42 protein-coding genes (2 of these 42 cut by a window edge) are annotated in these 57,671 nt (G+C 50.1%); 19 read left to right on the top strand and 23 right to left on the bottom strand.

Annotation, left to right across the window (positions count from 1 at the left end; translation table 11 throughout):
• Window positions 1-334, bottom strand: the 5' portion of a protein-coding gene (locus MJ611_RS20245; protein ID WP_250432273.1) for a porin family protein. 254 nt of this gene lie to the left of the window's left edge; only the first 334 of its 588 coding nucleotides appear in the window; it begins with the start codon at window positions 332-334; its stop codon lies off the left edge, out of view.
• A gap of 182 nt (window positions 335-516) precedes the next feature.
• Here MJ611_RS20245 and MJ611_RS20240 point away from each other — a divergent pair, with 182 nt between their 5' ends.
• Entirely contained in the window at window positions 517-1,083 is a 567-nt protein-coding gene (locus MJ611_RS20240; protein WP_250432272.1) for a GNAT family N-acetyltransferase, read from the top strand.
• Window positions 1,084-1,092: 9 nt separating this feature from the next.
• Here the strand turns inward: MJ611_RS20240 and MJ611_RS20235 are convergent, their stop codons facing one another.
• Window positions 1,093-2,175 (bottom strand): AI-2E family transporter, encoded by a 1,083-nt coding sequence (locus MJ611_RS20235; protein WP_250432271.1) that lies wholly within the window; start codon window positions 2,173-2,175, stop codon window positions 1,093-1,095.
• Window positions 2,176-2,285: 110 nt separating this feature from the next.
• On the opposite strand from MJ611_RS20235, the gene MJ611_RS20230 reads away from it, so the two are divergent.
• The 3 genes from MJ611_RS20230 to MJ611_RS20220 all read left to right on the top strand — a co-directional run bounded on the left by MJ611_RS20230 (window position 2,286) and on the right by MJ611_RS20220 (window position 8,421).
• Window positions 2,286-3,602, top strand: coding sequence for a M20/M25/M40 family metallo-hydrolase (locus MJ611_RS20230; RefSeq protein ID WP_250432270.1), 1,317 nt, complete (start codon window positions 2,286-2,288; stop codon window positions 3,600-3,602).
• 751 nt (window positions 3,603-4,353) lie between these two features.
• Window positions 4,354-7,650: an amidohydrolase family protein gene (locus MJ611_RS20225; RefSeq protein WP_250432269.1), complete on the top strand. Its 3,297-nt coding sequence runs from the start codon at window positions 4,354-4,356 to the stop codon at window positions 7,648-7,650.
• Between the two features lie 108 nt (window positions 7,651-7,758).
• A complete protein-coding gene (locus tag MJ611_RS20220) occupies window positions 7,759-8,421 on the top strand; it encodes a hypothetical protein (protein WP_250432268.1) in 663 nt (220 codons plus the stop codon).
• A 162-nt stretch (window positions 8,422-8,583) separates the two neighbouring features.
• Here the strand turns inward: MJ611_RS20220 and MJ611_RS20215 are convergent, their stop codons facing one another.
• Window positions 8,584-9,786, bottom strand: a complete 1,203-nt coding sequence (locus MJ611_RS20215) for a serine hydrolase domain-containing protein (protein ID WP_250432267.1) — start codon at window positions 9,784-9,786, stop codon at window positions 8,584-8,586.
• Between the two features lie 106 nt (window positions 9,787-9,892).
• On the opposite strand from MJ611_RS20215, the gene MJ611_RS20210 reads away from it, so the two are divergent.
• Window positions 9,893-10,486 carry a DsbA family oxidoreductase gene (locus MJ611_RS20210; protein ID WP_250432266.1) on the top strand — a complete coding sequence of 198 codons (594 nt, stop codon included), beginning with the start codon at window positions 9,893-9,895 and terminating at the stop codon, window positions 10,484-10,486.
• An 81-nt stretch (window positions 10,487-10,567) separates the two neighbouring features.
• Here the strand turns inward: MJ611_RS20210 and MJ611_RS20205 are convergent, their stop codons facing one another.
• Both MJ611_RS20205 and MJ611_RS20200 read right to left on the bottom strand, forming a co-directional pair.
• A complete protein-coding gene (locus MJ611_RS20205) occupies window positions 10,568-11,395 on the bottom strand; it encodes a tellurite resistance TerB family protein (protein WP_250432265.1) in 828 nt (275 codons plus the stop codon).
• A 156-nt stretch (window positions 11,396-11,551) separates the two neighbouring features.
• Window positions 11,552-12,265 (bottom strand): pirin family protein, encoded by a 714-nt coding sequence (locus MJ611_RS20200; RefSeq protein ID WP_250432264.1) that lies wholly within the window; start codon window positions 12,263-12,265, stop codon window positions 11,552-11,554.
• A 326-nt stretch (window positions 12,266-12,591) separates the two neighbouring features.
• Here MJ611_RS20200 and hisC point away from each other — a divergent pair, with 326 nt between their 5' ends.
• Window positions 12,592-14,742: a histidinol-phosphate transaminase gene (hisC, locus tag MJ611_RS20195; RefSeq protein WP_250432263.1), complete on the top strand. Its 2,151-nt coding sequence runs from the start codon at window positions 12,592-12,594 to the stop codon at window positions 14,740-14,742.
• A 118-nt stretch (window positions 14,743-14,860) separates the two neighbouring features.
• Here the strand turns inward: hisC and MJ611_RS20190 are convergent, their stop codons facing one another.
• The 11 genes from MJ611_RS20190 to MJ611_RS20140 all read right to left on the bottom strand — a co-directional run bounded on the left by MJ611_RS20190 (window position 14,861) and on the right by MJ611_RS20140 (window position 27,148).
• Window positions 14,861-15,433 carry an NUDIX hydrolase gene (locus tag MJ611_RS20190; protein ID WP_250432262.1) on the bottom strand — a complete coding sequence of 191 codons (573 nt, stop codon included), beginning with the start codon at window positions 15,431-15,433 and terminating at the stop codon, window positions 14,861-14,863.
• Between the two features lie 105 nt (window positions 15,434-15,538).
• On the bottom strand, window positions 15,539-16,357 hold the full coding sequence (locus MJ611_RS20185) for a TIGR04290 family methyltransferase (RefSeq protein ID WP_250432261.1): 819 nt from the start codon (window positions 16,355-16,357) through the stop codon (window positions 15,539-15,541).
• A gap of 112 nt (window positions 16,358-16,469) precedes the next feature.
• On the bottom strand, window positions 16,470-17,588 hold the full coding sequence (locus tag MJ611_RS20180) for a CgeB family protein (protein WP_250432260.1): 1,119 nt from the start codon (window positions 17,586-17,588) through the stop codon (window positions 16,470-16,472).
• Window positions 17,585-18,691 (bottom strand): CgeB family protein, encoded by a 1,107-nt coding sequence (locus MJ611_RS20175; protein ID WP_250432259.1) that lies wholly within the window; start codon window positions 18,689-18,691, stop codon window positions 17,585-17,587. The genes MJ611_RS20180 and MJ611_RS20175 overlap by 4 nt, the downstream gene beginning before the upstream one ends.
• Window positions 18,688-19,824 (bottom strand): CgeB family protein, encoded by a 1,137-nt coding sequence (locus tag MJ611_RS20170; RefSeq protein ID WP_250432258.1) that lies wholly within the window; start codon window positions 19,822-19,824, stop codon window positions 18,688-18,690. Before MJ611_RS20170 ends, MJ611_RS20175 begins: the two co-directional genes overlap by 4 nt.
• 196 nt (window positions 19,825-20,020) lie before the next feature.
• Window positions 20,021-21,121: a glycosyltransferase family 4 protein gene (locus MJ611_RS20165; protein ID WP_250432257.1), complete on the bottom strand. Its 1,101-nt coding sequence runs from the start codon at window positions 21,119-21,121 to the stop codon at window positions 20,021-20,023.
• 5 nt (window positions 21,122-21,126) lie between these two features.
• Window positions 21,127-22,179, bottom strand: coding sequence for a Gfo/Idh/MocA family protein (locus MJ611_RS20160; RefSeq protein WP_250432256.1), 1,053 nt, complete (start codon window positions 22,177-22,179; stop codon window positions 21,127-21,129).
• 5 nt (window positions 22,180-22,184) lie between these two features.
• Window positions 22,185-23,201, bottom strand: a complete 1,017-nt coding sequence (locus MJ611_RS20155) for an MDR/zinc-dependent alcohol dehydrogenase-like family protein (RefSeq protein WP_250432255.1) — start codon at window positions 23,199-23,201, stop codon at window positions 22,185-22,187.
• A complete protein-coding gene (locus tag MJ611_RS20150) occupies window positions 23,201-25,261 on the bottom strand; it encodes a GDP-mannose 4,6-dehydratase (protein ID WP_250432254.1) in 2,061 nt (686 codons plus the stop codon). Before MJ611_RS20150 ends, MJ611_RS20155 begins: the two co-directional genes overlap by 1 nt.
• Window positions 25,262-25,296: 35 nt before the next feature.
• On the bottom strand, window positions 25,297-26,415 hold the full coding sequence (locus tag MJ611_RS20145) for an NAD-dependent epimerase/dehydratase family protein (RefSeq protein WP_250432253.1): 1,119 nt from the start codon (window positions 26,413-26,415) through the stop codon (window positions 25,297-25,299).
• A gap of 28 nt (window positions 26,416-26,443) precedes the next feature.
• Window positions 26,444-27,148 (bottom strand): SDR family oxidoreductase, encoded by a 705-nt coding sequence (locus MJ611_RS20140; protein WP_250432252.1) that lies wholly within the window; start codon window positions 27,146-27,148, stop codon window positions 26,444-26,446.
• 255 nt (window positions 27,149-27,403) lie between these two features.
• Here MJ611_RS20140 and MJ611_RS20135 point away from each other — a divergent pair, with 255 nt between their 5' ends.
• The 6 genes from MJ611_RS20135 to MJ611_RS20110 all read left to right on the top strand — a co-directional run bounded on the left by MJ611_RS20135 (window position 27,404) and on the right by MJ611_RS20110 (window position 38,223).
• Window positions 27,404-28,003, top strand: a complete 600-nt coding sequence (locus tag MJ611_RS20135) for a GNAT family N-acetyltransferase (protein ID WP_250432251.1) — start codon at window positions 27,404-27,406, stop codon at window positions 28,001-28,003.
• A 59-nt stretch (window positions 28,004-28,062) separates the two neighbouring features.
• Window positions 28,063-28,653, top strand: a complete 591-nt coding sequence (locus MJ611_RS20130) for a histidine phosphatase family protein (RefSeq protein ID WP_250432250.1) — start codon at window positions 28,063-28,065, stop codon at window positions 28,651-28,653.
• 432 nt (window positions 28,654-29,085) lie between these two features.
• Window positions 29,086-32,157 (top strand): SusC/RagA family TonB-linked outer membrane protein, encoded by a 3,072-nt coding sequence (locus MJ611_RS20125; protein WP_250432249.1) that lies wholly within the window; start codon window positions 29,086-29,088, stop codon window positions 32,155-32,157.
• A gap of 24 nt (window positions 32,158-32,181) precedes the next feature.
• On the top strand, window positions 32,182-33,546 hold the full coding sequence (locus MJ611_RS20120) for a RagB/SusD family nutrient uptake outer membrane protein (protein ID WP_250432248.1): 1,365 nt from the start codon (window positions 32,182-32,184) through the stop codon (window positions 33,544-33,546).
• Between the two features lie 239 nt (window positions 33,547-33,785).
• Window positions 33,786-36,764, top strand: a complete 2,979-nt coding sequence (locus tag MJ611_RS20115; RefSeq protein ID WP_250432247.1) for a SusC/RagA family TonB-linked outer membrane protein — start codon at window positions 33,786-33,788, stop codon at window positions 36,762-36,764.
• 19 nt (window positions 36,765-36,783) lie between these two features.
• Window positions 36,784-38,223, top strand: a complete 1,440-nt coding sequence (locus tag MJ611_RS20110) for a RagB/SusD family nutrient uptake outer membrane protein (protein WP_250432246.1) — start codon at window positions 36,784-36,786, stop codon at window positions 38,221-38,223.
• A gap of 275 nt (window positions 38,224-38,498) precedes the next feature.
• Here the strand turns inward: MJ611_RS20110 and MJ611_RS20105 are convergent, their stop codons facing one another.
• The gene (locus tag MJ611_RS20105; protein WP_250432245.1) at window positions 38,499-39,941 is read right to left on the bottom strand and encodes a RagB/SusD family nutrient uptake outer membrane protein; all 1,443 of its coding nucleotides are present in this window, start codon (window positions 39,939-39,941) and stop codon (window positions 38,499-38,501) included.
• 19 nt (window positions 39,942-39,960) lie between these two features.
• Window positions 39,961-42,915 (bottom strand): SusC/RagA family TonB-linked outer membrane protein, encoded by a 2,955-nt coding sequence (locus MJ611_RS20100; RefSeq protein WP_250432244.1) that lies wholly within the window; start codon window positions 42,913-42,915, stop codon window positions 39,961-39,963.
• Between the two features lie 600 nt (window positions 42,916-43,515).
• On the opposite strand from MJ611_RS20100, the gene MJ611_RS20095 reads away from it, so the two are divergent.
• The 4 genes from MJ611_RS20095 to MJ611_RS20080 all read left to right on the top strand — a co-directional run bounded on the left by MJ611_RS20095 (window position 43,516) and on the right by MJ611_RS20080 (window position 47,638).
• On the top strand, window positions 43,516-43,908 hold the full coding sequence (locus tag MJ611_RS20095; RefSeq protein ID WP_250432243.1) for a BlaI/MecI/CopY family transcriptional regulator: 393 nt from the start codon (window positions 43,516-43,518) through the stop codon (window positions 43,906-43,908).
• Window positions 43,892-45,322 (top strand): TonB family protein, encoded by a 1,431-nt coding sequence (locus tag MJ611_RS20090; RefSeq protein WP_250432242.1) that lies wholly within the window; start codon window positions 43,892-43,894, stop codon window positions 45,320-45,322. The genes MJ611_RS20095 and MJ611_RS20090 overlap by 17 nt, the downstream gene beginning before the upstream one ends.
• A 109-nt stretch (window positions 45,323-45,431) precedes the next feature.
• Complete coding sequence (locus MJ611_RS20085) at window positions 45,432-46,700, top strand: TonB family protein (protein ID WP_250432241.1); 1,269 nt, start codon at window positions 45,432-45,434, stop codon at window positions 46,698-46,700.
• Between the two features lie 326 nt (window positions 46,701-47,026).
• Complete coding sequence (locus MJ611_RS20080; RefSeq protein WP_250432240.1) at window positions 47,027-47,638, top strand: energy transducer TonB; 612 nt, start codon at window positions 47,027-47,029, stop codon at window positions 47,636-47,638.
• A gap of 76 nt (window positions 47,639-47,714) precedes the next feature.
• Here the strand turns inward: MJ611_RS20080 and surE are convergent, their stop codons facing one another.
• A complete protein-coding gene (gene surE / locus MJ611_RS20075; RefSeq protein WP_250432239.1) occupies window positions 47,715-48,497 on the bottom strand; it encodes a 5'/3'-nucleotidase SurE in 783 nt (260 codons plus the stop codon).
• Between the two features lie 125 nt (window positions 48,498-48,622).
• On the opposite strand from surE, the gene MJ611_RS20070 reads away from it, so the two are divergent.
• The 3 genes from MJ611_RS20070 to MJ611_RS20060 all read left to right on the top strand — a co-directional run bounded on the left by MJ611_RS20070 (window position 48,623) and on the right by MJ611_RS20060 (window position 52,553).
• Complete coding sequence (locus tag MJ611_RS20070) at window positions 48,623-49,246, top strand: mechanosensitive ion channel protein MscS (protein WP_250432238.1); 624 nt, start codon at window positions 48,623-48,625, stop codon at window positions 49,244-49,246.
• Between the two features lie 40 nt (window positions 49,247-49,286).
• Entirely contained in the window at window positions 49,287-49,727 is a 441-nt protein-coding gene (locus MJ611_RS20065; RefSeq protein ID WP_250432237.1) for a DoxX family protein, read from the top strand.
• Between the two features lie 1,074 nt (window positions 49,728-50,801).
• Complete coding sequence (locus tag MJ611_RS20060; RefSeq protein WP_250432236.1) at window positions 50,802-52,553, top strand: M14 family metallopeptidase; 1,752 nt, start codon at window positions 50,802-50,804, stop codon at window positions 52,551-52,553.
• Between the two features lie 114 nt (window positions 52,554-52,667).
• Here MJ611_RS20060 and MJ611_RS20055 read toward each other — a convergent pair whose 3' ends face one another.
• The 4 genes from MJ611_RS20055 to MJ611_RS20040 all read right to left on the bottom strand — a co-directional run.
• A complete protein-coding gene (locus MJ611_RS20055; protein WP_250432235.1) occupies window positions 52,668-52,883 on the bottom strand; it encodes a hypothetical protein in 216 nt (71 codons plus the stop codon).
• Between the two features lie 199 nt (window positions 52,884-53,082).
• Window positions 53,083-54,975: an amidophosphoribosyltransferase gene (locus MJ611_RS20050; RefSeq protein ID WP_250432234.1), complete on the bottom strand. Its 1,893-nt coding sequence runs from the start codon at window positions 54,973-54,975 to the stop codon at window positions 53,083-53,085.
• 7 nt (window positions 54,976-54,982) lie between these two features.
• On the bottom strand, window positions 54,983-56,497 hold the full coding sequence (locus MJ611_RS20045) for an NADH-quinone oxidoreductase subunit N (RefSeq protein ID WP_250432233.1): 1,515 nt from the start codon (window positions 56,495-56,497) through the stop codon (window positions 54,983-54,985).
• Between the two features lie 156 nt (window positions 56,498-56,653).
• Window positions 56,654-57,671 carry the 3' portion of a complex I subunit 4 family protein gene (locus tag MJ611_RS20040; RefSeq protein WP_262921729.1) on the bottom strand. It continues 731 nt past the right edge of the window, so 1,018 of the gene's 1,749 nt are visible here — the last part of the coding sequence; its start codon lies off the right edge, out of view; it ends in the stop codon at window positions 56,654-56,656.

Genomic DNA, 57,671 nt, shown 5'->3' with positions numbered 1-57,671 from the left:
CTTCGTTTTCTGCCAGCTTTATACCCAGCATTACCGGCACCCGGAAATAGCGGATCCGCAGATCGTCGCGCACTGCTTCGGTCAGAAATTCGCGCTCTACTTTTGATTTGTTGCTCATGAGCTCTATGCCCGGTTGCACATAATACTTATCGCCTATGCGGGCAAAAACACCTGCCTGCCAGCTCAGCCCGATATCTGAATCCAGCTGGTTCGGATCATCTGAAATATCAAACAGGTTAACGCCTGCCTGTGCCCCAAACTGCAGCTTCTGGTCCTGGGCCTGCAAGGCTGTGCACAGGATCAGAAATAATACGGAAAGTATAAATTGTTTCATCTGCCTGTAGTTTATAGTTAAACATTATACCACTCACCACCAAACAGCACAAAGCCGTCTATTATTATTACAAGTAATTTTGTACTTTGTTTTCTATATAGATCAGCAATGTTGCCTTACCTGAAAAACTGCAGCATAGCCTGTCTTTCAACTTAAACAACTACAAGCCAACAGATTAAAACATGACCTCAGCCACCATATCGCTCCCTATTACCATTGCCCCAAACCTGTACCTGCGGCAGGCGGGTATAGCCGATGCGCCCGCTGTATTCAACCTCATCAATACTCACAGAAATTACCTGCGGCAGTGGTTGCCCTTCATAGATCAGAGCCAGTCTGTAAAAGATACTGAACATTTTCTGCGCAGCGTAACGGCTCCCGGCAACCGGAGCGACCTTGTTTTTGCTATTCTTTATGAAGAGGAAGTGGTAGGTATCATCGGCTATAAGCAGATCGACTACGTGAACCAGAAACTGGAAATTGGCTATTGGCTAGGTGAGCCCTACCAGGGCAAAGGCATTATGCTGCGGTCGTGTGCGGCGCTGGTCCGCCATGCCTTTAACAGCATGAACATGAACCGGGTACAGATAAACGTAGGCGTTGGCAATGAAAAGAGCAGCAACATACCTAAAAAGCTGGGTTTTGTTTTTGAGGGCATCGAGCGCGACGGCGAGTTGCTGCACGGCCGCTTCCACGACCTGGAAAACTATAGCCTGCTGAAACGGGAGTGGCAGGCACAGGAGGGTTAAAAGTATACTCTATACTTTGGCCTTGCTTATACTTTTACGGGCGGTCTTTGCAGGTTTGCCGGTGGCCAGCAGCAGCGACACCGGCCGCAGTTCTTCGTGTTTATCGGCAATAAGCTTGATGATGGCCAGGAAAGGAATGAAAAGGATCATGCCCGAGGCACCCCAGAGTATACCGCCGGCCACAATGGCCAGCAGCGTGAACAGCATGTTTACCTGCAGCCTGTAACTTACCGCCCACGGAAAGATGAGGTTGGCTTCCAGGTACTGCACCACCGAAAACACAGCCACCACGCCCGCCGGGTACCACAAAGAGTCATAAGTGATCCAGGCAACTGCCATGGGCAGGATGGCCCCGATGATGATACCCACATAAGGTATGAAAGTAAGGATAGATGCCACCACGCCAAAAAAGATCGCGTGCGGCACTCCCAGCAAGTATAAACCGAGGCTGTTCAGTACCCCAACCACCACATACACGATCACCATGCCTTTGATGAAATTGTAGTAAGTGGTAATGGTCTCGTGCAGGATAGCGCGGATGTTGCGATGTTCGGACTGCGGAAAAAGCGAAAACAAGGCTTCGGCCAGCTGCTCCCGGTAATACAGGATCAGGGCTGAGTAAAGCGGGATGAGCACCAGCAGCACCACCGATACCGCCGAAGTATACAGCACGCCCTGCACCATTTTCAGCACGTTGGCTGCCGCATTGCCGGCCATGCTGTTGAGCCACCGGTTCTGTTCCAGTATGTCTACTCCCAAACGCTGATCCAGGTAATGACTCAGGTCGTGCCAGGTTGCCTGCAGTTTTTCCTGCAGGGCCGGCCACTCCTCCCCAAAACGCATCATCTGGCTGAGCAGCAGCCAGGCAAGTACGCCTACCATAACCATCAACACCAGCAGGCACAGCACGATGGCGCCCCAACGTGGCACACGCCTGTCTTCCAGCCACCTGCAAACCGGGTATAGCACAAAGCTGATCAGCAGGGCAAAGCTCAGGGGCACAAACAACGACCGACCAAAGTATAAGATCACCGATACCAGTACGGCATAATTCAGCAGCTTCAGCCAGTTTACACGTTGGTGCCCGTTCATCTTTGTAAGTTATCCGGTTCCGGGCGGTCTCATATTTATCGGCCGCCTTTCTATTATTACGTTAATATTTCTATTAATTTCATCATTCCCAAAGAAGACTACAACAAACCATGAAAGAAAAAAAATGGCTGGCAGCCTGCCTGGCTTTATGCATCAGCGGCGCTGTTTCGGCCCAGGGCATCGGCACTATAAATGAGCAGGAAACAACCCGCATCATCAGCACCCTGAGCCACGACAACATGCAGGGCCGCGCCTCGTTTACGCTCGGTATCGAGAAAGCTGCCGATTTTATATCCGGTGAATTTCACGACATGGGCCTGCAGCCATTAAAAAGCAACGGTAAAAACGGTGCTGCAGCTTTCCGGCAGTCCTTTAATGTGTACCGCATAACACCAGCCGCTGTACAGGCTACCCTGAATGGCAAAGTGCTGAAGGAAGAGCAACTGTTCGCGTCCACTTCGCACGAAAAAATCGAATGGAAAAAGAGCAAAAGCCGGCAGGTTGTTACGATAAAAGAAGGAGAAAATGCCCGCGAAGCTTTCTCGAAAGCAAACAAACTGGAGCAGGACGCGCTTGTGCTGGTGCACCCGAGCCACACGGAAACATTCAACAACTACCGCCGCTATCTTACCCGCGGCGGCGTGAAACAGGAGATTGGCAAAGGCAGCAGCAAAGTATTTATACTTACCGATCAGCCCACTCCTAAAAAGTATAAGATCAGCATAAACAACAAGGTGGAGCAACTGCCACTGGCCAACGTGGTGGGCATGATCGAAGGGAAGCGCAAAAATGAGATTGTGGTGTTCTCCGGCCATTACGACCACATTGGCATCGGCCATACTGTAGACGGCGACAGCATTGCCAACGGTGCCGACGACGATGCTTCCGGAACGACAGCCATGATGATGCTGGCCCGTTACTACAAACAGCAACCCCAGCCGGAGCGCACCCTGGTGTTTGCCGCCTTCACGGCAGAAGAAATTGGTGGCTTTGGTTCGAAACACTTTTCCGGGCAGCTCAACCCCGACAGCATCGTAGCCATGTTCAACATCGAGATGGTGGGCAAGCCCTCACAGTTCGGGCCAAACAGTGCCTACCTCACCGGCTTCGAAAAATCAGATTTAGGCAAACTGCTGCAGGAGCGCCTGCAGGGTACTGCCTACAGCATTCACCCGGACCCATACCCGCAGCAGAACTTGTTCTACCGCTCTGATAACGCTACGCTGGCCCGCCTTGGCGTTCCGGCCCACACCATTTCTTCGGTTCAGATCGATAAGGATGAGCTTTATCACACTGTAAACGACGAGGTGGAATCGCTGGACATGCCGCACCTGACCAGTATGATCCGGGCAATTGCCCTTGCAGCCCAGGGAGTAGTAAATGGCACCGTTACCCCTACCCGCGTGGACAAATCGCTGGTAGAGTAACATACCAGCTATACTGTTCAGCAAAGCCCGCCAAAAGCGGGCTTTGCTGGTTTTTATAAGTACTTCTGATGCGGGAGTTATTCCTGTGACGAAGCAGTAAGTTGGGGTTTTGACTTTACTTGGGTGGAGAGACAGGAAGTAACAGGAAGTCTGAATCAAGATTTGCGGGATAGAAAGATGAACTAGATGTTTACCCACCCCCTACCCCTCCCAAGAGGGGAATTTCTGCCTATTGCCTCTTTGTAAGTATAAATTTCATCGCTGCAGTTGTCCAACCACCCCTAACCCCTCCTTGTCTAAGGAAGGGAGCTTTACTGGCTGTTGCTACATCGATGGTATAAGTTTCATAGCTGCAGGTCATCCCCCTACCCCCTTCAAAGGGGGACTTGGTTCCAGTTGCATAGTCAGCAGCTATCGAACTGTTTCCAGTCCTTGGGTTGAGCGCCTTCTGGGTTTCCGGTGCCACGGGAGTGGCAGCCGTTAGGCAGGAAAGCTAGACAGCGCGATACCCGAGGACGAGGCCTTGCGGCCCTGAGCGCACCAATGGCAAATATGAAAGTATAGGCAAGTAGGACTGAGGAATAGAAGTAGCTACGACGGGAAGGCTTCTCGGCTATGCTACAAAGTATAAACTTGTGCTTCAAGATCACTCACGGTAAGCGTCATAACATCAGTTACTGGTTCACTATCATTTCTGAGCCTAATCCTTTATATTTGAGCATCTAACTAATCTAACCCATTACAATCTCTCATGAAGAAACGTACTTATCTGAGTATGTTCCTGGCGGCAGCTTTGGCACTCCCTACCGGTGCAGCCTACGCGCAGGACAAAAAGGAAGACGCGAAGTGGAAAGTGGATGCAGCCCACGGACCTCAGAAAGAAATAACCGTTACCACCGACGAAGGCACCTGGATGAGTCTGGACGTAAGTCCGGATGGCAAAGAGATCGTCTTCGATATGATGGGCGATATTTACATCATGCCGATGGCAGGTGGCAAAGCGAAGCTGCTGCGCAGCGGCCGCCCCTACGAAGTACAGCCTCGTTTCAGCCCCGATGGCAAGTTCATCTCCTTCACTTCGGATGCCGGTGGCGGCGATAACATCTGGATCATGAAGCGCGACGGCTCCGAGGCCAAGCAGATCACCAACGAGAACTTCCGTTTGCTCAACAACGCGGTCTGGACCCCGGATGGCGAGTATATTGTAGCACGTAAGCACTTCACCGCTTCCCGCTCGTTGGGTGCCGGCGAAATGTGGATGTATCACCGCTCGGGTGGTACCGGCGTGCAGCTGACCAAGAAGAAAAACGACCAGCAGGATGCGGGCGAACCGTTTGTATCGCCTGATGGCAAGTACGTGTACTTCTCTGAAGACATGAGCGGCGGCACTACCTTCGAATACAACAAAGACCCGAACGGCCAGATCTATGTTATCCGCAGAGTAGACCGCAATACCGGTGAGATCGAGAATGTGGTAACCGGTAACGGTGGTTCCGTGCGTCCGGTAATCTCCCGTGATGGCAAGTACCTGGCATTTGTGCGCCGCGTGCGTACCAAATCCGTGCTGTTTGTGCACGACCTGAAAACAGGCGAGCAGTGGCCGATCTACGACAAACTCGACCACGATCAGCAGGAAGCCTGGGCTATCTTCGGTGTGTATCCATACTTCTCCTGGACACCAGACAACAAGAACATCGTGTTCTGGGCTGGTGGCAAGATCAATAAGGTAGATGTTGCTTCTCAAAAAGTAACCAATATTCCTTTCGAGGCAACAGCAACGCATTACATTTCTGATGCAGTTCGCCACGACTTCAGCAAAGAGGAGCTTTCCCCGAAGCAGTTTGCAGCTAAAGCAATTCGTCATGCGGTAACCTCTCCGGATGGAAAACTGCTGGTGTTCAACGCGGCCGGCCATATCTACAAAAAGGCCTTGCCAAACGGTAAGCCGGAGCGTGTAACCAACAGCAAAGACTTTGAGTTCTACCCATCCTTCTCACCAGATGGCAAGCACATCGTTTACTCTACCTGGGACGACGAGAACTTCGGTGCTTTGATGAAAGTGGACATCCGCAAGAAGAACGCGAAACCTACAAAGCTAACTGCCGAGAAAGGCTTTTATACCAATGCTTCTTTCTCTCCGAACGGTAAGTACATTGTATACAGCAAAGAGGGCGGCAACAACCACATGGGCTATGCACACGGTGGTGAGAAAGGCATTTACTACATGGAGGCCGATGGCGAAAAACCTACGTTCGTTCAGAAAAGCGGCTCATTGCCACTGTTTAACGCTGCTTCAAATCGCATCTTCTTCACAGCTGGCGGCGGCGACAAGTATAGCTTCAAGAGCGTGAACCTGCAGGGCAAAGAAGAACAGACACACTATACTTCCAAGTATACCGACCAGTTCTACCCAAGCCCGGACAACAAGTGGATCGCTTTTGTGGAGCTGTTCAACGGCTACGTGGCGCCTTTCTCTGCCAACGGAGCCGGTATGGACCTGAGCGCTGAGACCAAGGCAATGCCTGTAGCCCGCTTCACAAAGGATGCCGGCACAAGCGTGCACTGGTCTGGCGACAGCAAAAAAATCAACTGGGTGCTGGGCGATGAGTACTTCTCAAACGACCTGAAAAACCGCTTTAAGTTCGTGGAAGGCGCTCCGGAAAAACTTCCTGCCATTGACACTACCGGTATCAAGATCGGTTTGGAGCTGAAATCAGATATTCCGCAAGGCAAGGTTGCTTTCACCAACGCGCGCATCATTACCATGAAAGGCGATGAAGTGATCGAGGGCGGTACGATCGTAGTAGACGGCAACCGCATTGTGGCGGTAGGCAAAGGCGTGCAGGTACCGAAAGATGCAAAAGTGATTGACGCCAACGGCAAAACCATTATGCCAGGTATCGTAGACGTGCACGCGCACCTGGGAACTTTCCGCAACGGTATGAGCCCTAAGCAGCAGTGGTCGTACATGGCCAACTTGGCCTATGGTGTAACTACTACGCACGACCCGTCTTCTACTACCGAAATGGTGTTCAGCCAGTCGGAGGCCGTAAAGGCAGGCCACATGGTGGGTCCGCGTATTTACTCTACCGGTACCATTCTGTACGGTGCTGATGGTAACTTCAAGGCCGTAATCAACAGCCTGGACGATGCCCGTTCGCACCTACGCCGTATCAAGGCTGCCGGTGGTTTCTCGGTGAAGAGCTACAACCAGCCTCGCCGCGAGCAGCGCCAGCAGGTAATACAAGCGGCCCGTGAACTGGACATGACCGTGGTGCCGGAAGGAGGCTCTACGTTCTTCCACAACATGAGCATGATCCTGGACGGCCACTCCGGTATCGAGCACAACATCCCGATCGCGCCGCTTTACAAGGACGTGGTGGAAGTATGGAAAGCTTCTAAAACCGGCTATACGCCTACCCTGATCGTGAACTACGGTGCACCAAACGGCGAGTACTACTGGTACCAGAAAACCAATGTATGGGAGAAAGAGCGTCTGCTGAAATTTACGCCACGCTCTGTAATCGACGGCCGCTCGCGCTTTGTGGTGCAGGTGCCGGATGAAGAGTATAAGAACGGTTACATGGCTGTGTCGAGAGCAGGCAAAAACCTAACCGACAACGGCGTAAAAGTTAATCTGGGAGCACACGGACAGCTGCAGGGCCTTGGCGCGCACTGGGAACTATGGATGCTGCAGCAAGGCGGCATGACCAACCACGAGGCACTGCGTGCCGCAACCCTGAACGGTGCGGAGTACCTGGGCATGGGCAAAGAACTTGGCTCACTGGAGGCCGGCAAGCTGGCCGACTTGATCGTGCTGGACCAAAACCCGCTGGAGAACATCCAGAACTCGGAGCACGTGAAGTATACCATGGTGAACGGCCGCCTCTACGACGCTGCTACTATGACAGAAATCGGCAACGAAGAACGTAAGCCTTCTAAATTCTGGTGGGAAAACAGCAAATATGCCACAGCCTTCGACTGGCACGAGGGCACTGACACCCGCCACGAAGGTATCGCCGGCGACCATTGTACTTGTCGTCACTAAGAACTAAGTATAGCTCATAAAGAACGAGCCATCTCAATTGAGGTGGCTCGTTTTGTTTTTAGAATATTATGTTTTATTTATATATTGTTATAAGTAACGGCTTATAACATGAAAATCAATCAAACACTTGTAATGCGACTTGGCTTTGCAGTTCTTATTGCTGTTTCTATATCTCTAATCGTGTTCAGAGCTTATCATGATGATTGGTCTACTGTCGTAGCTACTATATCATTGATAATTGCTGTTGTTTCTGCGTGGCTTGCTTATGAAACTTTCCATAATCAATATTTGAATAGCAAACCACAACTTACAGTTCAACCAAATTTCGAAGAGAGAAATGGATTGATATTAATTACATTGAAAAATCATGGGGAAAAGCCAGCCTATAATATTACAATTGACTGGCACCTTCCAATCATCAATTCTAAAGAAGAAAAGTTTTCCTTCAGTAAAGGGGCTAAAGAATATGACATACTTGTACTTGACAAAAATGAGAAAATCTCAACACTGTTAGATGGTGTTGTAAGCTTTTATGAAAAGTATAAGGATGCTGATTTAGAGTACTCCGGAATTATATCTTATAGTGAATCATTATACTCCCCTAAGAGAACAAATCAGAAATTTATTTTTTCACTTACCTCGTACAAAAGACTAAGTATTGAAACTGATTTGGGGCTAACTCATAATAAGCTACAATCAATTCCTGAATCATTGAATAAAATACATAGAGAAATCAGTAATCTAAGAAAAGAACTTACACAAATTCAATGATAGATTATTCCTCGCTTTTTCACACATCTATTTTGGACAGCTTAGTACGGGTAAAATAAAAACGGGGCCAGAGGCCCCGCTATAGTTCGTCACGAGCGTGGACGCTCGCGCCATTTATACAATTTAAAACAATTAACAATTAACAATCATCAATAAAATTCACTACTCAACAGGCTTTACTGCCGCCAGCACCCTTTTGATTATCTCATTGGGGTTGCCATCGTGCCAGCGCCATACGATCACGATATCGTGCACCGGGTCAACCCAGATAGTGTTGGAGCCGGCGCCGAGGGCTGCAAAGCTGGTGGTAGGTGCATCCGGCCAGGCTTTTCCTTCGGTGTTCAGCCACCACAGGTAGCCGTAGTCAGGACCTACAGGGCCACGCTGCGTAGTTGCTTGCTGTACCCACTTCTTTGAAACAATCTGCTTGTCTTTCCACTGGCCGTTGCGCAGGAAAAGATAGCCGAAACGGGCCTGGTCGCGGGCGCTGATCCAGAGGCCGCCGCCCCAGCGCGTACCGCCGCTTACCGATGGCATGCGCTTGCCACCGATCTCCACATAAGAGTTTTCATAAGGTACATACTTCCAGGTGCCAGATGCATCAATCGGGTCCATCACCTCATCCTTGAATACCTCCGGAAGTGGCTTTTTCCACAGACGCAGCAGCGACAAGGCAAGGCGGTTGATGCGCACATCGTTATACTCGTAGAATGTACCGGGTTCCTGCAGCTCGCGTGGCTTGCGCTCGCCGCGTCCGAATGCTTCTTTGCCTACAAAGTCATGCTTTTTGCCCCACATCTCGCCTTCCCACTCGCTCGTCTGGCGGGCGTGGTGTTCCCAGGTTACCTTGCGGTTTTGCTCTGAATCATACCCACCATCCTTCACATACTTTCCTACCGGGTCGGTTATACTTTCGATCATGCCCTTATCAATCGTAATGCCCAGTATGGTAGAGAGCACACTTTTGGCAACACTATAAGTCGGGTCAGCACTTTTTGTGTCGCCCCACTCCGCTACAATGTAACCGTCTTTAAGTATGATGCCGTTGGTACTGGCGCGGTCGGTTGGCAAGGGGCCCAGTGGTTTCCCGAAGATCTCTGCCTGCGTCGAGAAATCTTTCTTCATCTGGGTGGTCTCCATCGTTTTGGCCCAATCTACGGCCTGCTGCAGCAAGGCAGGGTCCATTCCTACTTCTTCCGGCTTTTTGCGCTCCCAGTTGTCCCCTTTACCCGGATAATATACCTGGGCTTCGGTTTGCTGGGGGCTTTGCGTAGTTGTTTGTGTGGTAGGTTGCTGGGGTTGCTGCTGGCAGGCAAAAAGCCCCAATGCCAGGGCAAGTGATACGTATGCGTTTCTGAGGTTCATGCAGTTAGATTAGAATACTTTATAGTCAAATAAAAGAAATTTATTTCACCCGTAAAAACATAGTTTCGCCACTTCTTGTACTGTAGGTTATACTTATGGATTTCTTATGCTACAGATAAAAATATTTTCTGATTACGTTTGCCCCTACTGCTTTTTAGGTGAGGTGGCCCTGCACAAAGCGCTGGAGGGGTTTGAAGACAACGTGCAAGTAGAATGGATGCCCTTTGAGCTGCGCCCCGAACCTACCCCTACACTGAAGCCGGAAGAAGATTACCTGCAAACCACCTGGGAAAACTCTGTTTACCCGATGGGCCGGCAGATGAACGTGGATATTGTTTTACCCGCTGTTTCGCCGCAACCCTACACGCATTTGGCTTTTGAAGGCTATCAGTATGCCAAAGAAAAAGGACTGGGCGAGCAATACACGCACCGGATGTTCACCGCTTTTTTCCAGGAAGAACAGGACATCGGCGATATGGAGGTACTAACCAACCTGGCAAAAGAGATAGGATTGGACGAAGCCGAATTCAGGCAGGCACTGGAAACAAGAAAGTATAAAGAAGTGCATCAACGGGAACTCCGCCGGGCTTACGACGAAGCCAGTGTAACGGCAGTGCCTACTTTTATCATCGGCAACCGGATGGTGCGCGGGCTGCCCCGCCAGGAAGACCTGCGTAAACTAATCGAGCAGCAGCTCTAGAAATTTTGCCTTACAATCAAAAGGCTCAGCCTGCTCCCAAATGCAGGCCGAGCCTTTTTAGTATAGCTTCAGCGTTTATACTTACCAACTGGTGCCACCACGTCTGCCTCCGCCAAGTATACCGCCCAGCAAACCGCCCAGTCCCCCGGAGCCCATGCTGCCGTAGCCTCGTCTGCCGTTCAGGCCACCCAGGATAGAAGCCATGGAACCCAGACCGCTGGTGCGTCTGCCTCCTCCCAGCATGCCGCCTCTGCCGCCGCTCATCACACTGCCGAGCAGGCCACCCAGCAGGCCGCCGCCCATCATGGTGCCCATACCGCCCATGCCTCCCATCATGCCACGCCCGCGGCCGCCCCGCATCATACGAGCCAGTACCAGGGGGGCTACAATGCCCAGCATGCCTTGTACCATCTGCGGCGAAATACCGGCATTCTTGAACATATCGCCAAAACCATTCTTGCTCATGAAGGATTGGGAGGTTGGATCTTCCCCGTGCTGCTGCGCCTCATCGGCTTTATTTACAAACTGCTCCAGTATGCTGTATTGTTTCTGGTCTACCCCCAGGTAGTTAGCCATTTCCTGTATGCGTTTTTGCTCATCAGCTGTGTACTGTCCGTCTGATTTAGCAAAACTGATGATATCGGTGATGAAGGAAAAACGAAGCTGACTCTTTTTCAGCACATCCAGGGCGCGTTGCAAACTGATCTGTGACGGATTTTTAGCGATCTCCAATACTTCCTGCTGTGTGTTCTCCGGCATTTCTGCAGCCTCGCTCAGGAGTTTGAGAAACTCCAGTTCTTCATCAGAGGCATGTCCGTCGGCAGAGGCTATCGTTGCCAGAGAAGCCAAATAAGCGCCCCTCTCCTCCATCGAATAATCTTTCAATAATATGGTTTGTTCCTGTTCCATTCGCTTTCTTTATAAAAGTTTGTCCTGTAATAACGAGCCCGCTCAGCAACAGGTTAGGTTACAGCATTCTAGCTACCAGCGGAATGTACAGCAGATCAGGAACAAAAAAGCGCTGGCAAGAGACTCCTGCCAGCGCTGCTATTTTATACTTTCGGTTTACTGCATCGGTACTTCCATCAGAAGCAGTTCTGCGTCAGCCGAGGTTTTGATGGTTATGCTTTCCGTATCCGCTATACCCAGCCCATCGCGTTTGCCAAGTTTTTCGCCGTCAACTTCTACTTCTCCGTTTATCACGAAGGCATAGACGCCGTTACCGGTTTTGTGCAGCTTATACGTTTCAGAAAAGCCGGCTTTGAGTGTACCGAACGTAAACCAGGCATCCTGATTGATCCAGATCGCTCCGTCGTTCTGCTCTGGCGATACCACCGTTTGCAGCTTATTCACCCGCTCTTCCGGTTTAAAGGTTTTCTGCTCGTAACGCGGTTTGATGTTCTGCTCTTTCGGAAACACCCAGATCTGCAGGAAATTTACCTTGTCGGTTTTAGAGTGGTTGTACTCGGAGTGGGTAAGGCCGCTGCCAGCCGACATGATCTGCACATCGTTACTGCGGATCACTTCCTTGTTGCCGGTGCTGTCCTGGTGTTCCAATGCGCCAGACAGCGGTATCGAAACGATCTCCATGTTATCGTGCGGGTGTGCCCCAAAACCCATGCCGGGCGCCACCACGTCATCGTTTAGTACACGCAGCAAACCGAAGCCTATGCGCTCCGGATTATAATAGCGGGCAAAACTAAACGTATGGTAGGAGTCGAGCCAGCCATGGTTGGCATGGCCTCTGGTAGCTGCGCGATGTACTATGTTCTTGCTCATGTGTTTATACTTTATACTTGTCTATTTATGAGTATGTATCTCTCTGCCAGAACAGCTGTTCTTGGCAGTCTCTTTTTTCAGATTTGAAGTCCACACCCGATTATATGTATATACAACAAATGTACATACATTGTTTCATTTAAGCAAAATAGTTCTAGCATGTTTTATTTCCCGGTTAACAGCAATCTTTCTGGCTTCTTTGTGCGTTTGCAAGAGAGCAATTTAGCGGCCTAATACAAATTTTTCTTTAATTATATAAAACAATATAATTCTAACTTGCAGCATCTTTGATATTGCCTTGTAGCAGCATCATCTAAAATGAGTAAATGAGTAGCCAAACACCTCCTTTCTACCATGCTGCTTCGAACGAAAACCTGTTCGGAGTTTCGCCAAAAGTAACTGCGGCTTTACAGGATGCCCTAACGCGACTGCCTAGCTATCCTCACCCGGATGCTGCTCCCCTGCGTGAGGCTATTGCTGCCAAACTGGGAATACAAGCTTCTCAGGTTATGGTCGGAAGCGGATCAGCTGAACTCATTTCGTTGCTTGTACGCACCTTCTGCCGCCCTGCCCAGGAAACAAGCGTGCTCTCACTGAGCCCTACCTACCCCCTTTACCGCGCCGAGGCAGATGCTCTGGGAATAGCGTATCAGGAAGTGCCGCTCGACAGCGCTTACCAAATGGATGTGGATACCCTGCTGGCAAAAGTAGACAAGACCACCCGGCTCCTGTTCATTTCGAATCCGAACAACCCAACCGGCTCTTACCTGAACCAGGTACAGTTGGAGCGCTTACTGCTGGAGTTGCCGCCGCATGTAACCCTGGTGCTGGACGAGGCCTATGCCGAGTATGTGCGCACGCCCGATTATACCAGCGCGTTGCCTTATCTGGAGAAATACCAGAACCTGGTTGTGCTCCGAACTTTTTCTAAAGCTTATGGCCTGGCATCGCTGCGCATTGGGTACATGGTGGCGCAGGAGCCGCTACTGGAGAAGGTGTTGCAGGTAAAGCAGCCGTATAATGTTAACCAGCTGGCACAGGTGGCAGCACAGGCAGCCCTTGAAGATGAGGAATTTCTAAGCTATACTTTAGAGGCCACAGCAGCCGGCAAACAGCACTTGCAACAGGCGCTCGACCAGTTAGGAATTCACTACTGGCCTTCGGAGGGCAATTTTATACTTATAGATGCAGGTATTCAGGCAGAGGCTATTTTCGAGCACCTGCTCCGGCACGGCATCCGGGTGCGTCGCACTGACGATGCGTATACCTTGCGCATCACCATCGGCCAGAAAGAGCACCAGGATCACCTGATACAGATACTGCAAGATATGCTTGCCCCTGATAATCTGCAGCAACACGCGGCCCTGACACAAATTCTGAAAACCGGCCAGGTCATACATCAGGGAGATGAAGCGGCCTCCTTTAAAGCTACGGATGCATTGGCTGCTATGGCCTCTGTTAACGGAAAAGCACCGGAAAGAATAGCGGTTGCCTTTGCCCGGGCTTTCAGCGCACGCAACCACCAGCACCTGCACAACGCCGGCAACCTGTACAGTTCTACCTACGGGACAATGGATATGCTCTCGGCATTTAACGTGCTGGTGCAGGCTACGCCACTTGTTACCTTCGGGCATTACTTTGCGAACACTACAATCGCAGCAGCCGTGCAGCAGGAACGCGAAATTCACTTGGTCGACTTAGGTATTGGTAGCGGTTTGCAGTGGCTGCATTTATTGAACCTGCTGGCGCAACGGCCTGAAGGAGCGCCCGCCCTGCGCATTACAGGCATTGATCTGCCAGCCACGAGCGGAGACCCGGACCAACGCCTGCGTGAGACCGGGGCGAGGTTGCAGCAGCATGCAGAGAAACTAGGTATCCCTTTCCACTATACAGGCATTGCCTCCAGGCTGGAAGATATCAACCTCCAGATGCTCGAATTCAGACCTGATGAAGTGCTGGTAGTTAATTCTGCGCTAACCCTGCATCACCTGCCAGACAGGCTGGTAGAGCAGCATGACCAACGGGATCGTGTATTGCAGCAAATCAAGACATTACGCCCGAAAGTATTCACACTGACCGAGCCGGACTCAGAGCATAACAAGCTCAACTTTATGCCCCGCCTGCGCGAGTCGCTGCGCCACTACTATACCGTCTTTGATGTGCTGGACACCCTGCTGCCTGTAGACATGCCGGAACGGCAGATCATTGAACAGGAATTTTTCGGCAGAGAGATCATCAACGTGATCTCCTCGGAGGGAAGCGACCGCGTGGAACGGCACGAGCGCAACGAAGCCTGGCAACGCCGCCTGATCAGAACAGGCTTTCAGCCATACGTGCAGCCGTACTTTGCCGATCAAATCAGAAAAGACCTGGGCCTACACGAGCATTTTACCATGGTGCCCAACGCAGCCGGCTATACTTTATACTGGAAAGGGACCCCTGTTATCGCCGCTACAGCTTTTACAGTGAACAATTAACAGTAAACAGTCATCAATTATCAATAAACAGTAAGCAGTAATGAGGTATACCTTAGCCTAGATACTGATGATTGTTATTGTTGATTGGTAACTGCTCCCTGATAACTGTAAAAGCTGTTTACTGTTTACTGTTAATTGTTAACTGCCGAAGTGCCAGCAGGCAGAGGGCCACTGAGCCGGATACTTTGATCTGTCCGCTCAGAACCATACTTTCCACTTCCTCCAGCGGCACTTTCAGTACTTCGATGTCTTCTGTTTCATCCAGGTCCTGCTCGGCTATTTTGTGCACGTTGCGTGCCAGGAAGAAGTAGATCTTGTTGGTGTCTTTCGTGGGGTTATCAATTATTTCCAGGAGCGGCTCCACGTCTTCTGAAGTATAGCCAGTTTCTTCCAGCATTTCGCGGATGGCTGCCTGTTTCGGGTCCTGCTCGTGCTCGTCGATTACGCCACCCGGCAGTTCCATCAGTATCTCGCCGGCAGCGTGTTTGTACTGGCGCACAAAAATCACGTGGTTATCGGCAGTAAGCGGGAAGGTAAGCACCACGTTGGGGCGCACGCTAACAAAGTAATCGTCCAGCACCTGGCCTCCCGGCAGTTCCACCTCGTCGCGGCGCAGTTTATACCACTGGTGCTCGAATACCATCTCCGACTTCAGCGTTTTCCAGTGGGCCAGTCTCTTTTTCGTTTTCATGTGTAAATAAGAATTTGGCTGCAAGTTATACTTAACAGCATAATAAAGCCACGCCTCCGTACAATGTACAGCAGGCGCGGCTGGCTTGTTTAAGATGAGTTGGTATTATTTTCCGTTCTTCCCGGATACCATGTACATGTTTTTATCTGCCACTTTTTTCTGCACGGCTTCCGTCCAGTCCTGCCCTGTAGCCGACAGGTACTCCGACTGGTTCCATTGCTGGCTCTGTTTCAACTCCTCATCCACCTCGCAGATGTACATTTCGTGGCCCGGGCGCTGGGTTACTTTCAGCCCGCAGGTACGCAGCATGGCCTCGATACCGGCATGGTTGGGAGCCCACCAGTTGGTCACGTCTCCGGCCAGGCGCTTTTCAATGAACGCCATTTTTGGCCAGCCGTCTTCCAGCATACGCTGGCGGTCGTTTATCTCAAAATCATCGGGCACATCTGCCACTTTCTTTCCGGGCATCGTCAGTGTCTGGAACACCATCATGTTGCGCAGTTTCTGCGAAAGTATATCAAGCGACAGCAGCGGGTAGCGCAGGTGGTACATTACGCCCATGTACCAGATCAGGTCAAACTTACGGTCGAGGCGGGCCACGTCGTATACCTGCATTTGCTTCAGCTCGATCCTGTCTTCGAGGCCAAATTGCTTGGCTGCCCACTCGGCCTGCCGCAGGTAATGCGGGTCTACATCAATGCCCAGTACCTTTGCACCGCGCTTGGCCAGCTCTATACTATAAAAGCCGGCGTTGCAGCCTATGTCCAACACTTCCCAGCCGGAAAGATCAGCCGGAATATACGGCTGGATTTCCTTCCACTTAAACGATGGAAAATCGCCCAGTACATGATTTGGTGCTGTCTGCTCTCCGTTCGGCAAATGCAGGTTATGAAACCAGGGCGCCAGCTGTTCTATTTCGTTCATATTCAATTTTGAATGAGTGATTGAGTGAGTTGTAATTTTGAATGAGCGAATGAGCGAATGAGTGATTAAGTGAATCTTAACGGCTATTCCTCAACGCTTCTGCCGCTACATCTCACTCACTGGTAACTGATAACTGTTCTTTGTTAAACTGTTCCTTGCTAACTGGTCTGAGCACGATCAGCTCGGCCGCATAGCTTTCCAGTTCTTGGGCGCGGTGAGCGGCGGTGTGCTGCGACATCACTTTTTTACGCGCCCTGGAACCGATGGCTTTACGCTCGGAGTTGCAGATCTCGCGCAGGTAGCGCAGGGTATCTTTTTCTGAATAAGACACTAGGATCTCTGAGTCGAACTCGAACAAGGTATCCAGCCCATCCCAGTAATCGGAAATGATCGGGGTGCAGCAGGCAGCTGCTTCGAACAAACGTACGCTTGGCGAGTAGCCTGCCTTGATCATGTCAGCACGCGTGATGTTTTGCGTAAAGCGCTGGCTGTTATAAAAGTCGCGGTGGTGTGCCGGCGGCAGGTGGTGGATGTATTGCACGTTCTCCGGCCACTGTATACTTTCCGGGTACTGCGGGCCCGCCACTACAAAGCGTCCTTCCCTCCACTGCCTTGCTGCGTCAATCATCAGTTTTTCAAGCGGCGGCTGGCGGTCGTCGGAGTAGGTGCCCAGGTAACCCAGGTCCCATTTGATCTCCTTGTACTCGTAGAAGTATAGCTCCGGATCGAAAGAACAATACAGCGCACGCGCCATCGGCGAGCCATACTTCTGCTCCAGCAGGTCCAGCGTTGGGCCGCCGGTAAATGATAAGTACAGATCGTATTGTGGGATCAGGCTTGGGTGCAGGTATTCGTAATCCTGGCGCTCCAGCTTGGCAAGCGTAACCGGCGTATCGATGTCGTAGAAGGCTTTGATGCCATGCGCGGTTTTCACCACCCACTCTCCTACCTGAACGCCTTCCGGCACATACGAACCTACAATCACCAGATCAGCCTCGCGCACGTGTTCCGTAAAACGTTGCGCCAGGTCATCGAGCGAAGTATAAAGTTCGGTCTGGCAGTACTCCGGGTTGGGGAGGTCGCGGTTGCCGGCGTACCAGGGCTTGTCGCGCTCCAGAAACAGTACATGGTGGCCCCTGTTGTTGAGTTCGCGTACTAAGCCGCGAAATGTGGTGGCGTGGCCGTTGCCCCAGGAAGAGGTAATGGATAAACCAAGTATTACGATGTTCATGCCAGTGCTTCGTCTTGTTGTTCTACCTTCGCATATAATAGTTTTTCCAACTGTTCTGCGCGGTGATTGTAGGTGTGCGCAGCCAGTACTTTTCTATAGGCCGCTTCGCCTATCGCCGTGGCTCTCTCCTCAGTTAATTCTGCAAGTATGGATGCCACTTCGGCACCGCTTTTTGCCACCAGTATTTCCTTTTCCGGCTCAAAAAAGAAGTCAATGCCTTCCCAGTAATCGGTGATGATGCAGGCGCCGGCACCTGCAGCCTCAAATACCCGTGTGGCAGGTGAGAAACCATAGCGGGCCATGCTTTCGCGGCTGATGTTCAGGACTGCTTTTGGTGTGCAATTGAATGCATTGTGATCGTTGGTATACACGTGGCCGATGTAGGTCACGTTTTCGCTCATGTGCTTGTCACCCCAGCCGCTACCTCCGATGATGAATTTCTTGTCGGGTGTGGCCGCAGCTGGCTTCAGGAAAAACTCTTCTACGCGGGCCTCGCGGTCTGGCAAACGGTTGCCTAAAAAGGCAAGGTCGCAGGCAAAACGCTCGTTCGGTTCTACGGGAAAGTGCGTGGCAGTATCCAGCGCATTGTAGATCGGCACACATTTTTTAGCACCCAGCGCTTCATAAGCATTTATTACCGGATCGCCGCCGCCATAGGTCAGGATCATGTCGTACTGCGGAATCAGCGGCAGGAACGGGTCTTGTGGGTTGTGGTGCACGCGGTCCAGGGTGGCCGGGGCATCAACGTCCCAGAACACCACCAGGCGATCGTCTGTTTGCAGTTTCAGTACTTCGCGCTCCAGCAGTTCGTCAAATACGCCCACACCGCTGGCTTTTACCACCATATCGGCTTCGGCAGCTTGCTCCAGGCATTTGTATACTGCTTCTTCAGTTGCCTCATACACGACTACCTTCGCCCACTCCGGGTCTTCCATGTCGCGGTTCTGCTGACGGTCATAAGCGTCGGGCTCGTAAAACGTAACGCGGTGTCCGCGTTCGTTCAGGGCGCGCACAATACCTCTGTAGTAAGTGGCAGCACCGTTCCAGTAAGCAGATACAAGGCTTGATCCAAAAAAGGCGATATTTAATTTCTTAGTCTTCATGCAGGAGATTGTTCGTTTTGGGTGAGATAGATTTTTGCGGTTTCGATGCCCAGTTCCTCACATACTTTCTCCAGCTCATCCACACGGTGGGCACAGGTATGGCGGCTGCGGATTGTTTCCAGTCCGTGCGCTGCCAGCTCTTTCGCTTTTTCTTTATTGGTAAGTATCGTTTGCAGGTGCTGCTTCATTTCTTCGCCGGTTCTTGCCACCAGAAAATCTTCTCCAGGTGTGAACAGGTTTTCCGAGTCGTTCCAGGGCGAAGAGATCAGCGGAATGCCACAAGCCATCGCCTCAAACGGGCGGATGGTAGGGATACCCGGCAGCGCCTGCACATACGGTCTGCGCGGCACGTGCACCGTTACTTTATACTTGGCAAACTCTTCGGCTGCCTTATAGTTCGGTAGCCATCCTCCGTATTCGATGCCGGCATTAGCCAGCGACTTGCGGGCATGCTTCGGGTAGCGTACGCCGTATATTTTTGCTTTCAGCCCCAGCTCTTTCACCGGGTTGATCAGGAATTCGTGCAGCTCAGCCGTTCGTTCTTCGTCGCCCCAGTTGCCGATCCAGACCAGATCGCCGTCATATTCGCCCTCATTTTCATGTGGATAGAACACCGAGGTGTCGGCCGCCTCGTGCCAGGTCCAGGCTTTCGTGGTCCAGCCTTCCTGTAAGTACAGATCGCGGATCACCTCACCAAAGGCCAGCACACCATCGTAGTTGCTCAGGTCATACTTGGCCATACTTTCGCGCTCTGTTACGGCGCGGTGGTGGGTATCATGGAAGATGAGTTTGTAGTCGTTTTGTTTGCGATGCTCACCCACGCGCTTTACCAGCTCGTGCTCGCTCCACTCATGCACCAGCACCAGGTCGGTATCGGCCAAAACCTCATCCAGATCCAGTGTCTCTAAAGTATAAAAGTTGGTGCTGATGCCCGGATAGTAGCTTTGCAGCTCTTCCAGTTTTTCCTCTCCATACCCTTTGATCAGGTTTTGCAGGCTCCAGCCATTCTTTGGTTCATATACCTGTACCTGATGGCCCCGCTCCTGCAGTTCCCGCACCACACCCCTTAAAAAATGCGCATTGCCATGGTTCCAGTCAGAAAGTATAGAGTGGTAGAAAAGGGTGATGTTCATAAGTTCAATTTTGAATAATTGAATGTGTGAATGATTGAATAATCAATTTTGAATGAGTGATTGAGTGAATGTGTGAATGTTGTTTTGTCATTTCGAGCATAGCGAGAAAACTGACTTTGAATCCAATCCAGATCTCTCCCGCAGGTCGAGATGACAGAGTATAACTTACTCACACATTCACTCATTCAAAATTGATTTAAGCCGTTACTGGTGTTTTCAGCAGTTGCCCGTAGAGGTGTTTGTAATCCTGGGCCATCTGGTTAGCGGAGTAGCCATGCGAGCGCTTCACGGAGCGGCACGCCATGATGTTGCGGCAGAACTCGTCTTCGATCAGGCTGTTGAGGGTATCGCGCAGTTCGTCGGCATTACGAGGGTCTACATACTTGGCAGCATTGCCCCAGATCTCGGCCTGGCTTTCGGTTTTGCCCACTACCAGCGCGCAACCCGACATGGCAGCTTCCAGAATGGTAAGCCCAAACGGCTCGTACTTGGCCGGCAAGGCGTAGATGGATGCACGGGATAGCCAGTCTGTTACTTCTTTGTTGGTTAAGTGGCCCAGGAAATGTACGTTTTCCAGTTCCACTACTTTGCCGGTAGCCGGGTGCTTGTCTTCGCCGGCAATGTATACCGGCCACGGCAGCTCAGAGGCAATGTGCGCCAGCATCGAGATGTTCTTAGCTTCGTCCCATACGCGGCCCATGCTGAAAATGAATGGCTCTTTGCGACCAAACAGGAAATGGTGCTGGCCACGGCCGTTGTACACCACGCTGCTCTGTTTAAAAGGACCGTACAGTTCTTCGGCCTGGTGCATCATGGCCTGTGTCGGGGCTACGACCATGTCGGCAGCCTGCAGGCCCTGGGTAACCATTTCGCGGTACTTGTTCCACTCTTTCGGAGCATCTTCCTCCTTCACCGCACGCCACCACGACATCACGCACGAGTGTATTACTACCAGCACCGGTCTTCCCCAGTTCAGGTTGCCGTGGGCCATGCCGTTGAGGTGGATCAGATCGGGTTGCACCTCATCACGCAGTTGCAGCAGCCACTCGCTGGCTTTCGCCACGTCTTCCCACGCATCGTCCATCCACTCCAGCTTGTAGTTGCTTTCGTAAACGGTCAGGTTACTGATTTCTTCTGTCTCTTTGCGTTGTGCTTCGCTTAAAGGGGCACCCATGGTGGCGAGTGCTACTTGTGTGCCGTGTGGCGCCAGGGCTCTGATTAACTCCAGTGCGTACGTCCAGACACCGCCTACGGTATCTGCCGTCATCAAGATCTTTGATGGATGATGTGCTTCCATAATTCTTACCTCCCGTAAATTTTATCTAATACTTCTGCTACTTTCACAAATTCTTCTGCCTCTTCGCTAAAGCCTTCTCCTTTGGCCACGCGCTCTGCCCAGGCCACGCCAGCTCTGCCCGACCATTCATCCGGCGGTGAGGCCAGACGCTCGGCTCGGGTACCGTAATAGCGCTCCGCCACAAAATCGTAAAAAGACCCGTTGATGTTTTTCAAGGCTACACCGCCCTGTGTGCCGTAGAAGGTGGCACTGATGATGGCTTCCTGTCCGGCTGGCAGGTTCCATGAGCAGGAGAGCTGCAGGTTGGTACCTGTTTCTAGTTCTATACTTGCCGTGGCGTAATCTTCCACCTTGCCGTCGCACATGCTGATGGGTTTGCCTTTGGCGTAGAGGCGGCTGTTTACATTTTTCACTCCAGGGAAGTTGAGACTCCACAGGGCCAGGTCCACCAGGTGCACGCCCAGGTCGATCACGCAGCCGCCACCGGATAGCTTCGGCTCGTAGAACCAGGCTTTGTCGGGGCCATAGGCGTTATGAAACACCAGCTCCACCGCGTAAATAAAGCCTAGCTCGCCGCTCTGTACCACTTTGTATACTTCCTGCATGGCTGCCGTGTAGCGGTACGACAGGTCTACGCCCAGTAGCTTGTTCTGGCTGCGGGCTGTTTCCACTACGCGTCTGGTTTCTTCCACATTACGGCCTAGCGGCTTCTGGCAGAAAACAGATTTGCCGGCTTCCAGGGCCAGCATACTTTGTTCGGCATGAAAAGCACTTGGCGTCGCGATCACCACACCCTCCACTTCAGGTTGTTCCAATATACTTTCCAGCGTGTTTACGATCTGAGCGCCAGGAACTGACTTGATGGCTTCTTCTGCATTGGAAGCAGCGGTATCAGCTACAAAAGCTATCTCTCCCGCTTCATGTTTCGCAATCACTTCCATGCGGTTACGACCGATCCAGCCTACTCCCAGAAAGCCAAGCTTCGGCTTGTGAGAAGAAGATGTAGAAGAAGAAGCTGCAACAGTTTCCTGTGTGTTGTCGAGTAGTGTTTCCTCCATAGTTTTTAGAAAGAGATAAGGGCTTTTACAAATCCGTCGGGGCGGGTGCTCAGGTCGTTGAATGCTTGTTTTATATTTTCTAAAGTATAAGAATGGGTGTACAGCGGCTCCGGGTTGATAATACCTTCTTCCACGGCTTTAACCGCTTCTCTTATACCTTTAATGTACTCTTGTGGATCGCGCTCGTGCGCATTGATGACATCAAGACCACGCCAGTTCCAGAGCTGAATGTTGACCTGGCGCATACCATCCTGATGGAACCCGGCAATAATGAGCATACCGCGCTCTGCAGCTAGCTCGCCTGCCAGGTTTAACGGCCACTCTTTGCCGGTGCACTCTATTACGCGCTCACAGAAGTTTCCGTTTGTTAATTGGCTAATTTTTTCTATAATTTTATAGTGATCATCCATCTTCACCACCTCGTCGGCACCGCACTCCTTGGCCATTTCCAGCGAGAAGTCCCTCTGCGACACAGCGATAACACGGGCGCCGGCATGTTTTGCCAGCTGCACCAGCAGGGCACCTAAAAAGCCGATACCAAGTATGGCCACGGTCTGGCCAGCCTCTATTCGGCTGCGGCGAAAGATGTTCATGGCGCAACCCAGCGGCTCGCCCGGGAAAGGCTTACCTGCCAGAGTCTCCGGCAGTTTTACCACTTTGTCGGCGTCGGCAATGTCGTATTGGGCGTAAGACTTGTAGGAAAGTGCAGCCACCCGGTCGCCCGCTTTCACGTTGTCCACGCCTTCGCCCACGGCATCTACTACGCCCCAACCTTCGTGGCCCGGGTTGCCGGCTTCTACCGGGTAGGTGAACCACTCCCGGCCCTCCCATACTGGTATGTTGGAGGCACAAAGACCGCAGCCTTCCAGGCGCAGGCGCACCTGGCCAGCCTGTGGCTCCGGCAAAGCGGTTTCCTGTACTTTTATACTTTGTGGCGCTGTGATAACAGCGGCTTTCATGGTAGTAGCCGCTTTAGAGGCGGCTACTGTTGAGTTGTCAGATATAAGGGTGTCTGGTTGCATTAGGCTACTGCTGCTTTTTTCTCGGTTTCTTCTTTTTCTGGTTCTGATGTCAGGATCATCGGTACTTCGATGCCTCGGTTCTCGCACAGCCACTGGTATAGTTTGGCTATGCCTTCCTGCACATTGTGCTTCGGATACCAGCCGGTAGCCTGTTTGAACTTGCGGATGTCGGAGACATAGTAATGCTGGTCGCCGGGGCGCCAATCGCCGAAGGTAAGTGTTACCTGCTGGCCTTTGTACTTGCCGATGGTCTTTAGCAATTCCAGTAAACTTACCGTGTTCTGCGGACCGCCGCCAATGTTGAACGCCTGCCCCGAAATGTGCGGCATGTGCTCCTGTGCAAGCAGGAAAGCATCTACCAGGTCTTCTACAAACAGGATGTCGCGTACCTGTTTGCCATCGCCGTAGATGCTGACCGGTTGCCCTTCGATGGCACGGATGGCAAAGTGGGCTACCCAGCCCTGGTCTTCGTTGCCGTACTGGTGCGGCCCATAGATGCAGCTCATGCGGAACACAACCGCCGGAATGCCATAGGTGCGGGCGTAGTCGATCACGTACTGATCGGCAGCGCCTTTAGAGCATCCATACGGGCTGTGGAAGTCGAGCGGACGGGCCTCGCTGATGCCGTTCTTCTTGATGCTTGCCTCGGCAGGATTGTAGCGGGTACCGTTAGAGACAAACTGCAGGTCCTCAAGGCCACCGTATACTTTGTTGGTGGAGGTGAACACCAGTGGCGGCGGATTGTCCTGCTCCCGGATTGCCTCCAGCAGGTTTACAATGCCACGTGCATTTATTTCAAAGTCATTGATGGGCAAATGGAGGGAAGTAGTAACGGCCACCTGCGCAGCAAAATGGAAAACAGCTTCTGCGTTTGCCACCACTTTCTTTACGGTGTACAGGTCGCGGATATCGCCTACGTATACTTCAAGCTTGTCGCCGTAGGTATCGCTCAGCCACTGCAGGTTGCGCTCCACGCCATCGCGGGACAGGTTATCGAACACCAGCACACGTTTGCCCTCATCGAGCAGGCGCTTCGCCAGGTTTGTGCCCACAAAACCGGCACCACCTGTTATCAACGTATAAGTTTTACCGGACGTAATCTCTTCGCTCCGTTTGATATAGGAAAGCTTATCCAGCTCATCCACGCCGTGCTTGGCCCACAGCCTGTAGAGCAGCTTCGGGGTACCATCCACCCGTTTCAAACCGAAGTGATATTCCCGTTCGTCAAGATGAAATCCGGAAACAGTCGGCTGTGCCGGATCTAGGTCCTGCATGCCGTACCAGTACAGGCGGCTTACATCCGCTTTCATGGCGTTGTTAAACTCCTGCAACTGCTTGTATTCGTCGTGCTGCCAGGTAGAGAAGCCTGCCTCCGTAATCCAGAGTTCTGCTGTCGAGTTATACTTGCTTAGCACAGCACGCACCGCCTCCACATTCGACTCCCAGCCATCCCACTGCTGATCAAACACATCCGGAAAGCCGTGTATACCTACCGCATCGATGTACTGCATCACGCCACGCTCGAACATCACGTGCAGCCAGTTCGGGTCAATGGGGCTCATGCCGCCCAACACCGTTTTCTTGCCGCGCTGCTTGGCCCAGTAAGCTGCGCCGCCTACCATCTCCGCGAACTTGTACCAGCCATAATCCAGCCGGAAGTCATACTCTACCTGGTTGTTTGGCTCGTTCCACAGCTCCACCCACTCAAAATGCTCCCCCAGGTCGGTTATGAATACATCCATGAAGTCGGCATAGGCTTTTTTGTCTTTTGGCGGGGCAGATGTTCTTGGTTTCTCTCCCAGCGAAGGCGGCGTATAGAGAAAGCAGGGCAACACCTTTACTTCTTTTGCCAGCGTTGGGATCAGCCAGTTGTACCAGGCTTTTCCCCCGTCAGTATAATAATCGGCCCAGGAAACACCTGTGCGCAGTTCCGTCACACCTAACTTTTTCAGATCGTTCAGTACCTGCATTACATGTTCCTGCTCTCCAGGTCTGAACCATTCCACGAGTCCGACAGTGGGCCGCACTGTCTCGTTCTTCGGAGTAGTATCTATATTCATAGTTTTATACGTTGTCATTTGAGGTTGAAAAGGAGTTAGACCGTCAGTCCGCGGGCTGCCAGTTCGGCGCTCGCTTCGCTTACCCGGTCATAGGCGATCTGACCTTCCAGCCAGTTTGCCAGCTCCTCTAAACCATTGTTGAACTCTACCTGCGGATAAAAGCCAAGTACTTCCTTCGCCTTGGTGATATCTGCATAGCAATGGCGGATGTCGCCGACTCTATACTTGCCGGTTACTTCCGGTAGCAGGTTCGTTTTGTCCATAACGGTGGCAAGGCGTTCAGCTATCTCGCGGATCGTGTAGTTGTTGCCGCTGCCAACGTTAAATACCTCTCCGTTTGCCTCGTCTTTTTCAAGGGCCAGGCGGCAGGCCAATGCCACGTCGCGCACATGTACGAAGTCGCGCTGCTGGTAACCGTCTTCAAAAATCATAGGAGAGTTGTTGTTCAGTAAACGGGAAGCGAAAATCGCCAGCACGCCGGTATACGGGTTGGAAAGTGCCTGGCGCGTGCCGTACACGTTAAAGAAGCGCATGGCTACTGTCGGGATGTTGTAGGCGCGGCCTACCATCAGGCAAAGACGCTCCTGGTCATACTTGGATAAGGCATAAACCGAAGACAGGCAGGGCGTTTTGGATTCTGGTGTCGGGAAAGGCTGCAGCGTTTGCTTCTGCTCGTCATACAGTTCCCAGTCAGCGGCTTTCAGTTGCTCAAGCGGGCGCTCGTTGCAGGTCACCTGCTCGCCCTGCTGGTTTTTGTACAAGCCTTCGCCGTAGATGCTCATGCTGCTGGCAACGATCAATTTCTGCACCGGCTTCTTGATCAGGGCCTCCAATAAAACAGCAGTACCCATGTTGTTTACATCGGTATACTCCCGGATCTCATACATGCTTTGCCCAACACCCACCATAGCTGCAAAATGGAAAACAGCGTCTACTCCTTCCAGGGCACGCTCCACATCCTCCCGGTTGCGCACATCGCCTATCATCAGCTCCACCTCTTCGTTCAGGTATTCCGGCCGTACGCAGTTCTTGCCGTGCACCTGCTCGCTCAGGTTATCCAGCGCTCTTACTTCATAGCCATGGTTCAACAGTTCGTCTGCCAGATGAGAGCCTATAAACCCGGCTCCGCCCGTTATCAAAATCTTCTTTTTCATAGTTTTGTGTTGTGTAAAGTACAATAGGTTAAAAAGGCTGAAGCGTTGGCCGTACCGTAATATGATTCACGGATACCTCCGGAGGCCTGCACAGGGCATAAAGCACTGCGCCTGCTACCTCCTCCGGCGGAATGGCCCCATATCCTATATCTTCAGCAGTATGAAATCCGGAAATTGTATTCTTGAAAAAAGCGGTATCTGTTACGCCGGGCGCTACCACCGTTACCCGCACCTTCGGAAGCACTTCGAGGCGCAAGGTTTCTGCAATTACTTCAAGGGCTGATTTAGAAGCGGCATACACACCCCCATAAGGGTAAGCCTGCCCGGCAGCTACCGACGACACAAACACGACATCGCCCTGACCCGCCTCCAGCATACCAGGCACAAAGGCCCGTACCATGCGCAAGGCGCCCAGCAGGTTTGTATCGATAATCTGCTGCCACTTCTCCGGATCTCCTTCGGTAAGCTTTTCGTGGATGCCGCGGCCGGCATTGCAAACAAGTATATCAGGCAACCCCATTCTTTCGCTGACCTGCGTAAAGAGGGCATCCACAGCCGCACCGGACGTAATGTCGCATTGGAATGCGTACACATTTTCCGATGCATGAGCTGCAGGCTGCAGGTCAGCAATTGCTGTTTCAGCGCCGGCGTTTATCAGGTGTCCGGCTATAGCCTGCCCTATACCAGAGCTTCCTCCCGACACTAATGCTCTTCTACCCTTCAGTTCTTGCACTTTATGCTGTAAATTTCTTCCTTATATATAGTAATAATTAAATAGCGTAATTGATTAAAGTAGAACGTAGCAGAGGCAAGCAGGGTTGTTGATGCTGCTTCGTTACTATATAAAAAAGGGTAATTTTACCCTAAACAGCCATTTTGGAAAGCATCAGCGTGCCAGATGCTGCATAAACGGTGCTTTATTCTATACTTTGTATTTTAGATAGCAGGCTAATACACCGGCTTAACTTTATACTTTAAAACTTTTGCCATGGACTTTAACAAGCACATTGTACTGGAGGATGAGCGCGTGCAGCTTCGCCCGTACCAGCCAGCCGACTTGCAGGCACTGAAATCGATTGCACTCGATGAGGATACCTGGCGGTACACGGTTACGCGCATCAGCAACGAACAGGAACTGGCACAATGGGAAGAGGCAGCACAGCAGGACCGGGAAGCGGAGAGGCGCTATACCTTTGTTATCATAGACAAAGCTACCGGCAAGTTAGCCGGCAGCACCAGTTACGGTAACATTTCAGTTGCAGACAAACGACTGGAAATTGGCTGGACCTGGCTTGCAAAAGATTACCGCGGTAGCGGACTGAACCGGCACTGCAAGTTCCTGCTCCTCTCCTTCGCGTTTGAGGTGCTGCAATATGAGCGTGTAGAGCTGAAAACGGATGTCCTGAATCTGCGCTCGCGCAGAGCCATGCAGAAAATTGGCGCTACCGAAGAGGGCGTCCTACGCAGCCACACGCTGATGTACGATGGCCGCCGTCGCGACACTATTTATTATAGTATACTTCGCCCGGAATGGGAGCACATCCGACGAACCATTTTCAAAGATTTACATAGCCTCACGCCCTCTTAAAACACCGCTGCCTACCGCCATCGTATAACCCCGTACTACACCAATGCCTGCGTTATACTTTGAGCAATCCAGAATCTTCCGATAAAATACCTGCGCGGATTTTCCTGATCCGCCATGCCCGCCCTATAGTGTCGAAGCATGGGTACTTCGATGCTGCCGCCGCACGCCAGTTTATCACAGACTATGATGCCGCCCAGGTAGAGAAGTTTGTGCTTAGCCATGAGTCCATTCCTTACAAAGAGATCAAAAAAGTTTTCTGCAGCACGCTTGTCCGTTCCCAGCTTACTGCCAAAGCCATTTTTGGCAACGATATCGAACTCATTATCGACCATGATTTCCGGGAGTTTGAGCGGAAGATCTTTTCGCTGCCCTTGGTGCGCCTGCCCATCCGGTTTTGGCTCCTGAGCTCCCGTGCCCTGTGGCTCATGGGCCTCAACAGCAAGGGTATCGAATCCTTTAAAGAAGCAAAAAAGCGGGTCCGACGTTGTGCCGAGCGGTTATCGAAAGAGGCCGAACAAGACAAAACTGTTGTGTTGGTGGCACATGGTTTTTTGAACAATTTTATCCGGCGCGAGCTTCGCAAAAAAAAGTGGCGACTTGTACATAATGGAGGCTCAGGATTTGTAAGTATCAGTATGTTAGAAAAATAAGTTTCCATCAAAGTATACTTTTACACCAACTCTGCAAAGTATAAAAACAACTTAGAAAGGTTCATTTTCCCAACACCTAAAAATAAACGTTTAGCCACTGTAACATCAAGCATTGAAGTTAGTATAAGCTATTGATTTTATAGGCTTTAGCAACGTTCACCTGATAAATTCGGCCTTTCCCGTTATATAGTTCTCTCTTTACGGTAAAGGAGTGGCTTTACTATTCCCTACAACAGAACAAAATAGATCGCTTTTGTCGCATGAGAGTAGCTGCTTGCTATTTTTTCGCTGTCCAATCCTGTGTGCTGCTGATTAGCAGACGAAATGCGGGCATGTCTTATTATAGCTCAGAAGCAGTAGCGAAACAACTACCTACAGCGTGCGGAGTACAGTGCTTAACGTAAATCAATCATTCAACAAACTAAAATCCCTATGAAGAAGAGTATACTGATGAGCTTCTTTTTCGTCTTTGCGCTGCTTGGCAGTGTATGGGCACAGACTCAGACTGTATCGGGAAGGGTGACCTCTGCAACAGACGGAACTGCCCTGCCAGGTGTTACAGTACTTGAGCGTGGTACAACGAACGGTGTCACCACCGGTGCAAATGGTGACTATACCCTTACAGTAGGGCAGAATGCTACGCTGGTATTCAGTTTTATTGGCATGATTACGCAGGAAGTTCCGGTACAAGGCCGCTCCACGGTTGATGTGCAGCTTCGTACCGACGAAAAGCAACTGGAAGAGGTAGTGGTAGTGGGTTATGGTACGCAGGAGCGGCGCGAAGTAACCGGTGCTACCGCCAAGGTAACCTCCGAAGAACTGCAGGACCTGCCTGTAGTGGGGGTTGATCAGGCACTGCAGGGCCGTGCAGCAGGTGTGCAGATCTCGCAAAACTCTGGTACGCCGGGTAGCGGCATCAGCGTGCGTGTACGTGGTTCTTCTTCTATCTCGGCCAGTAACCAGCCGCTGTATGTGGTGGATGGCGTGCCGCTCACCACAGGCGACTTTTCCCAGCTGGGCTATGGTGGCCAGAGCGTGAACGCGATCGCTGATCTAAACCCGAACGACATCGAATCCATCGACATTCTGAAGGATGCCTCGGCCGCGGCTATCTATGGTTCCAGAGCGGCGAACGGTGTGGTGCTGATCACGACGAAACGCGGCTCCGCCCGTAAGACCCAGATCAACCTGAGCGCCTATGCCGGTTTCCAGAAAATGTGGAAGGAGCCGGATTTTCTGAATGCCGACGAGTATAGCCAGATCATGCTGGAGGCCTATAAAAATGACGGCTACCTGGATTCCGATGCCACCTTCGAAGACTTCCTCGACTTTTATTACGGAGGCGTTGACTTTACCCCTACCAAGACAAACTGGATTGATGAAGTAACCAGAACCGCTCCGATTCAAAACTATGAACTATCGTTAAGCGGTGGCGATGCTAAAACCCGCTACTATTTATCGGGCGCTTATTTTGATCAGGAAGGTATCATCATTGGCAGCGAATATAAGCGCTACTCCACCCGCCTGAACCTGGACCACACTGTCAACGACAAGTTTAGCGTCGGTACAAGTATACAGCTCAGCCGTTCCGACAACAACCGTATTGTCAGCGACAACACCTTATACGGACCATTTGCCAACGCCCTGGCTGCTTCCCCAATCTGGCCGGTTTATTATGATAATGGCGAATATACCAGACCAAACTACTTTTATACTAACCCGGTAGCAGAGGGCACCGAAAACGACGATGAAACACAGAACCTTAGAGCGATAGGCAACATCTTTGCCAAGTATGCCTTTGTACCGGGCCTGGAATGGCAGGTTAAAGGCGGCCTTGATGTGCTGAACATTGACGAAAGACGCTTTACCGCCACCAACTATCCCGGCTCTTTTGCCACTCCTACCGAGGGTTCTGCCACCAACGCTACCAGCACCGTGAACAAGCGCCTGCTCGAAACAACGCTGTCTTACAACAAGCTGCTAAACGATGTACATAACATTTCAGCAGTGATCGGTGCCGCCAATGAGCACAACTCCCTGAGAAGCGCCTTTGTAACCGGCCTTGGTTTCCCGGATGAACGCTTCCGCTACGTTGGCAGCGCCGTACGCGTGAACGCAGGCTCCAATACCTTCATCGAGAACAACCTTGTATCTTTCTTTGGCAGAGCCAACTACTCTCTCAGAGACAGATACCTGCTGGGTGTTAACTTCCGTGCCGACGGTTCTTCCCGCTTTGCTGAAGACAATCGCTATGGTTACTTCCCGTCTATTTCAGCAGGCTGGAGGCTGATCGAGGAGAATTTCATGTCTGGTATAGAGTCCCTGAGCGAACTGAAGCTGAGAGCTTCTTACGGCATCACGGGTAACCAGGAGATCGGCAACTTCGCTTACCTTGGCCTTGTAGCGGCTGGTGCCAGCTACATCGACAGACCAGGTACTGCTCAGACACAGATTCCGAACCCTGACCTGAAGTGGGAAGAGACAAAACAGTTTAACGTGGGTACCGATATCGGCTTCTTCAACAACCGTGTTAACCTGGCAATAGATTATTATATCAAGAAGACAACGGACCTGTTGTTTAACCGCCCTATACCAACGCAGAATGGTTTTGCCAGCTATGCTTCCAATATCGGCTCTGTAGAAAACAAGGGTTTTGAGATTGCCTTAAATACCGTAAACATTTCAGGTACCGGCGATGCCTTCAACTGGACCAGTGATTTCAATATCTCTTTCAACAGAAACAAGGTAACGGAGCTGTACCAGGGCCAGGATATCTTCTATGGTTTTGGCGGTAACTCGCTGGTATTGCGCGAAGGTGAGCCGATCGGTACCTTCTATGGCTTCATCACAGACGGAGTGTACAGCACAACCGATGAAATCCCGGCTTCCCGCCAGGGGCAAGGTGCGCAGGCTGGTGACGTTAACTTCCGCGACATCAACAACGACGGCCTGATCACGGATGACGATCTGACCATTATTGGCGATGCACAGCCGGATTTTGTAGGCGGTTTCACCAACGTGTTCCGCTACAAAGGCTTTGACCTGAACATCTTTTTACAATTTTCACAGGGCAACGATATTGCCAACCCGGCACACCAGTATCAGCAGCACCTGGGCAACGACTTCCTGGACGATAACATGCTGGGTTTGGTAAGAGGCCGCTGGCAGAGCGAAGGCGACAGAACTGACATCCCGAGAGCTACCGTAGACGATCCGAACGATAACAACCGTAGCAACTCATCCAGGTTTATTTATGACGGCTCTTACCTGCGCTTCAAAAACGTGATTCTGGGTTACAACCTGCCAACCAGCTTAGTAGAGCGCATTGGCGTGAGAAGCCTGAGAGTGTATGCACAGGGCCAGAACCTGATCACCTTCACCGATTATCCTGGATTTGACCCTGAGGTAAACTTTGCCGGAACGTCTAATACTACCATTGGTGTAGACTTTTACACGTTCCCGCAGGCACGCACTATCACATTTGGTATTAACCTTGGGTTGTAATCAGAAAATAAAACAAGCATCACCATGAAAAGATACTCTTATATAATAATGCTCGCCCTTGGTCTAAGTGTACTGTCCGGGTGTGAAGATACACTGGATGTAGAACCTACAACCGGGGTTGATATAGAAGAAGCAATAACCGATGAGACTAGCCTGAACAGGGCTGCACTGGGTACCTATAGCGCGTTGCAAAACTCCAACTACTATGGGCTGCGCTACCTTATTTACCAGGATGTGTATGCTGATAACATGCAGCACCGGGGTACATTCACCACGGACGTAGAAGTTTCGACACGCGACATCAGGGCATCGAACCTGCAAATAGCGAATACCTGGGCTTCCATTTACGTAGCGATTAACCGTGCCAACACAGTAATAAGAGCAGCAGAGCAACTAGCTGACCTGGACGAGGAGACCCGCAATCGCTATATCGCTGAAATGCGATTTATAAGAGCACTGGCACACTTCGACCTGCTGCGAGTGTTTGGTGGCGTACCGGTAGTTACAACTCCTACCACCACCATTCCGGAAGTGCAATCGCTGCCCCGCTCTTCAGAAGCACAGGTATACGATGCCGTCATCGCTGACCTGATGTTTGCCGCAGAGAACCTGGGCCCTGCCATCAGTAATGCTCCTTATCGGGCATCTTCTGCCGCGGCAGTTGCCTTGCTGGCAAGAGTTTCCCTGCAGCGCGGCGATAATGCGTCGGCCGAGGCTGCCGCTGATGCGGTTATTACATCAGGTGGCTACGAGATTCTTCCAAACTTTGGCGACCTGTTCGTAAGAGAAGGTAATGCCGAGTCTATCTTTGAGCTGAACTTTACCACATTTGACGCCAATGGCCTGGGCAGTGCCTCTGATCCCAGAACCGGTGGTCAGAAATTCTACCTTCGCCAAGCCTTCTTCGACCAGTTCAAAGCTGCAGGAGACCAGGGCGACGTACGCTTTGCACAAACAACTCGCTTTGAAGGCAACCGCAACCGCTTGCTCAAGTATGAAGACGTGGCCGAGAACGCAGACAACGTGCCTGTAATCCGCCTGGCTGAAATGTACCTGATCCGTGCCGAAGCCCGTGCCAGACAAGGTACTCCGGGTGCACAAGCCGATCCGCAGGTGATTGCAGACATCAATGTAATTCGCGAACGTGCGGGTTTATCCCCTATTACCGGAGCTCTTACCAATGCCGCAGCCTTGGACGAGATCCTGTTGCAGCGACGCTATGAGTTTGTAGGCGAAGGCCTGCGCTTTATGGACCTGAAACGCTACAACCTGACCTGCGAGCGACTTGGTTTCTGCGAAGAGGACGGTGAAGCTTTCCGTAACCTGTGGCCGATACCGCTGCAACAAATCGAGGTGAACCCGAACCTGACACAAAACCCTGGTTATTAACATAATTTAAAGTATAAAAAAGCAGAGGCTCGGAATTCGGAGCCTCTGCTTTTTTATACCTGCACATTGTACTTTCCTGCCTGTTTTCATCTAACAGGCAGCTACTTCTATACCCAATTGCATTACCATCACCCTTATTCTACTCCCTTCCAAACTATTCAATTCTGCAATTACATCTTTATAAAATCAAATTCGTTTAAAACTAAGTACTATAATCCTCAATTTGATCTCCCAAAAACATGAAAAGAATTTTACTCCTCTTTGTCCTATGCCTTGCTCTGGTCAGTGTGGGGTGGGCACAAACATTACAGGTCTCAGGGCGTGTAACATCAGCCACCGATAACTCTGCTTTACCCGGCGTTACCGTACTCGAAAAAGGTACCACTAACGGTACTACTTCAGGCTCTAACGGAGAGTTTAGCCTCACAGTGCCTACCAATGCCACCTTGGTTTTCAGCTTTATTGGCATGACCACCCAGGAAGTTCCTGTAAATGGCCGGTCTACCATAAACGTAACATTGCGTGCTGATGAAAAGCAGTTGAGCGAAGTAGTGGTGACAGGCTATGGTACCCAGCTAAAGCAAGAGCTGACAGGTAACATTGCCCGGGTAACGGGCGACCAGATCGCCAACATCCCAACCCCAACACTGGAGTCTACGCTGCAGGGTCGTGCGGCCGGTGTTTACATCAACCAGGGCAGTGGCAAACTAGGGCAAGGTATGAATATCCGTGTTAGGGGCGCCTCCTCTGTTTCAGCGAGTAACCAGCCGCTTTATGTAGTAGATGGTATACCGGTTACCTCAGCTGACTTAGGCACTACGAATTCAGAGCCGCTCAATCCCATTGCCGACATCAACCCCAACGACATCGAATCCATCGAGATTCTGAAAGATGCCTCTGCCTCTGCCATCTATGGATCAAGAGCTTCGAACGGTGTTGTGCTGATTACGACCAAAAGTGGCAAGGCCGGCAAGACGAATGTTAACTTTAACTACTACACCGGCTTTAGCAAAGCAACTCGCATCAGGGAGTTTCTGAATGCAGATGAATATATAGATCTCTTTACAGAAGCAGCCGAAAACATGGGTTACGATGCCGCTGAAGAGTTTGAAGGCAATGGCCTGGACATCAACTCGCCCTACAACCAGAAATGGTGGGAGGAGCCTTTCGAGACCGGTGGTGTATCGCAGTATGAAGTGACTCTGAATGGGGGAACCGAAAAGACACGTTTTTACATAAACGGTAACTATAACACACAGGATGGTATTATCATTGGGAATGAGTTTGACAGGGCTTCCGGTCGCTTTAACCTGGACCATAGCATAAGCGATCGGTTCAGGGTGGGTACCAACATCTCGCTTATCCGTACACTGAACCAGCGTGTTTCTGATGATAACGCCTTTTCCAATCCGGTGCAGCTAAACGCCATTCCGCCTATCCAGCCGAAGATAGACCCAGCCACAGGCGAGCTTAACAGAAATACGTTGTACTACAACAACCTGATTGATCAGGAAGACGGTTCTAACGAAGCTACTACCCACAGAACCATCAGCACTGCCTTCCTGGAGTTTGATATACTTAAAGATCTAACCTTCAGAACGGAGCATGGCATAGACTACCTGAATCTGAACGAGGAAATTTACCTCGGCCGTAACACAGAGGATGGCGGACCTACCGGTTATGGCTACCAAAACCAACTTACCTCAACCAACTATAATACAAACAACACACTTACCTTCAGTACACTTCTCCAGGATATACATAAACTTGAGATACTTGGCGGTTTTAGTTACCAGCGCAGCAGAACAAACGCCGGCTCTGTAGAAGGTCGAGGTTTCCCCAACGATAACTTTAAAAAAATAGCGAGCGCCGCACGTATTACGAGTGGTTCTACTACAGGCACAGGCTATAACTTCGCTTCCTACTTTGCCCGTGCCAACTATGTATTAAGGGAACGTTACCTGTTCAGCGGCAGCGTGCGCATAGATGGTTCTTCCAGATTTGGAGAAGATAATCGCTATGGCACTTTTCCCGCAGCCTCTGCAGGATGGATCATAAACCAGGAGCCTTTTATGGAAGGTTTAAATGCACTTAGCTTCCTGAAACTGAGAGCCAGCTATGGAATTACCGGTAATGCCGAGATTGGCAACTTTGCACCTTTGTCACTGTACGAGGCCAACTTCTATGAAGACCAGGCAGGCATCGTACTTACTACTTTGCCAAACGAAGACCTGCAATGGGAAAAAACAACGCAGTTTGACGTGGGCCTGGACTATGGCTTTTTTGACGACAGGCTTACAGGCGAGATAGATTATTATATCAAGAACACCAATGACCTGCTGCTTAACCTGCCGATTCCGGGATACAGTGGTTTTACCATCATCACCAAAAACCTGGGCAAACTGGAAAACAAAGGATTTGAATTTGTTATAAACTCCCGCAACCTGGTTGGTGCTTTTGAATGGACGACCAACTTTAACATAGCCCGCAACCGGAATAAAGTAACTGACCTGAACGGCTCCACCATTTTTGGTGGCGAACGCTTTGTCGGCCAAATCAGAGAAGGTGAGCCGATGGGTGTGTTCTGGGGTCCTAAGTTTGCTGGTGCCGATCCACTCACAGGTGATGCCCTGTACTACGTTAGAGCCGGCAGCAATGAAACCACTAACGACTATAGCCTGGCCGAAGATCAAAAAATCGGCGACCCGAACCCTGAATTCCAGGGCGGCTTAACCAACAACTTCTCCTATAAAGGTTTTGACCTGGGCATCCTTTTGCAGTTTGTGGAAGGCAACGACCTCTACAACGTAGCAGGCTACTTCCAGTCGGTTAACGCAGACTATTTTGATAATCAGACAAAAGACCAGTTGGACAGATGGCAGCAGCCCGGAGATATAACCGATGTGCCGCAAGCCAGGCTATATGAAGGGAATGGAGCAGGTAAATCATCCAGGTGGGTGCAGGATGGTTCTTTCCTGCGCATCAATTACGTAAACCTGGGCTATAACATTCCGGCAGACCTCATTAGCAGGTTTAAGCTGACTTCAGCTAAGATCTACCTGCAGGGCACCAATCTTCACACCTTTACCGACTACGAAGGCTACGATCCGGAAGTGAATACCACTTACTTTGGCCGCAGCAACGTTACCCTTGGTCACGATTTTTACACACCGCCGCTTGCCAAGACCTTCACGATAGGTATCAATATCGGTCTGTAATTAACAAAAATCTGAAATTATGAAACTGAAAAATAAGATACTGACGATCATACTGCTGGCACTGTTAGGCACAACCGCCTGCGATGATCTGCTGGATGTAGAACCGCAGCAGGGCGTAAGCGCAGAGGATGCCATCAAAACAGCCGATGACCTGGAGAGTGCCGTAATAGGTATGTACTCTATCCTGGGAGGTTCTGAACTCTATGGCACTGACCTTGTTCTGGCGCCTGAACTGCTTGGAGCAGAAGAAAACCTGCGCTGGCGCGGCACTTTCCAGAACTACCGTGAGTTGGAGACCAAATCCATGACGGAGAACAATTCCTTAGCCAGTAGCACCTGGATAGCAGCTTACAACGCCATTAACCAGGCAAACATTATCCTGAGCAACCTGGATGTGGCAGAAGATGAGGAACAGCGTAACCGGATAGAAGGGGAAGCACTGTTTGTAAGAGGGATTATGCATTTCGAGCTTGTACGGCTCTATGCCAGAGACTGGAATGATGGAGATCCTGCCCAAAATCCGGGAATAATAATCAAAACAACGCCAACTACTACCGAAGCCGAAGCCAGGACGCTGTATGACCGCGCAAGTGTTGCAGCAGTCTACACGCAAGTAATACAAGACCTCCAAAGTGCTAAAACACTTCTGCCGGACATAAACGATAACCGCGCCACCACGTATGCGTCCAGTGCCTTTCTGGCGAGGGTATACCTGCAAAAAAGTGATTTTGCATCCGCACGTGATGAGGCAGACCGTGTCATACAAAGCGGCTTGTACCGACTCAATCCTACTGTAACTGCAGCTTTCCGGAATGACAACACGGCCGAGTCTATTTTCGAGATCCAGCAGAACGATCAGAACAATGCCGGTGATGCAAATGAGGGCTTGTCAACGTTCTACGCCAGTTTGCCAGGTGTAGGAAGAGGTGATGTCCAGATCATCAGTGATTTTGACCCGGACGCCAACCCAAACCGTTATACCACCTTTGACCTGTACGAGGAAAATGATACGCGCCAGACAGAGCTCTTTTACATTGGTACAGGCAGGCGTGCCGGCCGCATTTACTCCGGTAAGTGGCTGAGCCCTGGCCAGAACCTGCCGATTGTTCGTTTAGCGGAAATGTACCTGATACGGGCAGAAGCGAATGCAAGGCTAGGCACAGCGGTAGGTGCTACACCTGTGGAAGACATTAACGAGATCCGGAAGCGGGCAGGTGTGGAAGAACTATCCAGTGTAACTCTGGAAGACATCCTACTGGAGCGCCGGTTGGAACTTGCCTATGAAGGAGCCCGGATCCACGACCTGCGCAGAACAAAAACAGACCTGCAGGGCCATGACGCTGATACCGGTGAAGTAACCTATACCATCCCGTGGAACGACCCGACACTTGTACTGCCTATTCCTAGAAGAGAAATTGACGCCAGTGGCGGACAACTGGAGCAAAACCCTGGTTATTAATCTGCCAAGTATAAACAAAAGAGGGGCCTGTGAGCAGGCCCCTCTTTTGTTTATACTTGGCTTATACCTTCTGAGATGAATCCTTGCTATTAGCTTGCAAGTCTTCTTATGATCCCCGCTCAAACAAATTGTATCTAGCTTTGCTGGGGAAAGAAGTATGTAAAACTATAGCAAGGTTTATACTTAATAATAGCTGCGGCCATAAACAAAATAGCCTCTGCCTGTCAGGGACAGCAGAGGCTATTTTGTTTAAGCGCAAGATATTGGCTTTGATACTAGTATCCTGGCGATTGCTGAGCTGCTATGTTAGGGTTGGCAATGATCTCACCTTGTGGAATAGGCCAAACCCAAGCTTTGTGATCCGGGGCCAGCGTGCATTGTGAAGCTGATCCGCAATCTGTGCGCTCGATAGTACGTGTAGTTCTCTTCAGATCAAACCACTGATGGCCTTCACCAAATAGTTCTTTCTGGCGTTCTAACGCAATCGCATCAAGCAAAGCCTGACCAACAAGTACTTCCGGAACATAGTTGTTAATTCTGGCTGCTCTCAGTTCGTTCAAATCACTCATAGCACCAACAGAATTACCTGTCATAGCTCTTGCTTCAGCACGAATCAGGTACATTTCGCCGGTTCTTAACACTTTCCAGTTCACCAGGTTATCCATGGCTGTACCACGACCCATAAATTTATTTACAACCTGACGTGCAGTACCTGATCTGGTCTTAGTAGTAAAGTAAGCTGGGAAGCGGATATCATTTTTCTGATCATAAGTGCCCACTAAAGTTGTGGAAGGTCTGTACCTGTTGCGGTTTCCGGAAGCTGTATAAAGGCTGTTAGCCGGGCTACCCTGTCCCGCAGCGAAAGGAACTGACCAGATCACTTCACTTTGAGACGCATCTGTCCAGATACTAGGGAAATTGGTCTTAGAAGCTAAAGGTTTGGCTTCGATTACCTCAGTAGCATAGCTTTCTGCTGCAGCATATTCCTTTGCATACAAATTAACACGCGCCAGCATAGCTTTGGTAGCCACCTGGTCAATATAAGCTCTGCTAGAGGATGAATTTACTGATTTGTCTACATCGCCCAGCAGCGCTTCGGCATCTGTAAGATCCTTTAAGATCTTATCGTACGATTCCTTTACAGTTAAACGCACAGGCAATTCTTCCTTATCCTCAGCAGTTTTGTAAGGAATGCCCAAAGCTGTGGAATTACGATCAAAGTTTACGCCCCAGTATCTCAGGATATCAAAATGTGCAAATCCTCTGATAGCCAAGGCCTGACCTTTTATACGATTTACACGCTCTGCATCTGTAGCGGCAAACTGATCAATGTTGCTCAGGATGATATTGGCCTGGTTGATAACAGCATAGGCCGCTTGCCAGGTTACTGCAATATCAGCATCATCGGCAGCATAGATCCAGTCAGTCTGGCTAACAAAGTTACCCAGGTCCTCATTGGTTTCTACCACGTTTGTGCCCATCATATCAGGCAATACAGAAAAAGCACCTGTAGTCTGAGATCCGTTGCCGTAATATCCTGTCTGGCGGAACAAGGAGTAAGCACCCGTTAATGCATATTCGTATTCATCCAGGTTCTTAAACAACTCAGCTCTATCTTTCTGGAACGTTGGCTCAACATCTATCACATCATCGCATGCTGAAAATACCAGCGAGCAACTTAATCCCAGGCCTATAAATAATAATCTATTAATCTTCATTTTTTAGCTACTTAAAATTTTAGAAACCAACGTTAAGTCCAAAAGTAACGGTACGGAGGGCAGGATACTGAGCACCGGTTAGAACGCCAGTAGAGATCTCCGGGTCGAAACCAGCAAAATCAGTCCATGTCTTCAGGTTCTGGCCCTGTGCGTACAGTTTTATGCTGCTCAGGTTAAGTCGGCTCACCAGCGTCTGAGGCAGTGTGTAAGAAATGTTTATGTTACGCAGTCTCAGGAAGTCTCCGGACTCCACCATTCTGGTTGTGTTGTCGTTGTACCAGGCAGCATCCGGACGAGGGATCTGGGTGATATCACCAGGCTTTCTCCACTCTGTTAGCATTGTAGTCGCGAGGTTATCGTACAGGTATTGCGGGTTCTCGATGTTTGAACGGTCGTTGTTGTAAATCTCATTGCCCTTCACAAAGCTGAAGAAAGTGCTTACTTCAAAACCTTTAAAGTTAAGGGCAGTGCCAAAGCCACCGAAGAAAGGAGCTTCAGTTGAACCTACAATCACGCGATCATTCGGATCATACACATTTGTGATCTCGCCATCTTTTGTGTAGAACTGAGGATCACCATTGTCTGGATTTACGCCGGCATAACGAACCAGGTAAATGGAGTTCATCGTCTCCCCTACACGGTTGATGTAGATGCCATTTTCGATTTCCTGCTGATCGCCTACAAGCTTCGTAATTTCGTTTTTGTTGTAGGTTACGCTCGCGTTAGCGCTCCAGGTGAAATCACCTGTTTTTACAATGTCTCCATCCAGCGAGACTTCCACACCTCTGTTTCTTAGCTCGCCAACGTTAGAGTTAATAGAGGAATAGCCTGAAGTTCTTGAAAGCTGACGATCCAGGAACAGGTCAGAAGTAAGCGAGTTATAGAACTCTGCGGTTGCTTTTAATCTGCCTTGCAGCGTTGCCATTTCTATACCTGTGTTAAAGGTAGTTCTTCTTTCCCACTGCAGAAGGTCGTTAGCCAGCTGTGTTTGCGTCAAGCCACTTACCCCATTATACACAGCACGTGAAAACAGTTCTCTTGAGGCAAAATCATCAGCAAGCGCTTGGTTACCTGCAGAACCGTAGCTAACCTTGAATTTCAAGTCGTTAAACACAACGTCTCTCAGACCTTCCATGAAGCTTTCATCCGAAACGATCCAGCTGAAACCTACAGAACCGAAGTTAGCAAAGCGTCTGTCGGCACCAAAGCGGGATGAGCCATCACGACGGGCACCAAGGCTCAGGAAGTAGCGATCTTTGAAACCATACTGAACATCAGTAAAGTATGAAAGCAGCGCATTTATTCTTCCGTTACCATTTACAGCAGGTATAAAGCCGTTGTCTGTTGTACCAGGAGTGATGCCTGATTCGTTGTCAAACGCACCGCCTAAACCATAACCTGTAAAAGAGAAGTTATTGCCTTTCGTCTTAACTATCTCATTGAAGAGGGCTACAGTTAATCTATGGTCTGTGCCAAATTCTTTTGTATAAGATGCAGAGGTGGTTCCTGTGTATCTGAAGAAGCGACCATAACCTCTTGTTAAACTACCTGAACGACCAGTTGCAAAGCTTCCTGTGTATGTAGTTGGATCAATGTAGTTGTTGGTTTCGTTGCCTGTGAAGTCGCCACCCCAGTTGGTTTTCAGGGTTAAGCCTTTCACGAAAGGCACCGCATACGCAACATAAATGCTACCAACACCTTTAATCTGTTGTCTCAGGTATCTGTTCTCAAGCAACTCCTGCAGCGCATTTGGCTGACCTGAAACGATCTCAGTATAGTTACCATCCTCGTCATAAGGAGTTTCGTAAGGGTTTGTCCAACGGATAGCATTCAGCGGCGAAGCGATTCCGGAGTTGTTTTCGCTGGTGTTGGTAAACTCGGAATAACCGAACGTTGAGTTAAGACCAAAAGTAAAATTACCTGCAGAGCTTCCCACGTTGGCTCTACCTGTGTAACGCTTCAATCCTGTGTTTTCAACTGTACCGGTCTGGTCAAAGATGGAGCCTGAAACAAAGTATGTTGTTTTCTCCGATCCGCCTGAAGCGCTTAACGTGTGGTTGGCTGTTTTACCGGTTCTGAAGAATACGTCTTCCCAATCAGTGTTTATCGCTCTAAGTCTGGTAAGGTCTTCATCCGTCCACTCGTACGGGTTACCATTAGCAAGCTCATAATCAAGTTTCTGATTAGAGTCCATTACTTCCAGCCTGTTGGAAGGTGCATTTGAGTAGCCGTACTGCGCGTTGTAGTTGATACGGGTTTTGCCAGCTGTACCTTTTTTGCTGGTTATTACAATTACACCGTTCGCACCTCTGGAACCATAGATAGAAGTGGCGGCTGCATCCTTCAGCACGTTGAAAGTTTCGAAGTCTGCAGGGTTTAGTGTTGCAAAATCACCTGCTGAGATCTGAACACCATCCAGGATGTAGAGCGGGTCGTTATTACCAACTACAGAGCCTTTACCTCTGATTACAACAGCAGCAGCAGCACCCGGCTGCCCTGATTGCGCCTGGATCAGAATACCAGGAGCCTTACCTTGCAGGGATTGATCGAAAGATGCAAGCGGCGCCTGACTTACTTCCTCTGCCTTTACAGTTGCAATAGAGCCGGATACTTCGCGCTTGTTCTGAGTAGAGTAACCGGTTACTACTACTTCAGACAGTTGTTTTGAATCAGGAGCCAGCGCAACGTTAACAGAGCTTCTGCCTGCAAGCGCCACTTCCTGCGTTGCCATGCCTACAAACCTGAAAACCAGTGTAACATTGTCTGTTACGTTGGCAGGAAGGCTCAATGTATAACTACCATCAATGTCGGTATTGGTTCCGGTTGTGGTGCCTTTAACAGCAACCGAAACACCAGGCAAGCCCTGGCCGGTTGCTTTTTCAGTTACCTTACCAGAAACTGTTCTACCTTGGCCCATTGCCTGAAACACCAGGCAAAGCACCAGAACAAAATTCAATAGGAGATGTCTTCTCATGTTTTAAGGTTATTTGATAAATAGATTAAAATTCAGCTCTATCGGTAAGCGGCATTTTATCATGGTGTTAATTCACTGCTTATCCGATCTGTGACTGCAATAAAAAGTGGAATGTGATTGTACAAGCTGTCGGGTATATCATAGGCGTTACTCAATATTAAAATTCTATTCACTTACTTTCAGTGGGTTAACAGGAAAAGGAGCAACCATACTAATTTGCTTTCCGGTTTCCTTAACGGCACACATAAATCAGGCTAATTTATTGCATTCAATAGGTATATAAAAGAGTATACCTATTTTTATTTATTTAAAACTCACATCTTTCATTTTTAGTGGATAGGTAAGAATTAGAATAGGGTTTTTACCAAACAATAGCATAAAAGGATACTTGCTCCTCCATACCCATTAGCTATAGCCAACGATTCTGGTGCAATCAAATTTGCACGGGATTTATCTGTGTAGACTAACCTTCTCATCCCAGAGAAGCTGGGAAACACCTACACTGACAGCTTCTTTTTTAAAGTTCAAAAAATAAACTAAACATTTAGTTGTTAAACTAAGTATTTAGTTATACATTCATCCTACCAATCATACTTACTTATGAAAGAACTCACCAAAGCGGAAGAAGAGATCATGCAGATCCTCTGGAAAATAGAGAAAGGTTTTGTAAAAGACATCATCGAGCAATTGCCTGAACCGCGCCCGGCCTACAACACCGTATCAACAATTGTTCGGATACTGGAGAAAAAAGGCTTTGTAGGTTATACTGCGTTCGGCAAGTCGCACGAGTACTACCCGCTGATTGCCGAAGACAAGTATAAAAGCTTCTTTTTAAAGAACTTCATGAGCGGGTACTTTGGCGGGTCTTTTGAAAAACTGGTATCGTTCTTTGCCAAGGACAACAACCTGAACACAAAGGAACTGGACCAACTGATGCAGCACGTAAAACAAGACATGCACGAAGAAGACCAGCAAGATGGAAACAATCGCTAATTACCTCATCCAGTCGGGGCTGTGCCTGCTCCTGTTTTACCTGTTCTACCTGCTGGTACTGCGCAGCTTTCCGCAGCTGCGTTATAACCGGCTGTACCTGCTGCTGGCTCCTGTTGTTAGCCTGTTTATCCCGTTGCTGCAACTGCCGCTGCCATTTCCCCAGGATTTAGCACTCGTTCCTGCCCTGCCTGTCATTCAGCTGCAGGAGGTAACAGTGACTCCCTCTCATCCTCAAGCAGCTGCAAGTATAAATACTATACCGGTTGAGTTTATACTTCTAGTGCTATACGTTGCAGCCGGTTTAGGCTTGCTGGCAAGGCTTGGGCTTCAGTTGCTCAGGCTCCGGAAGCTTATCAACACTACCACGCCACTCGCTATGCAAGCGTCTGAGGCAACCGTGCTGCAGACCAGCAACGAGTACACCTCCTTCGCTTTCCTGCATTATGTATTCCTTAGCCCCCAAAACCACCTGACCGAGAAAGAACGGCAGCAGGTACTGGCACACGAACTGGCGCACGTACGGCTCGGCCATACCTACGATGTGCTGTACTATGAAGTGCTGACAGCTATACTTTGGTTTAACCCGCTGGTGTGGCTCCTGAAAGCAGAGCTGCGCGACGTACACGAGTACCAGGCCGATGCCCAGGTGCTGGCTGCCTTCCAACCACAGGAATATACTTCGTTGCTGGCAAAGGAGGCCCTGCACCAATCAGGCATGCTGATCGGCAGCCACTTTTACAAGCCCCAGGTGTTCAAACGCCTGCACATGCTGCAGAAGTATGGCCAGCGGGCAAGCCTGTTCCGCCCCTTGCTGGTCTTGCCGCTCCTGCTGCTCATGCTTTTCATTTTCTCTTCCCGAGCGGTCACTGCCGATATCACTGCTTCCCTTGCAGCTAAGCCGGAAAGGATAACTACAACTGATACTCCGATAGCTACAGTCTCTGAAGAAAAAGCGGCTTTGCTATTACCTCCTCCCATTGAATCAAAAGCTACCGAAAGAGCACCTGCTCAAGAAAGCCTGAGTAAAAAACAAACACCTCCTGCTCCTAAGGCTGAAGACGAAGTGCTGCTGCCGCTAAGCGATCCTGATGCTGAAAAGCCTTTCATTTATGTAGAGCAATTTCCACGCTTCAAAGGAGGCGAAGGAGAGATGATGAAGTTCCTGGGGCAGAACATGCGCTATCCTAAATCTGCACAGGATGCAGGCATTGAAGGCCTGGTAGTGGCCAGCTTTGTAGTAGAAAAAGACGGCACGCTCTCCGATATCACCCTTATCAAAGGCCTGCAGGAAGATGCCGACCGCGAAGCACTGCGTGTGATCGAAGCCATGAGCGGTCAATGGGAGCCCGGCCTGCAAAACGGTAAAATCGTCCGTGTAAGGTACACTATCCCGATCCGCTTCAAGATGAAATAAAAAAACCAGACCTAGTACTATGCTTACCCTTTTTAATCCAGCCCAAAAGCCGGAACAGGATACCTATTGCCCTTAAAAACCTTAAATCAACCTATAAAACATACCGATCATGAAAAACAGCAACACCATTAAAACATTACTGGCAGCGCCGTTATTGGCTCTTGTCCTGGCCGTAGCGCCACAGCACGTTGCGCTGGCACAAACCACAGCTCCTCAGAAAGGAGGCAACAAACCTTATACTTTTGTCGAGCAGATGCCTGCTTTTAAAGGGGGTGAAGGAGAGATGATGAAGTTCCTGGGCAGCAACATACGCTACCCGAAAGAGGCGCAGGAAAATGGTGTAGAAGGCTTGGTGGTCGTAAGCTTTGTAGTGGAGAAGGATGGAAAGCTCTCAGAAGTACAGCCGGTGAAAAAACTAGGCCGTGGCACCGACGAGGAGGCCATGCGTGTAGTACAGCTCATGAGCGGACAGTGGTCGCCTGGCAAGCAAAGCGGTGAAACGGTGCGGGTAAAGTATGTGCTGCCCATACGATTTGCTTTGAGCGAAGCAGACAGGTCCGCTGCAGCAGACAAAGCGAACCGCCCGCCCCAGTTTAAAGGCGGCAACGAAACCATGATGCAGGCCATCAGCAGTCACTTGGTGCTGCCAGCAGAGGCAAAGCAGGAAAACCTGAATGCACGGGTAATGGTGAAGTTTTCGGTGGAGAAGGACGGCAGCGTATCCAACGTCCGGCTGGAAGGAACAAAGCTGAAGAAAATTGTAGGCCCGGGTTCGGAGCTGGATTACATGGATGCCTCTACTTTTGGTCTGCAGAACAAAACCGTACTTGCCAAGCTATCGGAGGCGGCTGCTGCGGCTGTAAAATCCACGTCGGGCCAGTGGGAGCCTGCCTTAAAAGATGGCCAGCCCATAGCGGCAGAACTGGTGCTGCCCGTGCAGTTCCTGGGCTCCGAAGCCAATAAGAAAACTCAGCCATTGAACCCACCATCTATGGAGGGGTACAAGAAAGACTACTACAAGTATGACGAGGTAAGTATAAAGCCAAGACTGAAGGATGGCTCCATCGAAAAGTTCCTGGCAAAGAACCTCCGCTACCCGCAGAACTCTACCTTTGAAGGCGATGTGGATGTGCACATCATTGTAAAGGAAGACGGCAAGCTTATCAGTATGATACCTGTAGCCGTCGATAAAAGTGTCCAGGAAGAAGTAAACAGGGCAGTAAGGCTTACTAAAGATAATTGGGTTCCGGGTCAGCTAAACGGGCAGCCTGTTACCACGGCCAGGATCCTGAAAGTAAGGTTTGTCAACAACAGCTCGGCTGTAGCTGCGACTACGAATGCGAAAGCGGCTGATGTGGTAGTGACGAGGAGTAAGTAACCGTTCTTTAAGTATTCAGAGCAGCGTGAGCGTCCTGTAGAAAAGGCTCACGCTACTCTGGAAAAAACTGTGTCACATTTTCTATTAGATGTTACGAATCAAATTTATCTGTAATTGCAAAATTGTATATTCATCTCCATAACATTCCATAATTTTATAGCCTCTAATAACATTTCTTATTTTACTTCTGCATGGTTAAACATTTACAAGCTCTTTGCAAGGCATTATTTGCCATTACTTTTATAGTTTCAACTGCGCCCTTTGCTGTCGCTCAAGAGAAAACACCAGCTGCTAATGATGATCAAATTTACACTTATGTAGAGCAAATGCCTGAATTTAGTGGAGGTGTAAAAGGCTTGGTGCAATACTTAAGTGAGAATGTTAAATATCAAGCTAACCAGCCTACAGGACTGGCTGTTGTGTCTTTTGTGGTAAACACCGAAGGCAAAGTAACCAATGTGCATGTTGTAAAAGGTTTATCCCCTGAGGTAGACAAGGAGTGTAAACGCGTTGTGGAAAGTATGAGCGGGCAATGGGCACCGGGTGTGCACAAAGGGCAACAGGTAGCCGTAAGGTATACTTTACCAATCCGTTTTGAAGAACCAGCCCCGGTAGTTCAGGATTCAAGCAAAACCAAACCTGCCGTGGAATACCATGAGGTTATGCCAACTTATACCAGCGGCATGGCTGAGCTGATGAAATTCCTGAACAAGAACAAAAAGTACAATAAAATGCGATCCCCTGAGGGAATTTCACAGATCAGTTTTATAGTAAACGAAGATGGCACCCTCACCGATTACAAAGTAGTAAAAAGTCTTACACCTGAACTCGATCAGGAAGCCATACGGGTACTTTCGCTAACCAGCGGCAACTGGAAGCCAGGCACACAGAACGACAAACCTGTAAAAGTGAGGTTTACAATGCCTGTACGGTTTTAATCCTTGATCTCCAATACAACACACAGCCCCGGCTATACCTTAGCCGGGGCTGTGTGTTGTTTTACCAATATTATAATTAGAACTCCCACTGGTTGTTCAGGTGCACAATAGCATGGTGCGCCGTCATATCGAACTGGCAGGGAACAATGGAGGCGTAGTTGTTTACGATCGCCCATTCGTCTGTATCCTCCCCTTTGTCGAAATTAACGAAGCTGCCTGTCATCCAGAAGTATTTGCGGTTACGCGGGTCCAGGCGCTCATCGAACTCCTCCTGCCACTTGGCGTGTGCCTGGCGGCATACTTTGATGCCTTTTATCGGCTCTTCGCTTTTCTTCGGGAAATTGACATTGAGGGCAGTGTTTTCCGGTATCTCGTTCTCCAGCGCCTGGCGGATGATCTTTTCCACAAATTCTTCGGTATGCGAGAAATCAGCCTCGTGGCCGTAGTCGCACAGCGAGAAACCGATGGCAGGCAGCCCCTCAATAGCCGCCTCAATGGCTGCCGACATCGTGCCGGAGTAAAGCACACTGATGCTGGAGTTGGAGCCGTGGTTAATGCCGCTCACCACCAGGTCTGGCCGACGGTCTTTCAGCACGTGGTGCTTGGCCAGCTTCACGCAATCGGCAGGCGTACCCGAGCACTCGTACGATTCTACACCCAGGTCATCGAAAGCAATGGATTTATCGAGGCGCAGGGTGTTGCCAATGGTAATGGCATGCCCCATCCCCGACTGCGGACCATCTGGTGCCACTACTACTACTTCTCCTACTCTCATCGCCACCCGCACCAAAGTCCGGATGCCCGGTGCCGTAATGCCGTCGTCGTTCGATACTAATATCAGGGGTCTCGCCTTTTCCATTATTTAAAGTTGATCTATGATAAAATAAATGAAGTATGTTTTCGTGCTAATATACAACAACCCTAAGCTGCTCATCAAGGTTTAACCATAATTTAACGATTACCTAAAGTATAAAATACACGTGCATGCTTAAGAACATACTATACGCTATCTTGTTGGGAGTGGGCATGGCTGCCTGCCTGGCTGATCGCGATAGCGCTGAAAACGAACAAACTACACTTACTGACACTACCGGTACGGCAATCACAGCCGTAGAAACTGCAGGCACCCCATCGCCAGACCCTTCCGCTTTTGTAATTGGTTCGAACAAAGTAGGCTCTGTGCAGATAGGTATGCCGATAGAAGAAATACGCCAGCATGTGCCGCAGGGCTACACCATAACCGACACCACGCTAAGGATGGAAGGGCAGGATTATACGGCTTATGTGCTTCATGCCGGTAACGGGGGCAAAGGCTTGCTGGTAGAGCAGCAATGCGAGCCGGAGTGTAAAGTATGGCGCCTGCGTGTGCGCGATGCCGACTACAAAACAGCACAGGGCATAGGCATTGGCTCCAAGTATGGCGAAGTACAAAAGTCGTTTCCGATCTCGTATGTAGGCCCTGGTGAAGGAAATTTTGTGGCCGTTTCTGAAAAAACCGGGATGACCTTTGTACTGAATGTGTCGCAACTGCCTAAAGACCGCCTGAGCAAATTGAAGCCAGCAGATGTGCCTGCCAACACCATAGTTGAAAGTATTTTCATATTCTAATATTTTGCGTTATTAAGCAGAAATACGTAACATTGCTCCTATGGCAATATTACGATCCCGCTATAATTATCAGGACCTGGGGCTGTTCCTGCTCCGCGTTGGCATAGGTATTATGTTTGTTCTTCATGGCTGGCCTAAATTAACCGGCGGCCCCGAACGCTGGGCCAAAGTAGGCAGCAACATGCAACTGTTAGGTATCGATTTTATGCCGGAGCTCTGGGGCTTTATGGCTGGATTTGCAGAGGCCATTGGCGGTATGCTGCTGGTTCTGGGCCTGTTTTTCCGCCCGGTGTGCCTGCTGCTGGTAATTACGATGATGGTGGCTACCCTTCGCCATATCACAGCAGGTGATGGTTTTGGTGGCTACTCGCATGCACTGGAAGCTGGTATTCTTTTCTTCACTTTGATGCTCATTGGCCCCGGCAAGTACAGCCTCGACCGCGCCCTCTTCCCCCCTGCCATCAACCGCAGTACTTTTTAAGGAAACAAATTTATAAGATATGTTGAAGGCAGAAGGTTACTCTTCTGCCTTTTTGTTTGACCTCACCCTTTGAGGAATTATAAATTACGAATGATGAATTATGAATGGGAGGTGCTACTATATTTTTCTGTTATCTCGACTACACTTGATGCGAGAGCTAAAAAGAGCCAACGTAGCTGTGAGAGATCTGAATCAGGATTTACAGGATTTTATTTAATGAACAGGATTTACCCACCCCCTCTTAATAGAAAATGCTGCTAAGTTCTAAAGTTACCGGCGCGAATTTCCGGGTTCGTGACTTACGCTGGTGTTGCGTCTCTGACTCAACTGGCCCACAGGGACAGGAGAGTTTACCATCTCCTACTGTCATTTCGACGAGCGGGAGAAATCTGATACAGACAACGTATAAATACACCCCTACCCCTCTCAAGAGGGGAATTTTCGGCTTTCGAGAAGTTAAGGTTATACTTTCATATTTGCGGTGATCCAACCACCCCTAACCCCTCCTTGTCTCAGGAGGGGAATCTGGCTACTGCTTTACTTCAAGTTTAAGTTTCATGGCACAAGTACAAATACCTCCCTACCCTCCTCAAGGAGGGAGTTTCTGCTTTTGCTATACTTGAAAGTAAGAGTTTCATAGCTGCTGCAAATCATCCCCCTGCCTCCTTCAAAGGGGGACTCGGTTGAAGTTGCATAGCCGCTTACGAAGCAGTGTCGTTTCCAGTCCTTGGGTTGAGCGCCTTCTATTGTTGCGGTGCTGAGCTTGCTCAGCAGCCCGCAGCGGAGCGAGGAGCAGCTTCAATAGACAGCGCGATACCCGAGGACGAGGCCCTGCGGCCCTGAGCGCTCGGAGAGAAACTATGAAAGTATAGGTGAGTAAGACTAAGGAGTACAGCTATCTACGAAGCAAAGGCTTGCCAGCTTCACAAGTATAAACCTTAGCTAAAAGTATCTCTCGCTGAGCTCAAAAAATTGATTTCAGGCATTACCATACATTACTGAAAATCCACCTCCTCCTACCATTTCTAAACAGAAATAACTAACATTACAACCTCATCACCCTAACACAAACCAATGCTTACTACTTTACTCCTAGCTGCTCTCCTCACCACGGGAACACCCGGAAAAGATGACCTGAAAACACCGTATGAAAAAGGAAACGGCAACCAGACAGCTACCTACCAGGAAGCTATCGACTGGTACCGCAAACTAGACGAGGTATACGACGAGGTAAAAATGGTGCCCTACGGCTATACCGACTCGGGCCGATTGCTGCACCTGGTAATCGTTTCTACTGACAAGGACTTCGATCCGGCTTCCATCAAGCAAAAGAATAAGCGCGTGCTGCTGATTCAGAATGGCATTCACCCAGGTGAGCCGGAAGGTATAGACGCCACCATGATGCTAGCCCGCGATTACCTGCAGGACAAGAACAAGCGCAAGCAACTGGATAACGTGGTGCTGGCCATCATCCCAGTTTACAACATCGGCGGCGCCTTGAACCGCAACAGCCACACCCGCACCAACCAAAACGGCCCGGAAAGCTACGGCTTTAGGGGAAATGCCCGCAACCTAGACCTTAACCGCGATTACATCAAAACCGACTCTAAAAACGGGCAGCTGTTCCACCTCATTTTCCGCGACTGGGACCCGGACGTGTTCATGGACAACCATACTTCCAACGGCGCCGATTACCAGCACGTGATGACACTGATCGCCACGCAGCACAACAAGCTGAATCCTACCTTGGCAGGATATCTTCAGAAGAAAATGTTGCCTGCCCTGTACGACGGCATGAAAAAGGATAAATTTCCGATGGTGCCCTACATGAACACCGTGGATGAGACACCGGACAAAGGCATTACAGGTTTCATGGAGTCGCCGCGCTATGCAACAGGTTATACTGCCCTGTACAACACCATTGGCTTTGTGCCCGAAACGCACATGCTTAAGCCTTTCGACCAGCGTGTGAAGGCAACCTACCAACTCATGGAGAACATGATCGAAACGGTTAGCCGTGATGCAAAAGAAATAGGCGAGATCCGGGCCAAAGCAAAGCAGGAAACGCTGGCGCAAAAAAGTTTCCCCCTCGACTGGAAGCTGGACACGACAAAAGTGGAGCAGATCCCATTCCTGGGCTATGCCGCCAAGTATAAACCCAGCGAAGTGAGCGGCCTTGAGCGCCTGTACTACGACCGCAAGGCGCCTTATTCCAAGAACATCAACTACTACAACACTTTCACGCCGACCACTACCGTGCAGAAGCCGGTGGCTTATGTTATACCGCAGGCATGGCGCGAAGTGATCGAGCGGCTGAAATTGAACAAAGTGGAAATGCGCCAGCTTAAGCGTGACACCACCCTCACCCTCGACTCGTACTACATCACCGACTATAAAACAGGGCAGCGTCCGTACGAAGGGCATTACTTACATAACAGCGTGCAGGTGGAGACGCGTACCATGCCACGCCAATTTCTGAAAGGCGATTACGTAGTATACCTGAACCAGGAGTCTGCCCGCTTTTTAGTGGAAACGCTGGAGCCGCAGGCCGTAGATTCCTACTTCAACTGGAACTTCTTCGATTCTATCCTGATGCAGAAAGAGCATTTCTCAAGCTACGTGTTTGAAGACTTGGCTGCCGAGATACTGAAGAAAAACCCGGACCTGCGCCAGCGCCTGGAAGAGCGCAGAAAAAAAGACCCGGAGTTTGCCAAAAGCGCACGCGCCCAGCTCGACTTTGTGTACCGCAACTCGCCACACTACGAGCCAACCCACAACCTGTACCCGGTAGGCCGCCTGATGCAGGATGTGAAGCTGCCGCTTTAGTGTCCGGATAAACTTTAAAGTATAAAAGCCACCTTAGCAGGTGGCTTTTATACTTTAGACCAACTGCAAGATCAGTGGCATTACAGAACAATCACCAGTTACACCTGCACCATATCAGACTTTTTTATGCGGATGATGTTCTATAACTTCTTTAAAGATCGTCCCTCCTATTGTTCCCACAAATACGCCAAGGAGTACCCCGGTCACAATATCTGCACTGGTAATCGTATCTCCGGCAATCAGGTAACCTATCAAACCACCTAGAATAGCGTAAAAAATTATTGACCACCTGTACCCGATGGGGAAGAGAAACTTTGCGAGCGTTTTCATTTTTTGATTTTAACAGATCACAACCAATCTATCTCAAGTCAGGACTTATGACGGGCATAAGTATACATGCTGCAGAGGGCAACTTAGAATAGTCTAGTATAGGTACGTGTTATCGGCAGCTTAAGTGCTAATGCAACAGCAATAAAAAAGCCTGCCCCGGCAAACCGGAGCAGGCTTATAAAATAATTTATACTTTTGATTAGTAGGCTCTTATAGCCTTGTTTTCTACAAAGTTCATGAAGGCGCGGTTCACTACTCTGGTTCCGCCTGGGGTTGGGTAGTTGCCTGTAAAGTACCAATCGCCTTTGTGGTTCGGGCAGGCCAGGTGCAGGTCTTCGATGGTCTGGTAAATGACCTGTACTTCTGCATGCACGTCCGGCGCTTTCACAATTTCTGATACTTTCGCAGAGATCTCATCGGCCGTGAACAGGTCGTATAGTTCTTTCACAAAGTTGGTCTGCTTAAAGGCTTCTGTGCCTTCTGTGGCCACACATTTATCGTATACTTCTTCTACCTTAAAGTATAAGCCACGGTCTTTGAGCAGCTCCAGCATGGCACGGAAGGCCACAAACTCCTTCACGCGGCTCATGTCGATGCCGTAGCAATCTGGGTAGCGGATTTGCGGGGCGCAGGATACGATGATGATCTTCTTTGGCTCCAGCTTATCGAGCATTTTGATGATACTCTTCTCCAGCGTAGTACCACGGACAATCGAGTCATCCAGCACCACCACCGTATCGATCCCTTTCTTCACTACCTCATAAGTCGTGTCGTACACGTGCGTTACCAGGTCGTCGCGGTTGTTGTCGTCTGTGATAAATGTGCGGAGCTTTACGTCTTTGATTACCAGCTTCTCGGCACGCGGCTTAAACTGCAGAATCTCGTCGAGTTGCTCTTCGGTAAGTTGCTGGTTAAGTATGGCTTTCTTGCGGTAGGTACGCAGGTAATCTTCAATGCCTTTCATCATACCCAGCCAAGAGGTCTCGGCAGTGTTAGGGATGTAAGAGAAAACCGTATTTTTAAGGTCGTAGTTAACGGCTTCAAGTATCTGGCGGCACAGACGCTTGCCCATGTTCTTGCGCTCTTCGTAAATCTCCGGGTCGTTGCCTCTGGAGAAGTAAATACGCTCGAAGCTGCAGGATAATTTCTGGCGTGGTTCCAGTATCTCTTTCAGCGATGGATTTCCCTCTTTGTCAACTATAAGCGCATGGCCCGGTGTGATCTCTTTAATAGCAGCATAATCCACGTCAAAAGCAGTTTTGATAGCCGGTTTTTCCGAAGCGATCACCACTACTTCATCATCAATATAATAATAAGCCGGGCGAATGCCATTCGGGTCACGGACAACAAAGGATGCGCCGTAACCTGTTAATCCTGCCATCGCATAACCACCGTCAAAGTCCTTGCAGGCACGCTTCAACACGCGCTCCAGGTCCAGGTTTTCCTCGATCAGGTTGGTTATTTCTTTGTTGGTAAACTCGTGTTTATAAGACTCGAACAGCTCCTGGTTTTCTTCGTCCAAGAAGTGGCCGATCTTTTCTAAAACAGTAATGGTGTCGGATTTTTGTTTCGGGTGCTGACCAAGCTCTACCAGTTTCTGGAACTGCTCTTCTACGTTGGTCATGTTAAAGTTACCGGCTACAGCCAGGCTGCGGCTGCGCCAGTTGTTCTCACGCACCATCGGGTGGCAATTGTCTACGCTGTTTACGCCATGCGTACCGTAGCGCAGGTGGCCCAGGTAAACATCGCCCAGGAAAGGCATGTTATTCCAGACCCAGTTAAGGTCTTCAGCTTTTTCCGGGTTACTTTCCTTCAGCTCCTTAAACTCTTTGCCGATCTTGCCGAAGATGCTGTCGATGGCGCGGGTTTTAACAGAACGGAAACGGCTGATGTATTCCATGCCCGGGCCGGCATCTATTTTTATACTGGCAACGCCTGCCCCGTCCTGCCCCCGGTTATGCTGCTTCTGCATGAGCAGGAACAGCTTGTTAACGCCGTACATGGGCGTGCCATACTTCTCAACGTAATACTCAATTGGTTTTCGGAGCCTGATCAAGGCTATACCGCATTCGTGTTTGATTGAATCGCTCATGTTGCTGTTAAAGTGTCTGTGCAAGTAACGTTTCGATCCAGTGCAGCAGCAGGTCGGGCTTAAAGAAGAGGACCAGCAGCGGCAACGCGAAAAATCCCAGCAGCAGCTTATTCGACAGTGAAATAACTAAATTTTCTGCAGTTTGATTCCTTTTAAAGAAAAGGTAGTACGGAATCCTGATATAATAAAATAGTGCCACCCCGGTGAGCAGAATTCCCACGACCAGTAAGACCAGCAGCATCCCCTGGTTTGTGGCCGTGTAAGCCTCCCACACATTGCTGAAAATAAGCAACTTGCCCATAAAGCCAGCCAGCGGCGGCAGTCCTGTTAAAGACAATAAGTATAAAAGAGCCATCATGCCCAGGTAAGGGTACAGGCGGCCGAGGCCTTCAAAATTTTCCAGCTGCTGCACCCCAAGCTCCTCTTCTGCAATCTGCAGGAACAGGAAAATGCCAAAGTTCATGAACAGCAGCACCGTAAGGTAAAACAGCACACCGGACGTATAATTGGTGCCAAAAGCCAGCAACGCCATCAGCAGGAAACCGGCATGTGACACCGATGAATAAGCCAGCAGCCGGCGTGGCGTGCGTTGCCAGAGCGCCGTAAAATTTCCAATTGCCAGTGTAGCCAGGGCAGCTATACCCAGAAACAGGGTGATATCTGTAAATACCCCAGCTAAGGTCGGATCGGCGAAAGCGGCCACAAAGCGAAGTATGATGATAACGCCTGCCATTTTTGGTCCGGTCGAGAACAGCGCCACGATCGGCATGGGTGCTCCCTGGTATACATCCGGTATCCAGAAATGGAACGGTGCGGCAGATATTTTAAAGAAGAAGCCTGCAAATACCAGTATGGCCGCCACTGTCACCAGCAAAGCATCGGCCTGCAAAAGTGACTGCCAGAAATTACCCTCGGTATAGCTAAGCGAGCCGGTCAGGCCATAAAAGAACGACATTCCGTAAAGCATGACACCCGCTGAAAGCGTACCATAAAGTATATACTTCAGACCGGCCTCTACGGAGCGTTTGTTGTCTTTTAAAGTAAGCGTCAGGATATAGGAGGCGATGGATACCACCTCAATGGCCAGGAACACCATCAGCAGGTTGATGGATTTGGCCATCAGGTTGAGGCCCAGCACCAGCATCAAAATCAGCGCATAGTACTCGCCACGGCCTTTCTCCAATTTTTCAAGTTGCCTGTTCTGCAGCGAAAGCAGTATGGTAAAGATACCGGCCCCGCTGAAAAGTATACCTGCAAAACGTGCCAACCCGTCGGAGCGCAGCAGGTTCAGGAACTGCACGCCTCCGGAAGTATAACCACCTAGGATCTGGATGATGAGCGTAGCGAAAAGCCCTGTTGCCGCAAGCCAGGGCAGCAGCTGTTTTATACTTTTAGACTTGAACAGATCAAGGGTAACGAGCAGCAGGAAGAACCCGGCCAGCAGCAGCTCGGGCAGCAGCGAACCGGCACCCGCTATAATGGCATTGATCGATTCGGATAAAGTAGCTGCCTGTTCGTTCACTTGTTAATTAGATTCTTTTTGCTGCTCCGGATTTGTATTCCGAAGCTAAATTAATTGCGGATTTGCAGTCCGCTGTTTGTTATGGTTGCTGCCTTAGCAAAGCGGATTACAAATCCACTGATATTATACTTCCGGATTGCAAATCCGAAAGAGCACTTACCTTCTCATCGAAGATAAAACCATATGCAATTGCTCCTGCCCGTTCTGCAGCACCAGTTCGGTAAAACCGGTAGCAGTAACGCCAATCTTATCGAGCAGCAGGTGCGGGAAAATACCGAACAGTAGCGCAAGTATAGCCAGCGGCACCAGCATCAGGTATTCTCTGGCATTCAGGTCGGTAAGTATGGCTTTTTCGCGCAGCTCCGGGAAGATCCAGTACTTGCCAAAGAACATGCGCTGTAAGGCCCACAGGTAGTAAGCCGCCGCCAAAAGCAAGCCAAACACGGCTACTATCGTGAGCCAGCGCGGCAGCAAACCCGTTACCTCAGGCGCACTGAAGCCGCCTACCAGTACCAGCAATTCCGATATAAAGCCAGAGAAGCCCGGTAGGCCCAGCGAAGCAAAAAAAGCGATTACCACGAAGGTCGTATAAGCCGGCATGCGTTTGGCCAGACCACGGAAGTTTAAGATCATGCGGTCGTGGGCGCGGTCGTAAATAACACCCACTACCAGGAAGAGCATCGCCGAGATAATGCCGTGGCTGAACATCATGTAGATGGCTCCGTTCACGCCTTCGGCTGTCAGCGAAGCAAGGCCCAGCAACACAAAGCCCATGTGCGATACCGAGGAGTAGGCAATCAGCTTTTTCAGGTCGTTCATGGCCAAGGCGCACAAGGCCCCGTAAATGATCGAGAGCACGCCCAGGCCACCGACCAGTACCGAGAAATAAGCGCCAGCATCGGGGAAGATCGGGTACACAATGCGGATCAGACCATAGCCACCTACTTTCAAAAGTATGGCTGCCAGCAGCACCGAAATAGGCGTTGGCGCCTCTACGTGCGCATCGGGCAACCAGGTATGCACCGGCACCGAAGGCACTTTTATAGCGAAGCCGGCAAACAGCAGCAGGAAAGCAATAAAGCGCAGCGGCAGGTCCCACAGCACCGTTCCTGATAATACATGCAGCAGGCTACCCGGTATAAAGTTGGCCGGCTCCATCATAGCCGGAATGCTG

Origin of the sequence: Pontibacter ruber, assembly GCF_023630205.1 — a bacterium.
GTDB classification, from domain to species: Bacteria; Bacteroidota; Bacteroidia; order Cytophagales; family Hymenobacteraceae; genus Pontibacter; species Pontibacter ruber.
The sequence above is the reverse complement of the archived record's forward strand: the minus strand, read 5'-3'. Positions and strand labels throughout refer to the sequence as shown.

Excerpts from the sequence above, each read along its gene's own strand:
- MJ611_RS20240 (WP_250432272.1), top strand. The coding sequence starts at position 517 with ATGACCTCAGCCACCATATCGCTCCCTATTACCATTGCCCCAAACCTG.
- MJ611_RS20235 (WP_250432271.1), bottom strand. The coding sequence starts at position 2,175 with ATGAACGGGCACCAACGTGTAAACTGGCTGAAGCTGCTGAATTATGCC.
- MJ611_RS20230 (WP_250432270.1), top strand. The coding sequence starts at position 2,286 with ATGAAAGAAAAAAAATGGCTGGCAGCCTGCCTGGCTTTATGCATCAGC.
- MJ611_RS20225 (WP_250432269.1), top strand. The coding sequence starts at position 4,354 with ATGAAGAAACGTACTTATCTGAGTATGTTCCTGGCGGCAGCTTTGGCA.
- MJ611_RS20220 (WP_250432268.1), top strand. The coding sequence starts at position 7,759 with ATGAAAATCAATCAAACACTTGTAATGCGACTTGGCTTTGCAGTTCTT.
- MJ611_RS20215 (WP_250432267.1), bottom strand. The coding sequence starts at position 9,786 with ATGAACCTCAGAAACGCATACGTATCACTTGCCCTGGCATTGGGGCTT.
- MJ611_RS20210 (WP_250432266.1), top strand. The coding sequence starts at position 9,893 with ATGCTACAGATAAAAATATTTTCTGATTACGTTTGCCCCTACTGCTTT.
- MJ611_RS20205 (WP_250432265.1), bottom strand. The coding sequence starts at position 11,395 with ATGGAACAGGAACAAACCATATTATTGAAAGATTATTCGATGGAGGAG.
- MJ611_RS20200 (WP_250432264.1), bottom strand. The coding sequence starts at position 12,265 with ATGAGCAAGAACATAGTACATCGCGCAGCTACCAGAGGCCATGCCAAC.
- hisC (WP_250432263.1), top strand. The coding sequence starts at position 12,592 with ATGAGTAGCCAAACACCTCCTTTCTACCATGCTGCTTCGAACGAAAAC.
- MJ611_RS20190 (WP_250432262.1), bottom strand. The coding sequence starts at position 15,433 with ATGAAAACGAAAAAGAGACTGGCCCACTGGAAAACGCTGAAGTCGGAG.
- MJ611_RS20185 (WP_250432261.1), bottom strand. The coding sequence starts at position 16,357 with ATGAACGAAATAGAACAGCTGGCGCCCTGGTTTCATAACCTGCATTTG.
- MJ611_RS20180 (WP_250432260.1), bottom strand. The coding sequence starts at position 17,588 with ATGAACATCGTAATACTTGGTTTATCCATTACCTCTTCCTGGGGCAAC.
- MJ611_RS20175 (WP_250432259.1), bottom strand. The coding sequence starts at position 18,691 with ATGAAGACTAAGAAATTAAATATCGCCTTTTTTGGATCAAGCCTTGTA.
- MJ611_RS20170 (WP_250432258.1), bottom strand. The coding sequence starts at position 19,824 with ATGAACATCACCCTTTTCTACCACTCTATACTTTCTGACTGGAACCAT.
- MJ611_RS20165 (WP_250432257.1), bottom strand. The coding sequence starts at position 21,121 with ATGGAAGCACATCATCCATCAAAGATCTTGATGACGGCAGATACCGTA.
- MJ611_RS20160 (WP_250432256.1), bottom strand. The coding sequence starts at position 22,179 with ATGGAGGAAACACTACTCGACAACACACAGGAAACTGTTGCAGCTTCT.
- MJ611_RS20155 (WP_250432255.1), bottom strand. The coding sequence starts at position 23,201 with ATGCAACCAGACACCCTTATATCTGACAACTCAACAGTAGCCGCCTCT.
- MJ611_RS20150 (WP_250432254.1), bottom strand. The coding sequence starts at position 25,261 with ATGAATATAGATACTACTCCGAAGAACGAGACAGTGCGGCCCACTGTC.
- MJ611_RS20145 (WP_250432253.1), bottom strand. The coding sequence starts at position 26,415 with ATGAAAAAGAAGATTTTGATAACGGGCGGAGCCGGGTTTATAGGCTCT.
- MJ611_RS20135 (WP_250432251.1), top strand. The coding sequence starts at position 27,404 with ATGGACTTTAACAAGCACATTGTACTGGAGGATGAGCGCGTGCAGCTT.
- MJ611_RS20125 (WP_250432249.1), top strand. The coding sequence starts at position 29,086 with ATGAAGAAGAGTATACTGATGAGCTTCTTTTTCGTCTTTGCGCTGCTT.
- MJ611_RS20120 (WP_250432248.1), top strand. The coding sequence starts at position 32,182 with ATGAAAAGATACTCTTATATAATAATGCTCGCCCTTGGTCTAAGTGTA.
- MJ611_RS20115 (WP_250432247.1), top strand. The coding sequence starts at position 33,786 with ATGAAAAGAATTTTACTCCTCTTTGTCCTATGCCTTGCTCTGGTCAGT.
- MJ611_RS20110 (WP_250432246.1), top strand. The coding sequence starts at position 36,784 with ATGAAACTGAAAAATAAGATACTGACGATCATACTGCTGGCACTGTTA.
- MJ611_RS20105 (WP_250432245.1), bottom strand. The coding sequence starts at position 39,941 with ATGAAGATTAATAGATTATTATTTATAGGCCTGGGATTAAGTTGCTCG.
- MJ611_RS20100 (WP_250432244.1), bottom strand. The coding sequence starts at position 42,915 with ATGAGAAGACATCTCCTATTGAATTTTGTTCTGGTGCTTTGCCTGGTG.
- MJ611_RS20095 (WP_250432243.1), top strand. The coding sequence starts at position 43,516 with ATGAAAGAACTCACCAAAGCGGAAGAAGAGATCATGCAGATCCTCTGG.
- MJ611_RS20090 (WP_250432242.1), top strand. The coding sequence starts at position 43,892 with ATGGAAACAATCGCTAATTACCTCATCCAGTCGGGGCTGTGCCTGCTC.
- MJ611_RS20085 (WP_250432241.1), top strand. The coding sequence starts at position 45,432 with ATGAAAAACAGCAACACCATTAAAACATTACTGGCAGCGCCGTTATTG.
- MJ611_RS20080 (WP_250432240.1), top strand. The coding sequence starts at position 47,027 with ATGCCTGAATTTAGTGGAGGTGTAAAAGGCTTGGTGCAATACTTAAGT.
- surE (WP_250432239.1), bottom strand. The coding sequence starts at position 48,497 with ATGGAAAAGGCGAGACCCCTGATATTAGTATCGAACGACGACGGCATT.
- MJ611_RS20070 (WP_250432238.1), top strand. The coding sequence starts at position 48,623 with ATGCTTAAGAACATACTATACGCTATCTTGTTGGGAGTGGGCATGGCT.
- MJ611_RS20065 (WP_250432237.1), top strand. The coding sequence starts at position 49,287 with ATGGCAATATTACGATCCCGCTATAATTATCAGGACCTGGGGCTGTTC.
- MJ611_RS20060 (WP_250432236.1), top strand. The coding sequence starts at position 50,802 with ATGCTTACTACTTTACTCCTAGCTGCTCTCCTCACCACGGGAACACCC.
- MJ611_RS20055 (WP_250432235.1), bottom strand. The coding sequence starts at position 52,883 with ATGAAAACGCTCGCAAAGTTTCTCTTCCCCATCGGGTACAGGTGGTCA.
- MJ611_RS20050 (WP_250432234.1), bottom strand. The coding sequence starts at position 54,975 with ATGAGCGATTCAATCAAACACGAATGCGGTATAGCCTTGATCAGGCTC.